The sequence below is a fragment of the Pseudomonas sp. TWR1-1-4 genome, from assembly GCF_049897165.1.
Taxonomy (GTDB): domain Bacteria; phylum Pseudomonadota; class Gammaproteobacteria; order Pseudomonadales; family Pseudomonadaceae; genus Aquipseudomonas; species Aquipseudomonas canadensis.
In genome coordinates, this window is record NZ_JAFCVS010000001.1 from 57,487 (window position 1) to 113,856 (window position 56,370).

At 60.0% G+C, this 56,370-nt stretch carries 55 protein-coding genes (2 of these 55 cut by a window edge); 18 read left to right on the top strand and 37 right to left on the bottom strand.

The features are described 5' to 3' along the window. Positions 1-1,689 carry the 5' portion of an EAL domain-containing protein gene (locus ACP7C6_RS00240; protein WP_028616498.1) on the bottom strand. The gene continues 387 nt to the left of window position 1, outside the view, so the window shows 1,689 of its 2,076 coding nt (coding positions 1-1,689); its start codon is at positions 1,687-1,689; the stop codon falls past the left edge of the window. 318 nt (positions 1,690-2,007) lie between these two features. Here ACP7C6_RS00240 and ACP7C6_RS00245 point away from each other — a divergent pair, with 318 nt between their 5' ends. Then, positions 2,008-2,337, top strand: coding sequence for a DUF6388 family protein (locus ACP7C6_RS00245; RefSeq protein ID WP_311892660.1), 330 nt, complete (start codon positions 2,008-2,010; stop codon positions 2,335-2,337). 4 nt (positions 2,338-2,341) lie between these two features. Here the strand turns inward: ACP7C6_RS00245 and ACP7C6_RS00250 are convergent, their stop codons facing one another. From ACP7C6_RS00250 to tssA, 16 genes are read right to left on the bottom strand one after another with little or no spacing between them, the layout of a single operon-like run. Then, positions 2,342-3,187, bottom strand: coding sequence for a serine/threonine-protein kinase (locus tag ACP7C6_RS00250; RefSeq protein WP_426108006.1), 846 nt, complete (start codon positions 3,185-3,187; stop codon positions 2,342-2,344). After that, positions 3,184-3,897 (bottom strand): PP2C family protein-serine/threonine phosphatase, encoded by a 714-nt coding sequence (locus tag ACP7C6_RS00255; protein WP_426108008.1) that lies wholly within the window; start codon positions 3,895-3,897, stop codon positions 3,184-3,186. Before ACP7C6_RS00255 ends, ACP7C6_RS00250 begins: the two co-directional genes overlap by 4 nt. After that, a complete protein-coding gene (gene tssM, locus ACP7C6_RS00260; RefSeq protein WP_426108010.1) occupies positions 3,894-7,229 on the bottom strand; it encodes a type VI secretion system membrane subunit TssM in 3,336 nt (1,111 codons plus the stop codon). The genes ACP7C6_RS00255 and tssM overlap by 4 nt, the downstream gene beginning before the upstream one ends. Positions 7,230-7,244: 15 nt before the next feature. Continuing rightward, entirely contained in the window at positions 7,245-8,105 is an 861-nt protein-coding gene (gene icmH, locus ACP7C6_RS00265; RefSeq protein ID WP_122684770.1) for a type IVB secretion system protein IcmH/DotU, read from the bottom strand. A gap of 5 nt (positions 8,106-8,110) precedes the next feature. Beyond that, positions 8,111-9,439: a type VI secretion system baseplate subunit TssK gene (gene tssK / locus ACP7C6_RS00270; protein WP_122684768.1), complete on the bottom strand. Its 1,329-nt coding sequence runs from the start codon at positions 9,437-9,439 to the stop codon at positions 8,111-8,113. Position 9,440: 1 nt separating this feature from the next. After that, entirely contained in the window at positions 9,441-9,932 is a 492-nt protein-coding gene (gene tssJ / locus ACP7C6_RS00275; protein ID WP_426108013.1) for a type VI secretion system lipoprotein TssJ, read from the bottom strand. Next, positions 9,932-11,104, bottom strand: a complete 1,173-nt coding sequence (tagH, locus tag ACP7C6_RS00280; RefSeq protein WP_426108015.1) for a type VI secretion system-associated FHA domain protein TagH — start codon at positions 11,102-11,104, stop codon at positions 9,932-9,934. The genes tssJ and tagH overlap by 1 nt, the downstream gene beginning before the upstream one ends. A gap of 16 nt (positions 11,105-11,120) precedes the next feature. Next, positions 11,121-11,252 carry a hypothetical protein gene (locus tag ACP7C6_RS00285; protein WP_028616507.1) on the bottom strand — a complete coding sequence of 44 codons (132 nt, stop codon included), beginning with the start codon at positions 11,250-11,252 and terminating at the stop codon, positions 11,121-11,123. 42 nt (positions 11,253-11,294) lie between these two features. After that, complete coding sequence (locus ACP7C6_RS00290; protein ID WP_028616508.1) at positions 11,295-12,827, bottom strand: sigma-54 interaction domain-containing protein; 1,533 nt, start codon at positions 12,825-12,827, stop codon at positions 11,295-11,297. After that, complete coding sequence (locus ACP7C6_RS00295; protein ID WP_426108017.1) at positions 12,824-15,256, bottom strand: AAA family ATPase; 2,433 nt, start codon at positions 15,254-15,256, stop codon at positions 12,824-12,826. The genes ACP7C6_RS00290 and ACP7C6_RS00295 overlap by 4 nt, the downstream gene beginning before the upstream one ends. Before the next feature lie 6 nt (positions 15,257-15,262). Beyond that, the gene (tssG, locus tag ACP7C6_RS00300; RefSeq protein WP_028616510.1) at positions 15,263-16,276 is read right to left on the bottom strand and encodes a type VI secretion system baseplate subunit TssG; all 1,014 of its coding nucleotides are present in this window, start codon (positions 16,274-16,276) and stop codon (positions 15,263-15,265) included. Beyond that, a complete protein-coding gene (gene tssF, locus ACP7C6_RS00305; protein WP_311892672.1) occupies positions 16,240-18,027 on the bottom strand; it encodes a type VI secretion system baseplate subunit TssF in 1,788 nt (595 codons plus the stop codon). The genes tssG and tssF overlap by 37 nt, the downstream gene beginning before the upstream one ends. Further along, positions 18,017-18,415 (bottom strand): type VI secretion system baseplate subunit TssE, encoded by a 399-nt coding sequence (tssE, locus tag ACP7C6_RS00310; RefSeq protein ID WP_426108020.1) that lies wholly within the window; start codon positions 18,413-18,415, stop codon positions 18,017-18,019. The genes tssF and tssE overlap by 11 nt, the downstream gene beginning before the upstream one ends. 14 nt (positions 18,416-18,429) lie before the next feature. After that, positions 18,430-19,905: a type VI secretion system contractile sheath large subunit gene (gene tssC / locus ACP7C6_RS00315; RefSeq protein WP_028616513.1), complete on the bottom strand. Its 1,476-nt coding sequence runs from the start codon at positions 19,903-19,905 to the stop codon at positions 18,430-18,432. Between the two features lie 28 nt (positions 19,906-19,933). After that, a complete protein-coding gene (gene tssB / locus ACP7C6_RS00320; protein WP_028616514.1) occupies positions 19,934-20,431 on the bottom strand; it encodes a type VI secretion system contractile sheath small subunit in 498 nt (165 codons plus the stop codon). A gap of 31 nt (positions 20,432-20,462) precedes the next feature. Next, positions 20,463-22,016, bottom strand: coding sequence for a type VI secretion system protein TssA (tssA, locus tag ACP7C6_RS00325; RefSeq protein ID WP_426108023.1), 1,554 nt, complete (start codon positions 22,014-22,016; stop codon positions 20,463-20,465). 477 nt (positions 22,017-22,493) lie between these two features. On the opposite strand from tssA, the gene ACP7C6_RS00330 reads away from it, so the two are divergent. Next, positions 22,494-23,009, top strand: a complete 516-nt coding sequence (locus tag ACP7C6_RS00330) for an Hcp family type VI secretion system effector (protein ID WP_426108025.1) — start codon at positions 22,494-22,496, stop codon at positions 23,007-23,009. A gap of 52 nt (positions 23,010-23,061) precedes the next feature. Here ACP7C6_RS00330 and ACP7C6_RS00335 read toward each other — a convergent pair whose 3' ends face one another. Next, positions 23,062-23,883, bottom strand: a complete 822-nt coding sequence (locus tag ACP7C6_RS00335) for an aldo/keto reductase (protein WP_122684752.1) — start codon at positions 23,881-23,883, stop codon at positions 23,062-23,064. A gap of 106 nt (positions 23,884-23,989) precedes the next feature. On the opposite strand from ACP7C6_RS00335, the gene ACP7C6_RS00340 reads away from it, so the two are divergent. From ACP7C6_RS00340 to ACP7C6_RS00355, 4 genes are all read left to right on the top strand, one after another. Then, complete coding sequence (locus ACP7C6_RS00340; protein ID WP_068935867.1) at positions 23,990-24,484, top strand: DUF1543 domain-containing protein; 495 nt, start codon at positions 23,990-23,992, stop codon at positions 24,482-24,484. A 96-nt stretch (positions 24,485-24,580) separates the two neighbouring features. Then, the gene (locus ACP7C6_RS00345; protein WP_028616518.1) at positions 24,581-25,681 is read left to right on the top strand and encodes a polyamine ABC transporter substrate-binding protein; all 1,101 of its coding nucleotides are present in this window, start codon (positions 24,581-24,583) and stop codon (positions 25,679-25,681) included. A gap of 25 nt (positions 25,682-25,706) precedes the next feature. Beyond that, entirely contained in the window at positions 25,707-27,125 is a 1,419-nt protein-coding gene (locus tag ACP7C6_RS00350; RefSeq protein ID WP_028616519.1) for an aminotransferase, read from the top strand. Positions 27,126-27,190: 65 nt separating this feature from the next. Next, entirely contained in the window at positions 27,191-28,033 is an 843-nt protein-coding gene (locus tag ACP7C6_RS00355; protein ID WP_122684750.1) for a helix-turn-helix domain-containing protein, read from the top strand. Between the two features lie 3 nt (positions 28,034-28,036). On the opposite strand, the gene ACP7C6_RS00360 is transcribed toward ACP7C6_RS00355, so the two are convergent. Continuing rightward, complete coding sequence (locus ACP7C6_RS00360; RefSeq protein ID WP_028616521.1) at positions 28,037-29,236, bottom strand: TPM domain-containing protein; 1,200 nt, start codon at positions 29,234-29,236, stop codon at positions 28,037-28,039. 128 nt (positions 29,237-29,364) lie between these two features. Between ACP7C6_RS00360 and ACP7C6_RS00365 the strand changes: the two genes are divergently transcribed. Next, complete coding sequence (locus tag ACP7C6_RS00365; RefSeq protein ID WP_426108030.1) at positions 29,365-30,180, top strand: alpha/beta fold hydrolase; 816 nt, start codon at positions 29,365-29,367, stop codon at positions 30,178-30,180. Then, positions 30,170-31,312, top strand: a complete 1,143-nt coding sequence (locus ACP7C6_RS00370) for a PAS domain-containing sensor histidine kinase (RefSeq protein WP_122814535.1) — start codon at positions 30,170-30,172, stop codon at positions 31,310-31,312. Before ACP7C6_RS00365 ends, ACP7C6_RS00370 begins: the two co-directional genes overlap by 11 nt. On the opposite strand, the gene dapF is transcribed toward ACP7C6_RS00370, so the two are convergent. Further along, positions 31,300-32,103, bottom strand: coding sequence for a diaminopimelate epimerase (gene dapF, locus ACP7C6_RS00375; protein ID WP_028616524.1), 804 nt, complete (start codon positions 32,101-32,103; stop codon positions 31,300-31,302). The two genes, ACP7C6_RS00370 and dapF, sit on opposite strands and share 13 nt — an antisense overlap. A gap of 74 nt (positions 32,104-32,177) precedes the next feature. Here dapF and ACP7C6_RS00380 point away from each other — a divergent pair, with 74 nt between their 5' ends. Further along, on the top strand, positions 32,178-32,687 hold the full coding sequence (locus ACP7C6_RS00380) for an AAA family ATPase (protein WP_426108033.1): 510 nt from the start codon (positions 32,178-32,180) through the stop codon (positions 32,685-32,687). A 169-nt stretch (positions 32,688-32,856) separates the two neighbouring features. Here the strand turns inward: ACP7C6_RS00380 and ACP7C6_RS00385 are convergent, their stop codons facing one another. Next, positions 32,857-34,452 carry a L,D-transpeptidase family protein gene (locus ACP7C6_RS00385; RefSeq protein WP_028616526.1) on the bottom strand — a complete coding sequence of 532 codons (1,596 nt, stop codon included), beginning with the start codon at positions 34,450-34,452 and terminating at the stop codon, positions 32,857-32,859. A 39-nt stretch (positions 34,453-34,491) separates the two neighbouring features. On the opposite strand from ACP7C6_RS00385, the gene ACP7C6_RS00390 reads away from it, so the two are divergent. Beyond that, positions 34,492-35,205, top strand: coding sequence for a murein L,D-transpeptidase catalytic domain family protein (locus ACP7C6_RS00390; RefSeq protein WP_028616527.1), 714 nt, complete (start codon positions 34,492-34,494; stop codon positions 35,203-35,205). Positions 35,206-35,237: 32 nt separating this feature from the next. Next, entirely contained in the window at positions 35,238-35,984 is a 747-nt protein-coding gene (locus tag ACP7C6_RS00395) for a creatininase family protein (protein ID WP_028616528.1), read from the top strand. Positions 35,985-35,997: 13 nt separating this feature from the next. Here ACP7C6_RS00395 and ACP7C6_RS00400 read toward each other — a convergent pair whose 3' ends face one another. Both ACP7C6_RS00400 and ACP7C6_RS00405 read right to left on the bottom strand, forming a co-directional pair. Continuing rightward, the gene (locus tag ACP7C6_RS00400; protein ID WP_016977143.1) at positions 35,998-36,339 is read right to left on the bottom strand and encodes a hypothetical protein; all 342 of its coding nucleotides are present in this window, start codon (positions 36,337-36,339) and stop codon (positions 35,998-36,000) included. A 35-nt stretch (positions 36,340-36,374) separates the two neighbouring features. Then, positions 36,375-37,019, bottom strand: coding sequence for a hypothetical protein (locus ACP7C6_RS00405; protein WP_028616529.1), 645 nt, complete (start codon positions 37,017-37,019; stop codon positions 36,375-36,377). A 131-nt stretch (positions 37,020-37,150) separates the two neighbouring features. Here ACP7C6_RS00405 and ACP7C6_RS00410 point away from each other — a divergent pair, with 131 nt between their 5' ends. Continuing rightward, entirely contained in the window at positions 37,151-37,414 is a 264-nt protein-coding gene (locus ACP7C6_RS00410; RefSeq protein ID WP_323986139.1) for a hypothetical protein, read from the top strand. Here the strand turns inward: ACP7C6_RS00410 and ACP7C6_RS00415 are convergent. The 5 genes from ACP7C6_RS00415 to ACP7C6_RS00435 all read right to left on the bottom strand — a co-directional run bounded on the left by ACP7C6_RS00415 (position 37,391) and on the right by ACP7C6_RS00435 (position 41,741). Next, positions 37,391-38,224 (bottom strand): amidohydrolase family protein, encoded by an 834-nt coding sequence (locus ACP7C6_RS00415; RefSeq protein WP_426108038.1) that lies wholly within the window; start codon positions 38,222-38,224, stop codon positions 37,391-37,393. The genes ACP7C6_RS00410 and ACP7C6_RS00415 overlap by 24 nt on opposite strands. Positions 38,225-38,253: 29 nt before the next feature. Beyond that, positions 38,254-39,534: an MFS transporter gene (locus ACP7C6_RS00420; protein WP_028616532.1), complete on the bottom strand. Its 1,281-nt coding sequence runs from the start codon at positions 39,532-39,534 to the stop codon at positions 38,254-38,256. A 98-nt stretch (positions 39,535-39,632) separates the two neighbouring features. Continuing rightward, complete coding sequence (locus ACP7C6_RS00425) at positions 39,633-40,364, bottom strand: GntR family transcriptional regulator (protein ID WP_028616533.1); 732 nt, start codon at positions 40,362-40,364, stop codon at positions 39,633-39,635. A gap of 111 nt (positions 40,365-40,475) precedes the next feature. Then, positions 40,476-41,108, bottom strand: a complete 633-nt coding sequence (gene yfcF, locus ACP7C6_RS00430) for a glutathione transferase (protein ID WP_311892690.1) — start codon at positions 41,106-41,108, stop codon at positions 40,476-40,478. A gap of 96 nt (positions 41,109-41,204) precedes the next feature. Next, positions 41,205-41,741 carry a DUF924 family protein gene (locus ACP7C6_RS00435; RefSeq protein WP_122684739.1) on the bottom strand — a complete coding sequence of 179 codons (537 nt, stop codon included), beginning with the start codon at positions 41,739-41,741 and terminating at the stop codon, positions 41,205-41,207. 125 nt (positions 41,742-41,866) lie between these two features. Between ACP7C6_RS00435 and ACP7C6_RS00440 the strand changes: the two genes are divergently transcribed. Continuing rightward, positions 41,867-43,021, top strand: a complete 1,155-nt coding sequence (locus tag ACP7C6_RS00440) for a DUF1624 domain-containing protein (protein WP_426108041.1) — start codon at positions 41,867-41,869, stop codon at positions 43,019-43,021. 39 nt (positions 43,022-43,060) lie between these two features. Here the strand turns inward: ACP7C6_RS00440 and ACP7C6_RS00445 are convergent, their stop codons facing one another. Next, entirely contained in the window at positions 43,061-43,669 is a 609-nt protein-coding gene (locus ACP7C6_RS00445; RefSeq protein WP_068935847.1) for a LysE family translocator, read from the bottom strand. Positions 43,670-43,833: 164 nt separating this feature from the next. Here ACP7C6_RS00445 and ACP7C6_RS00450 point away from each other — a divergent pair, with 164 nt between their 5' ends. Together ACP7C6_RS00450 and ACP7C6_RS00455 are read left to right on the top strand one after the other, a co-directional pair. Then, positions 43,834-44,220 carry a GFA family protein gene (locus ACP7C6_RS00450; RefSeq protein ID WP_083351464.1) on the top strand — a complete coding sequence of 129 codons (387 nt, stop codon included), beginning with the start codon at positions 43,834-43,836 and terminating at the stop codon, positions 44,218-44,220. After that, positions 44,217-44,675, top strand: a complete 459-nt coding sequence (locus ACP7C6_RS00455; protein WP_426108044.1) for a GNAT family N-acetyltransferase — start codon at positions 44,217-44,219, stop codon at positions 44,673-44,675. Before ACP7C6_RS00450 ends, ACP7C6_RS00455 begins: the two co-directional genes overlap by 4 nt. Before the next feature lie 169 nt (positions 44,676-44,844). Here the strand turns inward: ACP7C6_RS00455 and ACP7C6_RS00460 are convergent, their stop codons facing one another. From ACP7C6_RS00460 to ACP7C6_RS00490, 7 genes are read right to left on the bottom strand one after another with little or no spacing between them, the layout of a single operon-like run. Then, positions 44,845-46,164, bottom strand: coding sequence for an OprD family porin (locus tag ACP7C6_RS00460; protein ID WP_068935842.1), 1,320 nt, complete (start codon positions 46,162-46,164; stop codon positions 44,845-44,847). 7 nt (positions 46,165-46,171) lie between these two features. Then, positions 46,172-47,005, bottom strand: coding sequence for a phosphodiesterase (locus ACP7C6_RS00465; RefSeq protein WP_068935840.1), 834 nt, complete (start codon positions 47,003-47,005; stop codon positions 46,172-46,174). Positions 47,006-47,014: 9 nt separating this feature from the next. Next, entirely contained in the window at positions 47,015-48,046 is a 1,032-nt protein-coding gene (locus ACP7C6_RS00470; RefSeq protein ID WP_338567643.1) for an ABC transporter ATP-binding protein, read from the bottom strand. Beyond that, positions 48,043-48,837, bottom strand: coding sequence for an ABC transporter permease (locus tag ACP7C6_RS00475; protein ID WP_028616543.1), 795 nt, complete (start codon positions 48,835-48,837; stop codon positions 48,043-48,045). The genes ACP7C6_RS00470 and ACP7C6_RS00475 overlap by 4 nt, the downstream gene beginning before the upstream one ends. Further along, on the bottom strand, positions 48,834-49,652 hold the full coding sequence (locus tag ACP7C6_RS00480; RefSeq protein ID WP_426108048.1) for an ABC transporter permease: 819 nt from the start codon (positions 49,650-49,652) through the stop codon (positions 48,834-48,836). The genes ACP7C6_RS00475 and ACP7C6_RS00480 overlap by 4 nt, the downstream gene beginning before the upstream one ends. Further along, positions 49,653-50,657 carry an ABC transporter substrate-binding protein gene (locus ACP7C6_RS00485; protein ID WP_426108050.1) on the bottom strand — a complete coding sequence of 335 codons (1,005 nt, stop codon included), beginning with the start codon at positions 50,655-50,657 and terminating at the stop codon, positions 49,653-49,655. It lies immediately after the preceding gene. Further along, entirely contained in the window at positions 50,641-51,660 is a 1,020-nt protein-coding gene (locus ACP7C6_RS00490; RefSeq protein ID WP_426108052.1) for a LacI family DNA-binding transcriptional regulator, read from the bottom strand. The genes ACP7C6_RS00485 and ACP7C6_RS00490 overlap by 17 nt, the downstream gene beginning before the upstream one ends. Before the next feature lie 397 nt (positions 51,661-52,057). Here ACP7C6_RS00490 and ACP7C6_RS00495 point away from each other — a divergent pair, with 397 nt between their 5' ends. Beyond that, complete coding sequence (locus tag ACP7C6_RS00495; RefSeq protein WP_028616547.1) at positions 52,058-53,155, top strand: carboxynorspermidine decarboxylase; 1,098 nt, start codon at positions 52,058-52,060, stop codon at positions 53,153-53,155. Positions 53,156-53,183: 28 nt separating this feature from the next. Then, complete coding sequence (locus ACP7C6_RS00500; protein ID WP_028616548.1) at positions 53,184-54,428, top strand: saccharopine dehydrogenase family protein; 1,245 nt, start codon at positions 53,184-53,186, stop codon at positions 54,426-54,428. Positions 54,429-54,613: 185 nt separating this feature from the next. Here ACP7C6_RS00500 and ACP7C6_RS00505 read toward each other — a convergent pair whose 3' ends face one another. Beyond that, positions 54,614-55,393: an IclR family transcriptional regulator gene (locus ACP7C6_RS00505; RefSeq protein WP_426108055.1), complete on the bottom strand. Its 780-nt coding sequence runs from the start codon at positions 55,391-55,393 to the stop codon at positions 54,614-54,616. Between the two features lie 215 nt (positions 55,394-55,608). Here ACP7C6_RS00505 and ACP7C6_RS00510 point away from each other — a divergent pair, with 215 nt between their 5' ends. Next, positions 55,609-56,370, top strand: partial view of an ABC transporter substrate-binding protein gene (locus ACP7C6_RS00510; protein ID WP_305381294.1) — the 5' portion only. The gene runs 21 nt beyond the window's last position; 762 of the gene's 783 nt are visible here — the first part of the coding sequence; its start codon is at positions 55,609-55,611; its stop codon lies beyond the right edge, outside the window.

Sequence of the window (56,370 nt, forward strand, 5' to 3'; positions counted from 1 at the left end):
GTCTTCGGTGATTTCCACCGAGACTTGCCCGTGGGCCTGGGCCAGGATTTCTACGAGGCGCTCACCGTAGGCGGCGTCGGTCAAGGTCGCGCTGGAAATATTGATGGTCATCGGCAAGGCAAAGCCGAGCTTCTGCCACTTCTGGTATTGGCGCACCGCCTGGGACGCGACCCACACATCCACGTCCGGCATCAACCGCGCCTGGGCCAGCCACTGCAGGAACTCCCAGGGCGAATGCACCTTGCCTTGGGCATCGCGGGCACGCATCAGCGCCTCACAACCGGTGCACAGGCCGGTACGGGTCGAGACCTGTGGCTGGAATTCGAGGTAGAACTCGTAGTCGCTGATTTGCTGGATGCGGCTCAGTTCATTGGCCTGGCGCGCCAGGGCCTTGTGAGACGCAAGCACGGGGTCCAGCTCACGCAGCCGGCCCTTTTCTTCAAGACCTCGAAAGGTCATGTCCAGGGACTTGAGGTACACCGTGCCACCTTCAGTGGTCTGGCGATGGATCGCGTGCACATACGGCGCATACACCAACGTGCCGAGACCCAGCAGCGTCAGTTGCAACGCCACTGCCGCGAGGTCGCCGTGCGTGCTCAGGTAGGCATTGAGCAGCACAGGCGCCGTAAACGGAACGCTGACCACCGCCGGCGAGACCCAACCCATCTGCACCACCGTCAACGCCACCATGGCGTTCAACGCAGGCACAATCAGAAAGGGAATGAACAAGCGCGGATTGAGGATGATCGGCAAACCGAACAACAGCACCTCACTGACGTTGAACAGCGACAGCGGCAGACTTGCCACCGCCAACAAGCGCATGGACTGGCTCTTGGAGAACAGCAAGATCGCCAGCAACAGGCATAGCGCTCCGCCCGAACCGCCAATAAACGCAAAGCTGCCCAGCAGGCCGCTGTTCAACAGGTATTTGAGCGGCTCGCCCGCCGCCGCCGCGGCATTGTTCAGCACCACCGCCTGGTCCAGCACATCGAACAGCGGCTGCATGGCATAGACACCGTGGATGCCGAAGAACCACAGCAGCGAATTCATCAGGGTCACAAACAGGCCGCTACCGTAAGGCGATTGCAAGGCATCAAGTACTTGTGGTCCCTGCAACTGCGCCACATAAGGCACCTGCAACAACACGGACAGCACCATCACCAACGCCAGCGCGGTGATCGCGCCAGGCACCACCATATTGATCGTGCCCCGCAGGTTGTGCCCTACCAAGTCCTCATTGACCAACCGAGTCCAGCGATAACGGTGCAGCCAGGCAATTGCCGGCACATTCAACAGCGGCGAGGCAATCGCGATAAACAGGACGAAGGTGGCTGAAGCCCGGGGGTATTCACGCAGGATAAACGTCGCCACCACCACATGGGCCAGGCACAGGAACGCTACCGGCAGTTGTGGCAGACGATGCTGGATTGCCAGCATGTAACCGATGGACGCAGCGACCAGCAGCGGGATCACGGAGCTGATCTGGTTATGCAAGCCAGCGAGGAACGCCACCACTTGCGCATCGAAACCCAGCACCCGCGCGCATTCAGACAGGATCAGGAAGCTTGCCGACACCAACAGGCATGGCAGGATCCACAACAAACCTTCGCGAATCGCTCGAAGAGACTCAGTGCTGGCCAAGGCAGCCAGACGTTGGGTGAAGAAAAGCTTGAACAGCGTTTGCGCCATGACCCATCCCTCTGCCCATCGCCCTCTGTCCCTGGAAGGCAGGGCCGGAAATACGGGGTTAACGCTACACGTCCTGGCACGATGAGCGAAAGCCTTTTGCCATTCATCCAGGTGTTTTTTCCGTAATGGATGACAGACAATTCTTTAGATTCTCTAAATAATTGAATTTTCTTACGTGGACCACTGACCAAATCTGCTGCGGCGCGGATAGCCTACCTGTTATTGTTTTTACTCAACCTCATACTTGCAATGACCCACCGCCGGCTAGGCAAACGCGCCCGCCATATCCAAAGCCCGGCCATCGAATGGAGTAAGTCCTTGTCACCACCCGGCGATAACCACCAGTTGGCATTGAACAGGTTCGTCAACGAACACCCCGATGTCGCTGCAGAACTCGACACCCTGAACCCGCTCGCCGCACAAGCCAAGGGCGAAACCCTGGAGCAGTACCGCGCCGAACGGCTGCACGAGGCCTTCGAAGCAGAGGCCGAACGCCAGGGCCTGTTTGCCTGGGAGTTGACCCTGAAACTGACCGCCGAGTCGCCCGAAGCCTTTGAAACCCAACGCATTGAAGTACACAAGGAAGTGGCACAGATGGCGGGGTTGAGCTGGGACGAGTACTGTCGGATGCATGATTTGGTCGGTTGACGCACTAGCCCATGAACCATAGGCACCGACGGGCTGCCAACCCCTCGCACAGCTCGGCAACATTGACGGTTCGCTGCTCAGGGTCCATGGCCAGTGCTGAACATAACAAAGGCCAGTACTGCCTGGGCAGTTGCCTGGGCCGCGGCAATCGTTGATTACGTTGACGCTCTACGGGCCGCCGTCCCTCTGCCATTTCGTAGAGCACTCGGGCCGCCCCATACAAGTCGGCGCTCGCCGACGGCAACCCGCCTGCCATCAGCTCCGGCGCTGCATAGGCGGGAGTCCAGGCATTCAGCCGGTTGCGGCTCAAACCTGGTAATCCAGCCTCCGCCTGGGCTTGCGCGTGACCCAAGCCAAAATCGAACAGGCGTACCCCCTGCTCCCCGACCATGATATTCGCCGGTTTCACATCGCCATGCAGGACACCTTGCCGATGGGTGTAGGCCAGTGCATCCAGCAGTTGCAGGGCCATGGGCTGTAACTCCTGCCACGGCAATCCCTGAGGACATTCCGGAAGCACTCGGTCGAGCGTCAGGCCGGGCATCAGTTCCATGGTGAAGAACGCCACTTGGTGCGCCGTGTCTACCTCGAAAGAAAATGCACGTACCACATGGTCATGTCGCAGGCTTCGGGTCAGGGCGAATTCGCTGTAGAGCAGCACATGCGCGTCAGTGGACGCGGATAGGGTCTCGCTTAACAATTTCAGCGCCACGCGACAGTCTGGCTCGCCGAACGCTTCATGCAGCAAGTCCCGCGCGCGATAAACCACACCCATTCCCCCGGCACCGAGGATTCGCTCAAGCTGATAGCGCCCGGCCAGCACTTTCGGCGGGCCTGCCGCCGCGCTCATGGCCGGACCACCACGGCGGTCAGATCATCCCGTGCCGGCCCCAGCAGCACACTGCTGAACAACCGATCCACCGCCTGCCGTGGCGTGCTCGCGCTCATGGCACTCCCCAATTCCCGGTGACTGAGCCCCTGGTACAGACCGTCGCTGCACAACAAAAACACGTCACCGGGCTGGGAACGCAGTTCCAGTATCTCAAGGCTCAATGGCTGCCTGGCACCCACCGCGCGGGTCAAGGCTCTTGCGCCAGGATGAGCCTGGGCGAGTTCCGGGCTCAACTGTTGCGTGTCTATCAGTTGCTGCTGCAAGGAGTGGTCCCGCGACAGTTGATACAGCCGCTGCCCTCGCCACAGGTAGCATCGGCTATCCCCGGCCCAGATACAGGCGGCGCGATCATGTGCCAATAACAGCACCACCACGGTACTGCCCATGATGCCCGCCACGCCATCGGCGGGTTGTAACTGGCTGTCGAGACCCCGTAGGCACCGTCGAACGGCCTCGATCCGTTGGTCGAAATCGCCTTGGCCTGGCAGTGCAGCAAGGCTGCGAACCACCCGTTGGCTGGCTACATTTCCGGCATGATGCCCGCCCATACCATCCGCCACCGCCCAACAACCCCGTTGCGGGCAATCGAGGAAGGCATCCTCGTTGCGTGCACGGCTCTTGCCTTGCGCCGTGCGCCCGGCACTCTGCCATGACTGCGCACCGCTCACAATTGCTCCGGCAGGCGGAAGGTGCGCCACGTCGCCATATGGAATGGGCTTGGGTCGCGTTGACTGGTGAGCAGGTAATTGGCCCGCAGGCCAGCTAGGTCAGCCTTGAGAACCTGCGCATCCCTGCCGCTCGCGGGCTCGCTTTGCATCAGGTCGAAAAACCGGAACATCGACCAGGCGCCACGGTCTTTCTCAATGCCCAATGGCCGCTCGGCACCGCGCTCCAGCACCAGGCTGCTGCGACCATTCTCCGCTTCACTCGGCCAATGGAACGCCATCGACACGATCGGGCCGTGGCGGTATTCCAACTGCTGATCACCCACCCGCAGCGTCGCCCGGCTGACGGCCTGGTCCAGGCTGTAGGGCGCCAGCGTGAACCGTACGGCCCAATCTCCCTGATCCTCGGTAAAAAAACCTTGGCGAATGATCTGGGCCTTGGTCAGCTGTTCCAGTAACAAACGCGACATCGGCAGACTGCGCCCTTCTATCCCCCGCAGGCGATAGCGGTTGCCCTCGACGGTGACGAACGGCCGCAGGTAGCTCTCATAAAAGCGCGCCATAGCACCCCGAGGCTTGAAAAACGCCTGGAAGTCGCCTAGGGCAACGTCACTGCCCGCATGCGCATCGAATGGGTAACGACGCTGAATGGCTTTCGCATAGAAGCCATAGACTTCGTTTTGATAGTGCTGATTTACAAACCCGTAGGCGCCATCGAGCAGTTGGCGCCAGCTTTGGTCGGCAATGCCTTCGAACCACCCTTTGAGCGGCTGCGGAAAGCGAGCCGCCGTGTCACGCAAGTTGCCCAGCAGCGGCTGCTGTCCATCCATCCGTTGCCTGGCCATTTTGAACGCTGCCTGCTCCGGTGAGCTGTCCCGGCTCACTGTCGACAATTGCAATTGCAGCTCATCCAGCAAGCGCAATGCCTGCGTCAACTCGCCCCTTGGGTTCTGCTGTTCGTCGAGCAATTGATGCAAGGGCTCGAAACGGCGTTGCAAGGCACGCCGGGCATTATCAGGTAACACTGCTCGGGTCAGGTCCCTGGAAGTCACCGTGCCCAGCTCGCCGACTTGCTGGACTTCCGTTTCAAGTCGATCGGAAGCCGACACTAAGCGAGTGTTTTCGCGCACCTGCTGCAACAACTGCACCAAAGCCGATTGAGCCGATGTAAGGCTTGCAAGCTGTTCAGCGCCTTGTTGCAGGCTGCCACTTTCCCGCAGCTTGATCCGACCGAGAGCGTCGCTCCAGGCGTCGGCGTACTCACTGAAATAGCGCTGTTCCAGCGCCAGCATCAGCCTGCGTAGATCCATTACACTCAGGTCAGTACCCTCTCCAAGTACCCAATTGTCCTGAGCAATGGCATTGACCATCTGAGTACCCTGCTGTTCGAACAGCAGTAGGTATTTCTTGGTATAAAACCCCGGTATAGGCGGCTCGCCTCTGGTAAACGCCGGACCTTCGGCCAGGCGATAAGGCTCCAGGTTTCGCGCTTGCTCCCGCAGCGCCCTGTAGACCACCTCCATCAGTGACTCACCGCGTAATACCAAGCGAGCCTGGGCGACCAACTCTTCATTCAATGGCGCCTGAAACGGTTGTTCGAGGAGGCGTAAAAAGTGTTCATTCAAGCGCTTATTCGCCGAAGAGTCTCCCGACCACTGGCCAGACACATACTCTGCCAGCCAGCCCTTATCAAGCCGCCCACGCAGATTGAGCATCAGGTAGGCACGCAGGCTATCCAGCAAGTGTTCGCGGTCACCCAGGCTGCCTCGCACTCGCCTTTCGAGCAGGGTGGTCACGTACTGCAAAAACTGCTGCTGCAGGGCGTGTTCATAAGCTGCAGCCAGTGGCGGCCTACTCAGCGCCCCCTGATACAAGCCGGCCCGATCGATCCACCGTGCTTCGGCCTGCGGCGAAAACACTTGGGTTGCCGCCAGTCGACTGTCCAGCAGCGCCAGCAAAGCATGGCTCTCATCCGCCCCTCGCGGCAGGGCGGGCTGGGTGTTGATCAGTCCCCGTAATTGCACTAGGCGCTGATGGTTGAACGCGTAACTGTGCGCCCACACTCCCCCCACAGCCCCGATAACCACAGTCGCTGCCAGCGCCATCAATCCGTGGCGTCGGCGTATGCGCTGCCGTTCCGGATCAAGCAGCCCGGCCAGGTCGGCCTCGGCAAAAATCACGCGCTTAAACAGCCCCTGTACAAAATGGGGACGTACATCGACGGTCTTCGCACACGTCAGATAGAAACCTCGCAGGGCATTGATAGGCTGATAGCGATTGACAGAAAACGCCGCCTCGATAAACAGGCATAGACAGTCACCAATGCGTGCGACCTGCCGGGGAAAATCAAGCATGCGCCCTCGACGCTCGACATTTCGCTCGTGATGCAAGCGCGGAATCAACTCCCCACCCAGGCGTTGCAGCAAGCTCTCGAACACTGCTCTCACTTGGACGAGGTCGGTACCCAGATACCCTCCCAGGACCTGTTCTGCATCATCGCCCTGCTGAGCATCAAAAAACTCGGAAAACCCGGCCAACCGGTCAGACTGGGTCAACACCAAATACACTGGTACATCCACGTGCAGTGTTTGCTGGATATCCTGCAAGCGGGTACGCACATGGCGGGCATGACGTTCCAGGTCGTGCTCATTGCTGCTTGAAAGTGTGTCGACTGACAACGTGACGACTACGCCATTGAGTGGCCGCGACCTACGCCGCCGCTTGAGCATGTCGAGTAGGGTCGACCATCCCGCTTCATCCACTGAAGAGTCCGGCTGGCCCAGATAACGGCCCGCGGCCTCGACCAGTACGGCTTCTTCGGCAAAATACCACTCACACCAAGACGTGGCCCCCTGTGGCGCCGTTTCAGGGGAGTCCAGTGCAGACGGCAAGCCGCTGGCCGCCAGCAGGCTGGTCTTGCCGCTGCCTTGCTCGCCAATCAATAGATACCAGGGCAACTCCTCTCGCCAACGCTCGCTGCGCTCACCGTAGCGTCGTGAGGTTTTCAACGCCTGCAGCGCCTCCTTGAAGCGCTCCCGCACCTGTCGTATTTCATCGTTGATCAGTGCCTGCCGCTGATGACGCTCATGCTCTGCTGGCTGATTCAACCACACGGTACGACGCGCGCCCACCACGACCATCGCCAGCCCCCACAGCAATAGAAACCCGCTGATGGTCAGCAAACGGGACGTCGGACTTTGCCAGAAACGGTAGTCATCCACCGCCAGCAAGGGCCCGAAAAACCACACCAGCAGCGCACTGGACAGCACTAGGAGCAAGCTGTGTACCCAACTTTTGCGCAGCACCGTACCCACTCCTTTGAAGAATGCGTTCATCCATTGCTCCCAGCGTTACGAGGGTGTCCGAGACAAGCCTGACACCAGAGGTTGAAGAGGTTGCAGCGCCGCCTCGCGCTCCTGGTTCAGCACCCAGGCAAACCCCGAATACATCACCAGTAAACAAGCCAGCACACAAATAACGACCCACATGACGGAGACAATCCGTATTCGTACCCGAGGAACTTTCCCTCTCTCGGGAGTGATGGATAGCGGCACCCGGTCACCTCGCACATGCCTGACCTGGCGGTAAACAGCATCTTGGATCGTTTCCAGTTGCCCCCTTCCCCGCTCCATGACGCGGTATTTGCCTTCGAATCCCAACGACAGGCACAGGTACATAAGCTCCAGCATGGCAATATGCTTGACGGGATCGCGGGACAATCGCTCCAGCAACTGGAAAAACTTTTCACCACCGAAGGTTTCGTTGTGAAAGCGGCTCAACAGGCTCTTCTTCGACCAATCGCTGCAACTGCCCCAAGGCGTGGTGACTACCGCCTCGTCGATGACACTGCACAGCACATAACGCGCCGACATCACCTGGCTGCTCTCTGCCCCCAAGTGCAAGGCATGGGCCTCAAATGCGCTGATGGACGATGAGAGCTGGTCATTGAGCGCTTGCAAGCTTTCCCGAGCGGGGCTGGCCTTGAGCTGGGCAATCTGCGACAAGAGCTCCCAGCCCGCTGCCAACAGCATGTTGGTGCCCATTTTGAAACGCTGCCCCGGGAGGTTGGCGGCGTAGATCATCCGATCTTCCAACTGCGCGAAGCGTGGCGGCGATGGGAAGTCTGTAACGGGTCCCAGCGCCGGCCCGAGCCCATCACGGTCAAGTAGTACGGTTTTTTCATCCTGCGGGTATTCACTGCCCTTCGTCATGGTATTCAGTTCCTGATAGCCCAGAAGTTGAGTTCTAGCTCCGCGAATTCGCCGCTCGCGTGGAAGGCAAAACCACCCGACTGCTCCAACTGCGCGATGTCGCGAGGACTGAGTTCGAGCATGAAATAGGTCTTGGCGGCGTGATACGGAATCTGCCGCGGCGCGACCGGCAGCGGCTGGACCTTGATACCGGCCAGGTGCAGGTTCACCAGCTCGCGGATGCGTTCTACGGGGCCGATCTTGAGATGCGCCGGCAAACGATGGCGAAGCTCTTCCGAATCACATTGGGCGGTGGCGGCCAAAATGAAGGTGGCGGTGCCGAGCAACTTGAGATCACTGACCGGGCAAACCAGCACCCCGTATTGCCGCTTTTGCAACGCCAACTCGATGGCATGTTGTTCCAGCACCGACGACAATACAGCGCGAAGCCCCTCCATCAGCCCACGAAAGCTCGCCCCCTGATCGCCATGCCGGTAGTGCACGGCAAGTTGTGCGCGCTTGTTGTCGTTGGCGAACGTCGACAGTTCGCCGAGGATCGAGAGCAACTCCCGATACAGCAGCTCCGGACGCACTTGAGCCTGCACCAGGTAGTGACGCAGGACCAACTCGGCACGATTGATCAGTTGCAGCATCAGAAAGTCGCCGACCTGTGCTCCTGTCGAGGCACCACTCCCCTGGATTCGCGTTGCAATCGCATCGCCACGCGTCGCCAGCAGACTGATCACCTCCTTGATGCATGACGGCACATATCCGGCGCTCTGGAGATAGATGAACGTCGGCACAAAGTCCGCATCCAGGCTTACGCCATCCTCGCGAGTCGAATCTTGCACTTGGGCGACCTGGAGCTTCACGTAGAACGCATCACTGGGCCCATCGCCCAGCATCAGCCGAAAGTCCGGGTGTGCACAGTTGATCTGGCAACGAGAATCAACGCCGGCGTTGGAGTCGCCGATTTCCGATTCACAGGCGACGTAGCGTGCCAGCACATCGCTTTGCTCCTTCCTGCGCACCTCAACCTGATTCTCGGTCGCCAGCGGCAACGCCAGATAAACAGCTTGCCTGCCCGCATTGGCAGGCACCTGCAACACCAAAGGCTCCATCGCGCCGCTCAACTCAAACAAGCTGCCGTCCGGCAATACTCCGCTGGCCTGGTTGACAACGACCTTGCCCAGGTTGAGGTACTGCATATCGATGTCCAGGGTCAGGAACCCCCACGCATCACTGCTCAGCAACCGAGTTCGGTTGAGCTGTCGATGGTAGTAGCGGTCATTGTGTTGCAAGTGCTGGGGCCGCAACAGCATGCCCTCTTGCCAGATAACGTTATGGACCTGCATCTCAATTCTCCGTCCTGTCTGTCTGAGGGGTTGCCATCCGTAGCCCCGTCTGGTCCAACACAATGTCGGCACGCGTAAATTGCCCCGGGACTACCGGCAGCAGGAGCCGCCATTGCACATGAGGCAAGTCGCGATACGCCGCCAGTACGCCGACATAGCGGCTATGCGGCTGGACACTGAGCTTGAGTGCCTGCCGTTCACCAGGCCGCAATTCCAACTCCTCGCTGCTGACCCAATCCTTGGAGAGTGTCTGTTCGGCGCGGTCGTAGAGGCTGAAAAAATCGGCATTTTCAAAGGCCACGGGGTGCCGTAGTTCAATCAGTTGCACCACCACGGGAGAGGGGCGACCGTGCAGGTCGGGGTTGACTTCGTCACCTGCGATCAACGTCAAGTCCAGTTTGGTCAGGGTCGAAAAAGGTGAAAGGCTGCTACATCCGGCCAACAGGCACAGTGCTGACAGCAGTGATAGGGCCGCAACTCGGCACGCGAACATCATCCTGGGCACCCCACATTCAGGGCGCAAATCAGGCGTACCTGCTCCTCATAGGCACTGGAAAAATCATTACGCGACCACTGATGGCCCAAGGGATCTTCGTCAACCAATCGTCGATAGTGGCGTTGGTATGCCCGCCAATAAGCTGCCTCGGTGAAAAACCTGGGTGGCTTGCCCTCGCGCTCGAAGCACAGCAACAAATGCCCCGGCGCAAAGGCTGCCAATGCACCCCGCACCGCGGTCCGACAAGCCACGGTCATGGCCACTTGATGAACTTGCAGGTCTCGACAGGCCTGGGCGACGGCTTGCTCGGCAGCGAGCTCTCCCGGGGCACCAGCCCCCAGCAGTGACGCCATGGCAGCCTGGCTGTCGGCGCAAGCTTTCAGCGGGTTGAGGATGTTTGACACTGGGGGGGTCAATGCAATGTTGATCTCGCTGTTCAGCTCATCGCGGGTTCGTAGGTTTTGCTGCAGCCCTTCGATGACTTGTCTGAACAGCCCGGCCACCTTGATCGCGAGGGCTTCGCGGCCTGGCGTATCAAGCGTATCCACTTGCACACCCAATGCTTGCGCAAACTGCGGCCAGAACACTTGCGAGGCAGCAGGCAAGGCCATGGCGGGTTCGGGAGGTATCTCTTTCCTGTCGGGTTCAGCCCATGTCGGTACGATCAGATGATCGCGATCCACAGGCCCTTGAATGTGCGATTGGAAAGTCACCTGCGTTGACGTATCCAGGCCGTCCAATTCTGCCGATGAGCTGACACGCATTTGCTCGCGATCCAGCGCGTCAACAGGGTCAAGCCCGAGGAACGCGTCGTCTGGAATCACATCATCCCCAGCAAACGACCGCCGTTCATTTGCCACCAACCGGGCACGAATTTCCAACCGTCCCAGTTGGTACACTTCACCCTCAGTGATCAACCGCGCCTGCCCTTTGTCCAGGCGTTCCATGCTGCCTGAGACACTGATGCCGTTGCTGCTGATATCCGTCAGGTAGTAGTGGCCTTCTCGATAACTGACCAAGGCGTGATGACTGGAGATCAGGCGGTGGGTATCGGGGATGATCCAGTCACAACCCGTCCCACGGCCGATCACACCGCCAACACCATCAAACGCCTTGCGCGCCAGCGGTTCACTATTCACGCCACTGCAGACTTCAAACACTAATTGCATGGCAGAGCTCTCCTGCTCACTGCCCACGACGTGTCGCCTGGGGGTCACCCAACGGACGGTAGTCGGCATCATCAAAGACATAATTGGCGTTACAGCCGCTCAACAAACACAGCACAAGCACCAGGGCTTGCCACGGATGAAAAAACATCAGGTATCTCCCATGAAAATCAGGTGCCCACACTTCTTCCATTCAGCCTTCCTCACGGACATCGCCAACGGGAATCTTCAGGCGCGCCAGGCGATAGAGCAGAGTGCGGCGGGCGACACCCAGCTCACGCGCAGTTCGGGTGCGATTACCACGGTTCTTGTGCAGACAATCGATCAGGAACACCCGCTCTACCCGCTCCAGACGTTGGCGCAACGTCGCATCGACGGAGTCATTGGCTGGTGGCGCAGGCAAGGAAAGATGCACCGGCAGGATCACCCCGTCATCGCAGAGCAGTACCGCACGCTCCACCAGGCATTTGAGCTCACGAACATTGCCGGGGAAGGCGTAGCTCGACAGTTGGTCAAGGGCCGCGCTGGACCACGACACCGGCACACGTCCAAGTGCAATGGAAGCTTGTTGCGAAAAATCCCGCGCCAACAGCAACACATCGCCGTCACGCTCGCGCAAGGGCGGCAGTTCGATGGGGAATTGCGCCAGCCTGTAATAGAGGTCTTCGCGGAAACTGCCTTGGGCTACCATCGCGCAGAGGTCACGATGTGTCGCAGCAATGATGCGCACGTCAACCTTGTGTGCCGCAGTAGCGCCCAGCGGGCGAACTTCGCCTTCCTGCAGGACCCGCAGTAACTTGGCCTGCAGCGACAGCGGCATATCGCCGATTTCGTCCAAGAGCAGCGTGCCTCCATGCGCCGCGTCAAACAGCCCCACATGGTTGCGTTCAGCTCCCGTGAAAGCCCCTTTGCGATAGCCGAACAACTCGCTTTCCAGCAATCCTTCGGGAAACGCCGCACAGTTTTGCACCACGAACGCTTTGCTTTTGCGCGGACCTGCAGAATGGATAGCCCGTGCCACCACCTCTTTGCCTGTCCCCGTCTCGCCGCGCAGCAATACGGTGTAAGGCGTCTGCATGACCTTACCGATCAGGCGGTACGTCTGATCCATCGCCGTACTGCTGCCGATCAGCCCAAACTCCGCTCGAGGGGCCGGTTTACGGTCATTCAAAAGGGCGATACTTCCTGTGGAACACTGACTCTTCAGTAGAGTCCGCTGCATCAAGGCAAAACTTCCCAGCTGGCTCAAAGAGAGGGAGTAGTCGTGCAAATTTCTCCGGCATTGGCTGGCAAGCAGCAACACGCCGTTGATGGCCTTGTCGCGGTTGAACAGCGGCACACACGACAGCGCTTCCCAGGGAGTCTCCAGTGCTGGCAGAAACCCGCACTCGTACACGCTGCCGGCGAGGTCCTCCAGGCTAAGAGCCGTTTTATGGCTGAGTACATAGTGCAACACCTGCTCATGCTGAAAGTCCTTGGTTCCGACTGGATCGCCGGAACAAAACACTCCGAGCAAATGCTGGGCAATCAGTTCGAGTCGGCCAGTGGACTCATCGCGCCAGTACCACTGACTGAGTTCGCATTGGCTCAACTGCGCCACAGCCGCAACACAGAGCCCGGGCAAGGTGATTTCGTCGCCATCGGCACCCAAACGAACGAACCAGCCTAGCAACGCGTCGAGGTATGCCTGTGATTGGGGCTCCTGGGTGGGTCGGCTCTCCCTCATTGGCTGAACTCACAGAGGGGAGAACCATTCTCCGTCAGGTACGCATGCACATGCGCCAAGGGTTCGTCTTGAGCCATCGCCGCCAGCAAGCGATCCACCACCTGCGGCAACAAATGGAGTTCGATCCATTGGTCAAGGTAGCGAGCGCCGCTATCGCTATGGGCGCAACGCTTGGCCATGTGTGCAACCAGCTCGGGCGTATAGCTGAACGCCAGCTTGCGCAGATGCAACCGTTGACCCAAGCGTTCCAGCTTGAGTCTCGTCAAGTCATGCAGAGCCTCACCCGTCACCGGGTAATACGGCACGACGCGCATGCGAGCCAGCAATGCGGGTTTGAAGTGGTCGCGCAGCAACGGACGGATCGCCTCTTGCAGCACTGGCACTTCAGGTCGCGCGCCGTCTGCGCACAGTTCACCGATGCACTCGCTGCCCAAGTTGGACGTCATCAGGATCAGCGTGTTGCGAAAGTCAATTTCCCGGCCTTCCCCATCATTGGCCAGGCCTTTGTCGAAAATCTGATAGAACAGGTTCAAGACTTCCGGGTCGGCCTTCTCGACCTCGTCGAGCAACACCACAGAATACGGGCGTTGACGTACGGCTTCGGTCAGCACACCGCCCTCGCCGAAACCGACATAACCGGGCGGTGCGCCAATCAAGCGAGACAGTGAATGTTTTTCCTGGAACTCCGACATGTTGAGGGTGGTGACAAAACGCTCACCGCCATACAACAGATCGCCCAGGGCCAGCGCAGTCTCGGTCTTGCCCACGCCACTTGGGCCCACCAGCAGGAACACACCAACCGGGCCTTCGGCCTTGTTGAGCCCGGCTGCAACGGCGCGCAGGTTGCGGTCCAGAGCCTGCACCGCTTGTTCCTGGCCAAGAATGCGCGCGCGTAGGGCATCGGCAAAACCCAGCACCCGTGTACTGTGCTCACATGCCAACTGTTCAACCGGGATACCGGTCCAGCCACTGATGACCTCCGCCACCAGGTGCGGGCATACCTGCTGCGCCGATGTTTGTTGCTCCTGCCAGCACTGTTCCAGAAGCTGGCGCTCGCTTTCCATTTCCTCCATGCGTAGGTTCAACCCGTGGAGTATTTGCTCATCCACGGGAAACCCTGCATCCCTGTCACGACCTATTGCCTGATGCTGCCGCACGCCTTTCGCCTGTTCCGCATAGAGGCGTTGCAACTCTTCGGGCGCCGCCTCCCTACGGGTACGCAAACGAGCGCAAGCGGTGTCCAACACATCAACCGCCTTGTCGGGCAACTGGCGCCCGCTCAGATAACGGGCACTCATCTGCGCCGCCGCCACAACCGCATCGTCCCGCACGTAAACGCCATGGCTGCGTTCATATACCGAGACCAGTCCGCGCAGGATCGAAACCGCCTGCTCGACACTGGGCTCGCCAACCAGTACAGGCTGAAAGCGCCGTGCCAACGCCGGATCTCTCTCGAAGTACTTCTTGTATTCCGACCACGTGGTCGCAGCGATGGTGCGCAATTCACCACGGGCCAAGGCCGGTTTCAGCAGATTAGCCGCATCAGACCCACCCGCCGGAGCGCCCGCACCGACCAACGTATGCGCCTCATCGATAAACAGGATCACCGGTTTGGCCGAGGCATTGACCTCGTCGATCACGCCCTTGAGGCGCCGCTCAAATTCACCCTTGATGCTGGCTCCAGCCTGGAGCAGCCCCATATCCAGGGTCAGCACCCGCACATCCTTTAGAACGGCTGGCACCTGCTCGGTGGCAATGCGCAGCGCGAGGCCTTCGACAACGGCCGTCTTGCCTACACCGGCTTCGCCGACAAGTATTGGGTTGTTTTTGCGCCGGCGCATGAGAATGTCGATCAGTTGGCCGATCTCAGCTTCGCGGCACACCACCGGATCGATACGGCCTTCAAGCGCCTGGCGCGTCAGGTCGTGAGTGAAGTGCTCCAGCAATGATTCGCTCGTCGGCGAAGGATCCGCGCCAGGCGACTGACTCGACACAAAGCCCAGTAAACGCTGCGTATCCAAGCGGTTCAACAAAACCTGATAGGCACTCCCCGCATGGTGCAGCGGGTGACGCAGCAGTGCCAGCAACAGCGCGCCATGATCGACTTCAGTCTGGCGCAGTTCCAGATGGGCAACCATCAAGGCCTGCTGCAGCCATTGCACAAGCGATTGGGCAAACACCGGGTTGCGTGATGCGCTCGCCTCCCCCTTGGGCTGCAGTGCCGCTTGCAACTCACCCACCTCAATGCCTGCATCTGCCATAGCCCGTACGAGAAGGCCGTCTTGATGCTCCAGCAAGGCCAGCAACAAGTCTTCCACCAGTACTTCTCTGCCGCCGCGCGTTACGCAACGTTCAGCAGCGCGCACCAAATCCCGACGGGCCTGGGTGGTCAATGTCTGAATAAGTTGTTGCAGATCCACATTTATCATAATGATTCATCCCTCATGAGCGTTGCCCGGCACCATGACCACCCCGTCGGAGCAGTCATGCGCCAGCCACGTGGTCCAGCCGAGGCGACAGACGTTGTGTTCGCCAATGTGCAACGGTCGGATCTCTTCCTTGGCCAGCACCAGCCGCACGTCATAGTCCAATGGATCCCGAGATGTGAGGCGCACCAATGAACACAGCAGCGGGTAGTCGGGCCCAGTGGGCAGAAAGCCATGGAATTGCTGCCAACACAGGCCCTGCAGATGCACCCTGAACTTGCCACTACAGTCGGCAACCTGACTGCCCAATACCTGGTCACGGCCAAGTACGCTATTCGCGGTGCCGAGCCGATTTCGCTGTGCGTCAGCGATTGCAACCGTACGCAGTACCCACTGCTCAATGAACAAGCGGTGGTGTTTGAAGTAGTAACGCAACACCGTCTCGATCAAGGCTGCCGAATGCGCCCGCAGGCTAAGTAACCCCAAGTAAGGCAACAGCCGCTCGCAGTTCAATTGCGCGACACTGCGAATCTGCTGGCCGCTCAGGCCGATCAACGCGAACATCTGCTCGGATAACGTGTCACGCGCGCCTGCCTGGAACCGCGCCCGGTAACGGTACTTGCGCCAGATGGGTAGCATCAGTCGTTGCAAACGGTGATGAAACACGTCCAGAAATTCTCGCGTAGTACTGCCACCCACTCCGTCGGCACACGCTTGTTCGCCATAAAACGCCGGCAAGGGCGACCCCGCGCCACACAAGCCCAAAAGGTTGAGGCGAAGACGCGCGCGCAACTGCCCGTGCTCAATGAAAAACTCCACCCGGTCAATATCGTGACCGGGAAAGCCAAGACCTGGATTGGCTTGAAACTCCAACAAGTCATACAACGCGTCGTCATCCGACAGGGGATGGGCTTCACGCAAGCGGTTGATCACCTGCAAAACCGCCTGGAACAGCGAATACTCGCGGATGCCCCGGGACAGTCGCGTCAAAGCAGGGGCTGCTGCCCCATCCGTGGTGGCCATAGGTACACGTCTCCTTGTGTGCTGATGACTCTTAGTTCGTGGTAGGCGTTGAGACTGGCGTAAAGCGCGAAGAACTCGTTGAGTACCGACGCGAAGACGAATACTTCGCCATGCCCCAGAAAGCCTTGGGGGTCGATGCTCAGATCAATTCGTATCCCCCGAAACGGCAAGCCCCGTTGCAATCGGTCGACCGCCGTATGACTGACGGATCGCATTGCGCCCAGCTTCCTCTCACTGACCTTCTGCGCTTGCCGATCGTGGTAGCGCGGTAAGTCATAGGTTTGAAGGATTACCTTCAAGGCGTTGATGTCGCTCAACGACAGATAGTTGAGCGACAGGTTGCTGATCAATCGCCAGAGAAAATCCTGATCCAGGGGTGGCGAAAAACTGGCCGTCGGTGCGCAGATGTTCCGAAACGACAACCCCTCTGGCGTCTGTTCGCAGGGCAGGTTTATGTCCCCAAGCTGCAACAGCCGAGGTAGGTTGTGATTGGTACACGTCAACTCGATCGACAGTGTTTGCTGCTCTGACTCAGGACCGTTACCAAACGCAAGCCAGGTTTCAAGCCCTGCATGCTGTGCCGATGGCCGTTGACGAATGCTATAACTCACCGGGCTATCCGCCTGGTCGATGTCGCCACCATGTTCGAAGGATTCGAAGGGCACGTAAGCCTTGTATCCACGCCCACCCGGTTGCCACCCTGTGACACTGTCGACGGAAAATACACTCGCGTTTTCTCGTGAGTATTCGCCAGGGACGAGCAGATACTCATCCTGCTTGCCGTCCAGCCGGATGGGCACCGCATCATGCTTGAACAGGTTCACGATAGGGGTGCAGTACAGTTTGACGTTCTCCAGGGTGGGCTGCTGGGACTCACGCCATGGCGTGCGCAACTCGAAGCGCAACATCACCCCACGCACCTGCTTGAGCAATTCGCCAGGTAATTCCTGCAGCACGCCCAAGCCCCCGACATCGACAAACAGGTACTTGTCAGGAAAGGCAAAATACTCCTGCAGGTGGCGATACCCTGGAAAGGTATTTTGCGGATACGGGATCAACGCCTGTTCCTCGCTGAAACCCACCGGCTGGACCTGGTCGGCGCCCAGCCGCAGTGATAACGCCTGGCCATTAACCCCGTTGACCGGCAGGCCATCGTGGCCCAAAGGTAGCAACTCGATACCGTCAAGATGACGCAGCAGGCTCAGGTACAGCTCCTGGCTGATGTAGCGATCTCCGGCGAGATGCAGACGCAACTGAGTGAAGGTCCATTCACTGAAATTACCTTCGGCGCTCATGTCCAGACGCAGGCTCAACTTCCCCCGCCCTGCCTGGGTGCCGTACTCCAACGCGCTCAGTTGCAGCGGTAGAACCTGCGTGGCATAGCAGGTCCGAAAACGGCACCGCTCGCCATTGACTGCGGCGCTTTCGACCGGCGTGTCCCTCGCCACCCACACGTCAGGACCGGAGTGTTTCAACGGATCAAATTGCAGCATGCTGAACGCGGGCATCGGGCGCATGTAGTTGGGCCAGAGCAAATGCATCAGCGAATGTGTCAGTTCTGGAAGCTCGTCATCGAGCTTCTGGCGCAAGCGACCCGTGAGAAACGCAAAGCCTTCCAGCAGCCGCTCTACATCCGGATCTTGACCCGACTCTGCGAGAAAGGGAGCAAGCGCAGGATTGCGCTCGGAGAACTGACGACCGAGCTGGCGCAACGCACTGAGCTCGCTTTGGTAATAACGATTAAACGACATCCGGCAAGACTTCTACCCGACCGGAATCGCATAGCCGAGCGGTGAACACCACGGGGCGCTGCGTGCCCTTGATCATCAAAGTAGCTTCAATGGCGAAGGCCAGGGCCAGTGGGTCGTGGTCCCTCGGCAACGTCTTGACCCGCACATCCTTCAAGCGCGGCTCGTAGGCGCGAATGAATCGCTCGATCAACAAGCGTGACTGAGACAATGACTCATGTAGGCTCTGGTTCATGTCATTGAGGTCGGGCAAGCCGTAATCGGGCAGCGTCTGCACACTGCCCGCACGGATGCTGAGCATTTTTCCCAGGTGGCTCGCGACGGACGTCACGGCACTTGCGGGAGTAGCCGGGCGCTCAAGGCGCTGGAAAAGACTCTGGTGGTTGGGCATTACCTGGCCTCTGCTCATTCTTTGTCGAGCTTGCCGACCAGGGACAATGTGAAATCCGCCCCCATGTACTTGAAGTGCGGGCGCACACTCAGGTTGACTCGATACCAGCCGGGCTCGCCGTCGACATCACTGACAACGATGCGGGCCGCACGCAAGGGGCGCCGCCCACGCACTTCGGCGCTGGGGTTTTCCTGATCGGCGACGTACTGTCGAATCCACTTGTTGAGTTCCAGCTCCAGGTCGGTGCGCTCCTTCCACGACCCCAATTGCTCACGCTGCAGGACCTTGAGATAGTGGGCTAGGCGATTCACCACCATCATGTAGGGCAGTTGGGTGCCCAGACGGTAATTCAGCTCCGCCTGCTTGCCTTCCGGACTAAGACCAAAGTGTTTTGGCTTCTGGACCGAACTGGCGGAAAAAAACGCTGCGTTGTCGCTGCCCTTTCGCATCGTCAGGGCAATGAATCCCTCTTGCGCCAGTTCGTACTCCCGGCGATCGGAAACCAAGACTTCAGTCGGAATCTTGGTTTCGATTTCACCCATGCTATGGAAGTGATGCAACGGCAAGTCTTCCACCGCACCACCGCTTTGCGGGCCGATGATGTTCGGACACCAGCGAAACCGCGCGAAACTATCGGTCAGGCGTGTGGCAAAAGCGTAGGCCGTATTGCCCCACAGGTAGTGTTCATGGCTGTTGACCACGTTTTCCTGGTAGGCAAAGGTCTTGACCGGGCATTCAAGGGGATCGTATGGCGTACGAAGCAGGAAACGCGGCACGGTCAAGCCGATATAGCGTGAATCTTCGCTTTGGCGAAAACTTTGCCATTTGGCGAATTGAGGGCCTTCGAAATGGTCCTTCAGGTCTTTGAGATCCGGCAGACCGGTGAAACTTTCCAACCCGAAGAACGCAGGCCCTGCAGCGGCGATAAAAGGCGCATGGGCCATGCAGGCCACACTGGAAGCGTACTGCATCAACTTCACGTCGGGGGCGCTGGGAGACAGAAAGTAATTGGCGATAATTGCGCCCACCGGCTGACCACCAAACTGACCGTATTCCGCACTGTAGATATGTTTGTACAGACCGGACTGGATCACTTCAGGTGAGTCCTCGAAATCTTCCAGCAGATCTTGCCGAGAGACGTTCAGCAGTTCGATCTTGATGTTCTCGCGGAAGTTGGTGCGATCAACCAACAACTGCAGGCCTTTCCAGGAAGCTTCCAAGGCCTGGAAATCCGGGTGGTGCAGGATCTCATCCATCTGAAGACTAAGCTTCGTGTCGATCTCGGCAATCATCCGGTCGACCAGCCGTTTCTTGACGGGCTCGCCTCGGTTCTGCGGTTTGATCAGCTCTTCGATGAACGCCGAAACACCACGCTTGGCAATACCATAGGCCTCGTCGTCCGCACTCAGCAGAGTCTGGGCAACGATGTTATCGAGAATGCTGTATTGATGAGCGGTTTGTGCAGGCAGTGAGTGCTGTTGTGTCGTCATGAGCTCAGTGTCCTTTTACTGAAAAATGTCAGGCGTCAGGTGTATCCAGTCCCAGCTCAGCCAATACCCGAGCACGGGAATCGTCATCGGCGAGGGCCTGTTCGATAGCTTTGCGAAAGCTCGGCGTGTTGCCCAATGGTCCTTTGAGCGCCATGAGTGCCTCGCGCAACGCCATCAGCTTTTGCAGTTCGGGAACCTGCTCTACCAGGTTCGCCGGATTGAAATCCTTCATGGAATTAATGCGTACCTGAATGGCCAATTCCTCAACACCCGCATCCTCCTGCAGACGGTTAGGCACGTTCAGCGTCAGGCTCAATGCCTGTTTGGCCAACACGTCATCCAGGGTGTTCTTGTCGATCGCAATAGGCTTTCGATCTTCGAGCTTGCGCACATCTTCACGCTGGGTGAAATCGCCCAGCACCAACAGTTTCAACGGCAGTTCGACCTCTTCCTGCGCACCGCCCAAGGCGGGCTTGAAAGTGATGTTGATACGTTCCTTGGGGGCGACCGAACCTTCTTTGGCCATGGTGTTTCTCCTTACTCAGTGGCTCGAAAGCCTATTCAAGTACCGCTTCCAGATCGAAGAGGCACAGCCTGCGGTGGGTGTCTTCCTTGCGCTCTAGCACGGCGTGGTTTTGTGGCAACAGATCACAACAGCGATACAGAAGCTGGGTTACCTGAAGGGCCAGTTCCGGCTCCCAACGTTCAAGACCTGTGTGTTGCAGTTCGTGGTCCAGATGTTCGAGCTGGATCTTCGCCAGCTCGTGCTTGCCGGCTTGTACACACAGCCTCGCCTGGGCAAGCCGCCAATGAAATCGCGCGCGCTCGCTGCGAGCGGCATACATGCCTTTTTTGAGTTCATGGATTGCGGCTTTGAGCCCGTCCTTTCGCAACCGGGGTGCCACTGCCTGCAAGGCGATCTCCCAAGGCTCGGCTTCGGCATCAATCATCACTGCGGCTGGTTCGGGTATTTGCAGACGACGGCTGACCTGCTGCGTGATCCAGTCACGGCTGGCGGCATCGGCAAAAGGAATGCCGTCGTGAAAACAGAACGACGGCAGGTCCGGCAGACGTTGCAGCAGCAAGGCGAAGGTCACTTCCAACTCAGTCATGGCCTGTTCCGCCTGCAAGGCGTCCAGGCATTGCCAGAGCATATGCAGTCCGTCGAACCAGAACATCGCGCCGGCGAGACTGGTTTCGAGTTCCAGTATCAGGTCGGCGTAATGCCCCTGAGCAAAACGCTCCTGATAACGTTTGAGCTTGTCAGGCGCAGGCCCGCGCAAGGCGGTAATCCGCTCGCTGTCGGCATCCGGATACCCGCTCAGTACGAGCCAGTTCAACGTTCGGTTGAGGCGCAAGGCACGCAGATCGGTGGCGTTCTGACGCAACCACCAGGCACACAAGGAGCGGGCCTGCTCCTGCAGAGTGCGTAGCAATTTGTTGGCGTCTTTTTCGTTGTCCACGACCGCTTCAGGTTTGAGTAGTTGGCTGGTCGCGTGCCTGACCTGCGCTATGACACCGCTCATCCCTGCCGCCGGAGCATGGTCCTGAACAGCCAGCTCCAGCCGCTGAGCCAATTGCCTGCGGATCGGCAGCAGCAAAGGCGCCTCATCTCCCAAGTGCCTGGTCCATACCTCATCGAGGCAAACCAGTTGCTCAAGTACTGCACGAAACAAGGGCTGCTGGCTCTGCAGGGGCAGGCCTTGCGTAAACAGAGGTTCGAGACGCAGTACCAACCAAGCAAATGACGCACCGCGAGTACGCAGTTTTTCGGGGTAGACCACCGACCAATGGTGCTCGCAGAGATAACGCAGTAATCCGAGCCCGGCTAGCAGGCCTGTATAGGACTCGCACTGGTGCAACGCCCAGGTCAGCCAGACGGCCGAGCGCAGATCCTTGGACTGATGTCGCAACATTAGCTCGCTGGTTTCCAGGACCTTGCGCCAATCGGGCTGGCTGCCGCCATGAATCGATTGCGCCTTTGCCAACTCGGATTCCAGGCATTCATATTCACTCGAAAAGCGCATATCGCTGCCCGCAAAACTCGATTGCGCACAGGGCGACCTGGCAACTTCAAGATAATGATCACACAGCGTGTCCGAATAAGACATTTCACACCAGGCGCAACTAACCAAGACAGGACCAGCCAACTAACCACACGTAAAGTGCGCAGCAGAAAGCCATCTAAACCTTGCAGGAATCCCTGCAAAGCTCCAGAACCTTAGCTACGCCTAAAACATTCAGCAAGCGACGAAATAATAGTTAATCCTTTTCCTACAAACCCCTTAAATCAGCCACTGCGCAGCATTTTGCGCAGTCAATCATCCCCGCTCGTTCGGATTGACATTACAAGCCAGCCATTCAAATAAAGTCTCAACTGAGCAACTAAGTGCGCAGTAATGCGCAAGAAAAACCAATTTAAACCCACCAAACATACCCTGACTGCTCAACAACCCTAACTTATATACAGCCTAACCCTAACAATCATTACCCCACACACTTTCAGGCACGCTTCTTGTAATAGGCAAAGTCCCATCCGCTGCATTTATCGGTGGGACTACCCCTTCAATCAGACAAGGAAACCCGTCATGCCAACACCCGCGTATCTCTCCGTCACCGGCGTCAAACAAGGTTTGATCACGGCAGGCACGTTTACCCAGGACTCGGTAGGTAACATTTATCAGGAAGGCCATGAGGACCAGATCCTGGTCCAGGCGTTTTCTCATCAGGTGATCATTCCGCGCGACCCTCAATCCGGCCAACCAACGGGCCAGAGGGTGCATAAGCCCATGATGATCAGCAAAGTCTTCGATAAGTCCTCACCATTGCTGTTCAGTGCGTTGACCAGCGGCGAAGAGGTCAAGTGCCGGTTGGAGTGGCTGCGCACCTCGTCGGCCGGCACACAGGAGCACTACTTCACGATTGAACTGGAGGGCGCCACCATCGTGGACATCCAATCACGCATGCCCAACTGCCAGGACCCGGACAACGCCCACTTCACCCATCTGGAGGATGTGTACTTCACCTACCGCAAGATCGTGTGGACCCACGAAGTGTCTGGCACTTCCGGGTCCGATTACTGGCGCAGCCCGGTTGCCGGTTAACCCGGATTAGCCCGGGAACGGTGCCAAGGAAGGCGCCGCTCCTGACGGTTGGCTAAACCATCGCCAAAGGGTGCTTGCGCTTGGGTGCGCCAAACACGCGATCAATTGCGTCCAGGTCGTGTTCATCCAGCACCAATTTGGCGGCGGCTGCGTTGAGTCGCACATGCTCCGGCGTGACGGCTTTGGGAATTGCGATCACGCCGTCATGGCGCAACACCCAGGCCAGGGCGACCTGCGCAGGTGTGACCTCATGGCGACGGGCGATCTGCTTGAGGGTCGGGCTGGACAACAGCTCACCGCCCTGGGCGATCGGGCAGTACGCCATCAAGGGCAAGTGGTGCTGTTGCCACCAGGGCAGCAGGTCGAATTCGATGCCGCGCTCATCGATGTTGTAGAGCACCTGATTGGTAGCGCAGGCCGGGGATGCAAGTTCCTGCAGGTCGGCCACATCGAAATTGGAGACGCCCCAGCGGCCGATCTTTCCGGCTTCGCGCAGGCGTTCAAACGCTTCGACAGTTTCCTCAAGGGGGTGCTGGCCACGCCAGTGCAACAGATAGAGGTCTATATAGTCCGTGCCCAGGCGCTGGAGGCTGGCTTCACAGGCGCGGGGCACGCCCTTGTGGCTGGCATTGTGCGGGTAGACCTTGCTCACCAGAAACACCTGGTCGCGCCTGCCTCGAATCGCTTCTCCAACGACGCTTTCAGCGCCGCCCTCGCCATACATTTCGGCGGTGTCAATCAAGGTCATACCCTCGTCAATACCCAATTGCAGCGCGGCGACTTCGGCGCGGTGCTGGTCGGGGTTTTCGCCCATGCGCCAGGTTCCCTGGCCGATAACAGGGACGGGAACACCCGCCAGATCAATGGTACGCATGACAACCTCCTGATGAGTTCGCGGATTAACAGTCTGGCATTGACCGGACAAAAGGGTTCAATCGAAGTAAGGTTAGCCTCTGTCAAGTCGCCAGGAAGAATCTGCAATGCTGTTTGTCGTCATGCTCGGGGGCAAACACCCACGAGCAAAGATTGAAGTTCACGATGTGGTGTTCGCTGTGGCGGACACGCTGGAAGCGACCTACCCGCAACTACGCGCCGACTGGTTCGGCAGCCCCAAGGGCGTACATATCGATTCTTGGATGGCAGTAGAGGGCGTGGACGGTTGGAGAGTCGAACTCAGCCATCTGGCCCCGGCGGCTGGCGCGCCTCACCTCTACTTCATCAACCTTGGCGGTTACGAAGCCAACAGCTTTGGTGAAGCCCATCACTACCTGCTGGTGGTAGCCCGTAACAAACAGGAGGCCATGAGCAAAGGCAAACAACACACGCGGCGCCAATGGTCCCAAGCCCACACCGATGGAGTGCTGGACATCGACGACTGCCTGCCCATCGACCTGGTGGACGGTCGCTATATCCACTTGGTGCAGGGCACGCACCGGCCAATACTGCAGCAGAACGACTACATCGTCCTGAGCTGAACCCTACCCGAACGGGGTATGGCGCCCACCGGCTATCTGCCTGACAGTGCAATCAGTCCCTCAGACTGATAACAAGCACAACTCAAGGTGGGCCCCATGCGTAAAGCCTTTATCGCTCTGTCCAGCGCTCTACTGCTTGCCACCTCCACCTTGACTCAGGCCGCCGACGACCCAGGCAATACCTTGCGCATCTACAACTGGGCAGACTACATCGGTGATACCACCCTGGCCGATTTCGAGAAAGCCACGGGTATCAAGGTGATCTACGACACTTACGATTCCTACGAAACCGTGCAGGGCAAGCTGCTGTCCGGGCGTTCCGGATATGACCTGGCCCTCCTCAACGCCTCCCTGGTGCCGCTGCTGATCAAGGGCGGAGTCTTCCAGCCACTGGACAAGTCCCAGTTACCCGACTGGAAGAACCTTGACCCTTTGGTGCTGAAAAGCCTGCAAGCCCACGACCCTGGCGTCACCTATTCCGCGCCCTACACCTGGGGCAGCAATGGTGTGACCTACAACGTCGACATGATCAAGGCGCGTATGCCGAACGCCCCGCTCGGCTCCCTGGCGATGATCTTCGATCCCAAAATCGTGTCGAAATTTGCCGACTGCGGCATCACCTTCATGGACTCCCCCACCGACATGATTCCCCTGGCCCTGACCTACCTCGGTCTGGACCCCAACAGCGTCGCGCCAAAAGACTTGAAGGCTGCTCAGGACGTGCTGATGGCCGTACGGCCGTACATTCGCAAATTCGACTCCAGCGGTTTCATCAATGGCCTGGCCAATGGTGACCTGTGCCTGGCAACCACGTGGTCAGGCGACTACGCCACCTCCCAGGCACGGGCGACGGAAGCCGGCGCCACTATCAAGCTGGACTACTTCATTCCCAAAGAAGGCTCGTTGATCTGGTTCGACAACTTCTACATTCCCATCGACGCCCCCCATGTCGCCAATGCCCATAAGTTCATCGAATTTCTCCTGCAACCCGGCACCATCGCCGGCGTCAGCAACACCATCCACTACGCCAATAGCAACCTGGCGTCCAAGCCGCTGGTCAACGCCGATATCCGCGACAACCCGGCTATCTACCCGGACCCGGAGACGATGCAACGCCTGTTCACCCAGCAAAGCCAGCCGCCGGCTGCCGTGCGCCTGATCACCCGTACGTGGAACGCCGTCAAGACCGGCAAATGACTCCCAGCCTTTGAAGGTAAACGCCATGACTCTGCCCAATCCTGAATTCTTCGCCCAGTTCAACCACAACCAACTGGACGCTGCCGACAAAGCCCACTACATGCACGGTTTTCATATGTTCGACGAACACCGTGAACAGGGCTCATTGAATATCGCCGCAGGAGATGGCGCTTATATCTATGACACCCACGGCAATCGCTACTTGGACGCGGTGGGCGGCATGTGGTGTACGAATATTGGCCTCGGCCGCGAGGAAATGGCCGACGCCATCGCCAATCAGGTGCGCCAACTGGCCTACTCCAACCCGTTTTGCGACATGGCCAACGTGACAGCCATCGAACTGTGCGCCAAGTTGGCAAGCCTGGCCCCAGGCGATCTTAATCATGTGTTCCTGACGACTGGAGGGTCCACAGCGGTGGATACGGCGTATCGACTGGTGCAGTTCTACCAGAACAGCCGTGGCAAACCGGCCAAGAAACACATCATCTCGCGCTTCAGTGCCTATCACGGCTCGACATTCCTGACGATGTCCATCGGCAACAAGGCCGCGGACCGGGCGCCGGAATTCGATTTCATGAGCGACCTGTTTCACCACATCTCCTGCCCCAATTACTACCGGGCTCCGGAAGGGATGAGCGAAGCGGACTTTCTCGACTTCCTGGTGAATGAGTTCGAAGACAAGATCCTGACCCTCGGCCCGGACAACGTGGCCGCATTCTTTGCCGAACCCATCATGGGCTCCGGTGGCGTGATCATTCCACCCGAGGGCTACCACCAGCGGATGTGGCAAATCTGCCAACGCTACGACCTGCTGTATGTCGCCGATGAAGTGGTCACCTCATTCGGACGCCTGGGCGCATTTTTTGCTTCCAAGGACGTCTTTGGCATGCAGCCGGACATCATCACTACCGCGAAGGGCCTGACTTCCGGCTATCTGCCGTTGGGCGCGTGCATTTTTTCGGAGCAGATCTGGCAGGTGATCGGCGAGCCGGGCAAGGGCCGCTGCTTCACCCATGGGTTCACTTACAGTGGCCATCCTGTCAGTTGCGTGGCAGCGCTGAAGAACATCGAGATCATTGAGCGCGAGAACCTGCTGGCCCATGTCGAGGATGTGGGCACCTACCTGGAGCAGCGCCTGCAAACCCTGGCCGGACTGCCGCTGGTAGGCGATATTCGCAGTCAGCGCCTGATGGCCTGTATAGAGTTTGTCGCCGATAAACACACCAAGGCACTGTTGCCGGATGCGGTGAACATTGGCGAACGCATCCACCTACGGGCCCAGGCAAAAGGTTTGCTGGTACGCCCTATCGGGCATTTGAACGTGATGTCGCCGCCGCTGATCATCACCCACGCGCAAGTGGACGAGGTGGTCGAAACCCTGCGCCAGTGCATTCTCGACACTGCGACCGAACTTCGCCAGAGCGGCGACTACCAGGGACGATGAGCCGCAACGCCGAGCCTGTTTCGAGGTTTTTGCCGGGACGCTGGCCGGCGGGTAGACTGGCCCGCATGAACGCATCGATCGATCAGCCCACTGCCCTCGGCCCCCAGGCACTCGAAACCTGGCACGACGCCTTGGCCCAGGCGTTTATCCAGGTCGATGAAGCCCGATTCCTCGAGTACCTCGCCGCCGCGCTGTGTGCCCTGTGTCCCATCGAATCGATGATGATCAGCCTGGAGCGCCAGGGCCAGGCGCCACGCCTGCTCTATCAGCAAGGCATCCCACGGGAGCATCAGGACGAGATCATCCATCGCTACTTTTCCCGTGGCTACCAGTTGGACCCCTTCTGTCTGGCAGTCGATAAAGGCTTGGCGGAAGGCTTCTACTCGTTGGCGCAAATCGCGCCGGATGATTTTTTCAACAGTGAGTACTACAAGACCTATTACCTGCGCAGCGGCGGTGCCCTGGAGAGTTACCACATCGTTGACCTGTGCCCACGCAGCAAGATTTCCCTGTGCATGTTCCAGGGACTCAGCGCCGGCCAATTCAGCGATGCGCAACTGGCCGTGCAGCGCTCTGCCCACCCGGTGATCCGCGCGCTGTTGCACCGGTTTGGCACCACGGGTGGGTTGGACAAGGTGGTGGGCGACCCAGCCTTCAGTCAAACCCGCGCACATCAACAGATTGAAGCAGCCTTCATGGGGTTTGGCAGTGGGCTGCTGACAGTGCGTGAGCGCGAAATTGCGCACTTGATCCTGCGGGGGCACTCGGTGAAGTCGGCAGCGCAAGTGCTGGGGATTTCGCCGGAGACGGTGCGCATGCATCGCAAGCATGTGTACACCAAGTTGGTCATCAACTCCCAGGCGGAGCTGTTTGCATTATTTATTGATTGGATGACGCGGCAGCAGTAGGGTTTACCAACTGCCGGACGCCCCACCGCCGCCACTGGAGCCACCACCCCCTGAGGAACTGCTGCTGGAACTGGAGCTGCTGGAGCTCGAACTCGATCCACCGCCCGAAGACCCCGACCCGCCGCTGGTTTTGCCAAAGATGAACAGCGCGGCAAACGAGGCAATCGGGAATGCGTACAGCCAGCCATTACGGCCGAGCTCCATCAGCACGCCCGCTGCCACATACACCCCCACCGCTGCCAGCAGCCGCGCAACAAAACCCACCCGGCTCTGCTTCCAGGCGTCCTTCATGATCACCAACAGCACCAGGTACAACCCCAGAACTACCAGCGCACCCAATGGAAATACCAGCCAGTGGATAAAGTTGACGTCGGCATATCGCTGATCAACCACCAGCAAGCCCAGGATGTAGACCAGCAGCCCTATCACGCCGTAAAACACCGAGCGCGCCATCCACAATGCGCCGAAGGTCGCGCCGCCGATCAGCATGATCAGGGGCATCACCAGCAGAAACATCGCCCAGTCGCGGCCCTCACCCACTATCACTAGCAGCAACGTGGCAACCACCGCGGCAATCAACGCGCGGCGCCACCGCAGTTTGCCAGCACTCATCAGCACGCCGCCAATGGCTCCTAGCACAAACGCCAGCGCGATTGCGATGAACTGCGGATTGACCCTTGTCCCTGTGGCTTTAGGCAAATCACCGCCATCCACCAGTACCACCAGGTCGTTGACGCCCTGGGAAACACCGCCGACGAAATCCCCCTGGCGAAAGGCCGGGGTGATGTGTTCTTCGATGATGCGGTGTGCGAGCAAATCTGTGACCGTGCCTTCCAGGCCATAGCCCACCTCGATACGCACCTTGCGGTCTTCTTTGGCGACCACCAGCAGGATGCCGTCATTGACATCCTTGCGTCCCAGCTTCCAGGCGCGGAACAGTTGGTTGGCGTAGTCCTCGATGCTCGCGCCGCCGGTGGTGGGCACCAGCAACACGGCCACTTGCGAGCCCTTGCGTTGCTCAAGATCGGCGAGTTGGTTTTTCAGACGGGTGGTGGTGCTGGCATCCAGAGTGTTGGTGAGGTCGATCACCCGTTGGTCGAGGGCCACGCCAAGCGGCGAAGTGTCCGCCTGGGCGGTGCCCAGCAGGCCTAGAAACACCAGCGCCACCAGACTCAAGACGGACTGCCGCAGAATCGCCATCATGCTTTGTTACCTGAAGTTTCTTCCTGAAGGCGGCGACTTTACCTTATCTGCGCTATATCGCGTGACCCCGCACCGATGACTATCTAAACTCCCTCCATACATAGCAAAACGCCACAGTCAGGAAGCCCATGGATCTGCGCCACCGCAACAATATCAGAGTGAAAGGCAACGGCAGCTCGACCCTGGTGTTTTCACACGGCTTCGGCTGCAACCAGGCCATGTGGAACTACCTGGCACCGCAGTTTTTCGAGCGCTTCCGCGTAGTGATGTATGACTTGGTGGGCGCCGGCCTGTCAGACCTTAGTGCATTCGACAAGACCAAATACAGCACCTTGGACGGTTACGCGCGCGATTTGAACGAGATTATCGACGCGTATGCCGTGGGCCCGGTGATCCTCGTGAGCCATTCGGTGAGCGCGATGATCGGCACCCTCGCCGACCGCCACGCCCCCGGCCGGATCGCCGCCCACGTCATGATCGGCCCCTCGCCGCGCTATATCGACGCAGACGGTTATGTCGGCGGCTTCAAGTTGGCGGATATCCAGGACCTGCTCGATACCCTCGACAGCAACTACCTCGGTTGGTCCAGCGCCATGGCCCCGGTGATCATGGGCGCGCCCGACCAACCCGCGTTGGGTGAAGAACTGACCGAGAGTTTCTGCCGCACTGAGCCGGCCATCGCCAAACAATTTGCACGGGTGACGTTCATGTCGGACAACCGCCAGGACGTGATCGGCCTGGCCACTCCGGTACTGATCCTGCAATCGAGCGACGACCTGATCGCACCCGTGGCCGTGGGCGAATACCTGCACAGCGTGTTGCCCAACAGTACCTATCGCCTGGTGGATAACGTCGGTCATTGCCCCCACATGAGCGCGCCGCAGGCCTGCGCGGAGGCTATGAAACGCTTCCTGGCGCCGTGGGCGGTCTCCCATGTCGGCTGAGTTGTTCGACAGCGCCGCCTGCGCCCTCGCCGTCACGGCGGAGGACGGCACGATCCTGCAAGCCAATTCGCGCTTCAGCGAGTGGCTGGGGTTCAGTACGACGGAGCTGTGCGGCAAGCGTTTCCAGGACTTGCTGACCATGGGCGGACGGATCTTCCACCAGACCCACCTGGCGCCGATGCTGCGCATGCGTGGCAGCGTCACCGAAGTCAAACTCGACATGCTGCACCGCGAAGGCCACAAGCTGACCGTCCTGCTCAACGGCATCAAACGCGAGCAGGACGACGGAACGCTGTACGACCTGGCGCTGTTCGGCACCACCGACCGCGACAAGTACGAGCGCGAGTTGCTCAATGCACGCAACTTCGCCGAAGCGCTGTTGCAGGAAAAGACCGCCACCGAACTTGCGCTCAAACTGGCCCAGGCCGAATTGAGCGACGCCTATGCCATTTCCCAGCGCCGAGCGCTGTTTGCCGAGCAGATGGTGGCGATTGTCAGCCATGACTTGAAGAACCCGCTCACGGCAATCCGCATGGCCTCGGATTTTCTCAACCGAGGCGAACGCACCGCCAAGGAGCACCAACTGCTGGGGCACATTGGCCAGTCGTCCGAGCGTGCCCAGCGCATGATCGCCGACCTGCTGGACTTCACCCAGGCGCGCGTCGGCCAGGGCATCACCATCAAGGCTGCGCCGTTGGACCTGCATGAGGTGATTCATCGCGCCGTGGATGAACTGCGCGTGGCGTTTCCTGCGGCAAACTTGGTGCATCTCGCCGAGGGCAGTGGCGAAGCTTGCCTGGACGCCGACCGCGTGCAGCAGATCATTGGCAACCTGGTGGCGAACAGCGTGGCGTATGGCGATCTGCAACGGCCGATCACCGTCACGTCACGGTTGGGACAGGGTCGGTGCGAGGTTTCAGTACACAACCACGGCAAGGTCATCCCCGAAGCCTTGCTCACCGAGCTGTTCGAACCTATGACCCGTGGCACTGACCAAGGCAGTGACGTGCGCAGCGTAGGCCTCGGCCTGTATATCGTTCGCGAGTTGGCCAGAGTGCATGGCGGCGATGTGGCGGTGAGTTCCTGTGCCACGGGCGGCACCACGTTTACAGTCAACTTTCAGCCAACGTAGGCGCTGCCCTGTATCACCGGTTCGACGCTGCCCGTCAGCACTACGCCGCCCTCGCCTGCCCAATGCACAGTTACCGTGCCGCCGTCGCATTGCACTTCGACGGTATCGTCCAGCAGTCCACGACGAATCCCATTGACCACCGCGCCACAGCAGCACGAACCGGAGCCCAACGGCACGCCGCCGCCGCGCTCCCAGATGCGCAGGCGGATATGGCCACGGTCGAGCACCTGCACAAAATGCACATTGGTCTTGGCCGGGAACAACGGGTGGATTTCCAGCGCCGGGCCCACGGCTGCCATATCGACAGCCGCGATGTCTTCCACGAAAAACGTGCAATGCGGGTTGCCCATGCTGCACGCCGCCGGGTTGCCGTCGATGGGCAGCGTGCGGGTATCCATGGCCTCGGCCAGCGGCACGGCCGACCAGTCCAGCGACGGCTCACCCATGTTCACCGACACTTGCCGCCCCGCTGTCCGCGTACACATCAGCAAGCCACGGTCGGTACGCAGCACCACAGAGTCCGTGCCCGCCTCATGCATCAAGCGGTCCGCGACGCCACGGGTAGCACTGCCGCAAGTGGCCAGCGGCGTGCCGTTGGGGTTCCAGAACTTGATGCGTGCGGCGGCGTCGTCACAATCGAGTACCACGGCCAGTTGGTTGAAACCAATACCGGTGTGGCGGTTGCCGAGTTGGCGGGCGATTTTCGCGGTGATCGGATCGTCCAGGCCTCGGCGGTCGATGATGATGAAATCGTCGCCATGAGCGTGCATTTTTACAAACGGCAAGGGCATGGGCTGTCCTGTGGTCGACCTGCAGGGGAACTGAAGGATACCCTGAACCCACGCAACCTTATCGAGAGCATCGCATGTTAATTGTCTTCAACGGGCTGCCCGGTACCGGCAAAACCACCCTTGCCCAGGCACTGGCACGCCAGATCGGCGCGGTGTACCTGCGCATCGACGTGATTGAGCAGGCAATCCGTGATGCGGGTGTGTTGGCGGGCGACGTGGGCGCCAGCGGTTATGGGGTGGCGAATGCCTTGGCGCTGAGCAACCTGCGATTGGGGCAGACGGTGGTGGCTGACTGTGTGAACCCGGTCCAGGAAAGCCGGGAGGCGTGGAAGACCTCGGCGGCAATGGCGGGTGTGGCGCTATTGGATATTCGGGTGATTTGTTCTGACCAGCAGGAACATCGACGGCGAGTAGAAACCCGAACGGGGGATATTCCCGGCCTGGTTCCACCCACCTGGGAGTCAGTGTTGGCGCATGAGTACGAAGACTGGGATGAAGTACCGCTGACGGTCGACACGGCCTTCACGTCGCCAGATCAGGCAATGGCGGCGATTTTGACGGACCTCACCGCTATGGCGAACTAAGTCTCTCTGTGGTGAGCGGGCTTGCCCCGCGCTGGGTGGCGAAGCCGCCCCAATAAAAACGCCGCATTCTGTCAGGCAGAATGCGGCGTTTGGTTTTAGGGCGGCTTCGCCACCCAGCGCGGGGCAAGCCCGCTCACCACAACAAGCCCGCTCACTACAGAAGCACTCTTCAAAGCACAGTCCCCATCGCCTTCATCAACACCAGGTCCCGTCCATAGATATCTGGCGCATACACCAACCCCCCCTCGCGATTGACCTCCACCGTCCAATAACTCAACAGCACCGGCACCGGCGTGGCCAACCTGAATTCATGCGTCACGCCGGTGGCCAGCAATTCATCGGTGCGGGTGCGCTCGGCTGGGCTCACCAGCAAATCCCGCAGCAGTAATGGCTGCTCGACCCGCACACACCCCGAACTGAACGCCCGCGGCCCTTTGGTGAACAGCGGCTGGCTCGGCGTGTCATGCAGGTATACCGAATACGGGTTGGGAAAACGCATTACGATCTTGCCCAGTGGGTTGCGCGGGCCGGCTTCCTGGCGCAGCAGGATATTGCCGGGGCGAGCCCAGTCGATTTGCTCGGGCGCCAGCGGGTGGCCCTCGGCGTCAAGCACTTGCAGGTTTTGCTGGCGCAGGTATTCGGGGTTGAGGCGGATGGCCGGGAGTTTGTCCTCGCGCATGATGGTGGGCGGGATGGTCCAGGTGGGGTTGAGGGTCAAGCGGGTGATGCGCGACTTGAGCAACGGCGTCTGGCGTTCGGCACGGCCCACTTGCAAACGGGTTTGCCATACCGGAATCCCGCTCTGGTATACGCTCAGTTGCGCGGCGGCGACGTTGACCAGCACGCCTTCAGGCTCCAGGTCCTGGGCCAGCCAGCGGAAGCGTTCGAGGTTGATGCGCAGTTGTTCGCGCCGGACCAGCGGGCTGATGTTCAATTCGGCCACCGTGCCGGCGCCGATCACGCCGTCGGCCTGCAACGAGTGGCTGAGCTGGAAGGCCTTGACCGCCTTGACCAGTTCATCGCGGTACTGCTTGCCGCCAGGTGCCTGGGTCAGGTAGCCACCACTGACCAGGCGCCGCGCCAGCTCCGGCACGCGTGGGTCTTCCATGCCGGGGCGCAACAGCGGACCACCGGCAACCGGGTCCCAATGCGGCAACGGTTGCAGACGCACGGTGGAATAGGCGTTGCGCAAGCTGCGATACAAATCGGCACTGGGGCGCGCCTGGTCGAATGCCTGTGCCATGTCTTGCAGGCCTGTGGCGGCAAACGCCAGCACTTCAACGTTAGGGTCGCGGGTGGGTGGTTGGGAATGCCACAGGGGTTCGAAGCGCGATTGTTGCAGGCGGCCGTAATGCAGGTCTTGCAGGGCTTGCAGATAATGCTGGCTGCTGGCGATATCGCTGCACAGCACGTTTGCCGTGGCATCCGGCGCAGGCAAGCTATAGTGGGTGGGGTCCAGGCCGTCATCGGCGAGCATCAGCAACTGAGATTGCAGGGCTTGTCGACGTTCATCGGCGGACCACAGCGGCACATTGCCTTGCTGCTGATAGAAGGCTTGCAGGCGCAGTTGGGCAGCGGCGTCGACCTGCGGCGCCAGGCCGGGGCAGACACTCGGCAGTTGCGCCAACGCCTGTTGCACGGGGGCCAGGTCCACCGGCGCCGGGGTGGTTACCGGCAACGGCTCGACCGGCAGCGCGTCGGCTGTCGCGACCAATGGTGCAACGAGCAGGCAAATGCTCAAGTAACATGCGTGTTTTTTGAACAATTGACCAGGCTCCAATCCACACCGGGGGACACTTCGTAGATGCTGACTTTCATGCGCCGCCTCGGTTTGATGACCGTGGCGTTGGCTGCCTTGAGCAATTTTGCGCTCGCCGCCAACCAGACCTCTCCTAACTTGTATAGCAGCCTGGCGCGCTCGGCTCCAGAACTCAATCCCACCGTACTCAAAAGCGCCCTGAACGCGGTGCAGTGCGCGGTCAATAACGGCGAGGAACGTTCCGAGCGCCTAGCGGTTATTGACTACTCCCAGCCTTCTACCGCCCGTCGGCTGTGGATCTTCGATCTGCGCAAGAAAACCCTGGTGCTACGCGACTTGGTAGCCCATGGCGCCAAATCCGGGGAAAACTTCGCCACCCAATTCTCCAACCTCGAAGGCAGCCACCAGTCCAGCCTGGGACTGTTCCGCACCCAGGAGAGCTACCTGGGCACCCACGGCTATTCACTGCGCATGGACGGCCTGGAGCCGGGTTTCAATGACCAGGCCCGCGACCGCGCCATCGTGATTCACGCCGCCGACTACGTGAGCCCCTTGTGGAGCAAGCGCGAAGGCCGTATCGGCCGCAGCCAGGGTTGCCCGGCAGTGCGCCCGCAGGTGGCGCGCCAAGTGGTGGACAAGCTCAAGGATGGACAGTTCATGTTTTCGTGGTACCCCGACCAGCGCTGGTTGAAGTCTTCGACCTACCTCAATTGCAAACCCCAACAGGTGGCGAGTAGTCGTACAATCCGTGGCGGATAGCCTGTCCCCATAGATAAAGAAGAGAACCACGCATGCTTCTACACCACTCCACCTGGATCGAGATCGGGCAGTTTCTGGAACGCAGCCGCACGGTGGTGATTCCCATCGGTTCCAACGAACAGCACGGCCCTACCGGCCTGCTGGGCACCGACTGGATGTGCCCGGAAATCATCGCCCATGAAGCGCAGAAGAACGCCGATCTGCTGATCGGCCCCACCTTTAACATCGGCATGGCCCAGCATCACCTGGGTTTTCCCGGCACCATTTCCCTGCGCCCTTCCACCTTCATTGCCGCGATTGGCGACTGGGTGCGCTCGCTGGCCGGGCATGGTTTCGAGAAGATCCTGTTTCTGAACGGCCACGGCGGCAATATCGCCACGATTGAAGCGGCGTTTTCCGAGCTGTACGCCGAGGCCAGCTTCGCCCGTCGCCCGGCCGGGTTTGCGTTGAAGCTGGTGAACTGGTGGGACCTGGAAGGCGTGAATGACCTGGCGCAACGCCAATTCCCGGTGGGCCATGGCAGCCATGCCACGCCGTCGGAGATTGCGGTGACCCAATGGGCCTATCCGGACTCGATCAAGACGGCTGATTATTCACCGCAAATCGCCAATACCGGGCCGATCCGTGAAGCGCTGGACTTCCGCGCGCGCTTCCCTGATGGACGCATGGGCTCGGACCCGGCGCTGGCGACGGTAGAGAAAGGTGGGGAGCTGGTGGCGTTGGCGGCGCAGGGTTTAGTCAAGACGGTCAATGCCTTCAGCAACGAAGCCAAGCCCTAGGCCATACGCGAAATTATTGGCATTCCTTGGCAGCAAGCTCAAGCCGCGACGGCGTAATCGTCGACGCCAGTGGCTTGCGCTCATACAGGAACACCTTGCCGCCGTCCTGGGACTTGTAGGCCTCCAGCACATCATCGGCGGCAATCTTGCTGGTCAACACCACTTTGGCGTGGCGCGAGTTCTGCGTCACGGTGGAGGTGATCTTGTGCTTTTCCAGCTTGGGCAGCACGCACTGCACATAGGCTTCAGGCGTTTTGCTGGTCTGCAAGGTCAGGGTTGGAGCGTTGGGGGCGGAAACACAACCGGCCAACATCAGAGAAGCAAAGGCCAAGGCCGGGGCGAAAAAAGCGCGCATGAAAAATTCCTGATTATAAAAAATAAAGGTCCACATCAACCTGCACGAACCAACGCCTTGAGCGAGGCATCGAACTGCTTCAAGGCATCCAGTTGCACGTCCCGCTGCTGCTCGATCTGCGCAGCAATTTCCGGCGCCGCCTGGTCATGCACCCACACCGACGGCACCTGCTTGTGCACCGAGCCTTCGGCCTTGGCGATGTATTGCAGGTTCGCATCATAGAACCGCGCAATAAAACGCGCCTCGACCTGGTCGTTACGCTGGGTCAACAGTTGATTATGGGTATCGAGCATCACCACCACATCAGGGTGAGCCAGCACCAGGGCATCCAGGTTGTCGTAGACCGTCACCGACAAAAAGGTTCCCTGCAGCGAACTCATCAACCAATCGATGGCCAGTTCCGGGTCGGAGCTGTTGACGAACGCCTGGCGGATACGCCCGTCGAGGGCACCCTTGGCGCCATTCAAGGCCATGTCGTGGTAGCGTTCAAGGTAGCTGAGGTTGTCGCGGGTGCTGTCAGTCAGCAATACACCCACCGACTGCGCGTGCTGCAGGGAGTCTACGCTACCGTTGATAGGTAGCAAATGGCTCGTACGCAGATCATCGGCGATTGCCGCGTTGTTGATAGCAACCGTGCCAAGCATCAAAGCCATCAACGCCAGCTGAATAAACGTCCTCATCGCGCATTTCCTTGAACAGCGTCTCGATGGGGTGATTTTCCGCTTTTCCTGCAAAAACAGAACTTGCGATGCTTGATGGTGACTATTATCTGAACCGATAGTGCTGACATAAAACTTATAAGGACCACGCCATGAAGCCCCACCAGAAAACCTTCGACCGCATCCGCGAAGCCGTACTACCGGAGTTTCGCGAGCGGGTCGCCGATTACCTGGTCGACTATGAACACGTGCTGCAGGACGAGGCTGCCGACGCCGAACAAATCAGTGCCAGCGCCCAGCAACTGCGCGGCTACCTGCGAGGCTTGAACACCACGCGGGTATTGGGCATGGCGGACTGGGAGGAACTGGACCGCCGCGTGAAGGAGGACTGGCTACGCGTGGTGGAAGCCGAATAACTGGCGGGGCGTGTCGATCAGCAAGGCCTGCTCGGTCTGCGCGGACCAACCCAGGGCTTGGCGCTGCTCCATCACTGCGCCATAGCCGATGGACGCTTCATGCTGGGTGTGCGGCCAGTCACTGCCCCACACCAACCGATGCAGGCCAAAGCTCTGCTGCAGCAACGGAATGGCCTGGTGGGCAAATTCAAGGTTCTGTGCCGCGCTCACGCCGAGGCGATAGATTCCCGAGACTTTCAGCCACAGATGGCCACCGAGCGCCAGCTCCAGCAACTCGGTAAAGCCACGCTGCTCCACGCCCAGTCGCGCGTCGGGTCGCCCGAAATGATCGATCACCAGTTCCACCCCGAACGGCAGCAGTTGCCGCACCAGGTGCGGCAGGTCGTCCAGTTCGCGGTGCAATTCCACGTGCCAGCCCAGTTCGACGATATGCTCAAAGAACACTTTCCATCCCGGCTCATTGAAGTCCGGCAGTGCCCGGCCCACCAGGTTCAGCCGCACGCCCACGACACCTGAGCGCGCCATGGCGTGCAGAGTGTCGCGCGGAATATCGCGTTCAACCACCACCACACCGCGCAACCGGTCGGGTGCCTGCTGCAAGGCGGCCAGCAGGTAGCGGTTGTCGGTGCCCAGGAAGCTGGGCTGCACCAGCACGCCATGGCTCAAGCCGTTGGCGTGCAAGTGACCGAAGTAATCCGCCAACGTGGCGTCGTAGTCAGGGGTATAGCGACGTTCGCCGGCCAAAGTCAGCGTGCGGCTGAACACATGGGCGTGGGCGTCGATGCCGGTGATGGAGCAGTTATCGAGCATGAGGTTCGTCTTTCAAGAGTAAAAAAGGGTCAAGCCTGGGCGCGCTGGCCCGTCACCACATTGTCAATCGGCGCAGCTTCCAGCACGCGACCACGGGTTTCCGGCAGGCACAGCGCGGCGATCACCGCGACGCCGTAGGCAATCCCGGCATCGATGCCGATGGCCGAGCCGAGGGACATGGAGTCGCTCATATGCCCCACCAGGAACGGAAACACGGCCGACAGCACGCGCCCGAAGTTGTAGCAAAAGCCCACGCCGGCACCGCGCACATCCGCCGGGTACAGCTCGTTGAACAACGCCCCAAGGCTGGCCGGAATGCCGGCCGCGAAAAAGCCCAGCGGGAAGCCAAGGAACAGCATCTGCGTGTTGGTCAACGGCAGGAATACATAGGCCTGCACGGTGATCACACAGCACAGCGCGAACAGCACGATGTTCTTGCGCCGCCCGATGCGATCAATCAGCAAACCACTGGCGATGCAGCCGCACCAGAAGGCGAAGATGATCACCGCCAGGTAGCCGCCGGAGTTGAGTACCGACAGGTTGCGCTCAGTCTTGAGGAAGGTCGGCAGCCAAGTCATCACCGCGTGGTAACCGCCATGGGCGCCCAAGCCCAGCAGACCGCCGAACAACGTGACGCGAATCAGCTCAGGACGGAAGATGCCCGCCAGCGACTTGAAGAAACTCGGTGGAATCGCCTGTTCGTTTTGCAGGCGCTGGAAGCTGTCGGGCTCCTCGACATTGCGGCGCACCCAGATAATCAGGAACGACGGCAACAGGCCCACCACAAACATCACACGCCAGGCCATGTCCTGCGGCACAAACGAATAGATCAGCGCAAACACCCCGACCGCTACACCCCAACCCACAGCCCAGGCGCTCTGCACGGTACCCATCACCTTGCCGCGGTACTTGGGATTGATGGTCTCGGCCATCAACACCGCGCCCGCTGCCCATTCACCGCCGATTCCGAAGCCTTGCAGCGCCTTGACGATCAGCAACTGGTGGAAGCCCGTGACAAACGCCGACAAGAAAGTAAAAAACGAGAACCACAGGATCATCCACTGCAAGGTGCGCACCCGGCCGTAGCGGTCAGACAAGGTGCCGCCGACCCAACCGCCGATGGCCGAAGTCACCAGCGTGACGCCGCTGATCAACCCCGCATCGCCTTTGCTCAAGGCGAACGCAGCGATGAGTGCCGGGATCGCCAGACCGAACATCTGTACTTCCAATGCGTCGAGGGACCATCCGCCGAAGCAGGCCCAGAACGTTTTGCGCTCCCGGGGAGTGACTTGGCGATACCAACTGAACATGATTTTTATCCTTATAGGTCAAACGCGAGGCAGCCGAGCGCGAACCGTGCCGCAGCCGGGCCAGTGTTGGGCAAACAGTTAACGGTGCGGGTGTCGGGTCAGCGAATGTCCACGCGGTAGCGGAAGTGCTCGGCGTGCCCGCGAGAGCGTCGCCACTCGAGGGGCTGGCCGGCGTAATCGCGGGCCAGGCGCTCGATCACCACCACCGGGCTGTTGACCGGCACCTGCAGCAATCGCGCGTACACCTCGTTGACCGATTCGGCGGTCAGGGTTTCCTCGGCCGAGGCCACCACTTGCCCGCAGACGTCTTCATACACCGGATAAAGCAACGGGCCTTGCTGGGACAGGTCGATATCCAGCAACGCCTGGAAGCGCGTGCGCGGTAGCCAGATCTCTTCGGCCAGCAGCGGCTGCACGTCAAACAAACGGGTACGCAGGATGCGGATCACCTGGGACTCGGGCGCCAGGCCCAACGCCTCACTGACCGCCGACGGCGCGGCCAGGGATTCAACCGTGAGGATGCGGCTTTCCGGCACCTGACGCTCGCCCGCAGGGCCTTGAAAACGGAAAAATCGAAACAGGGAGGACTGGAATTGCGGGCGACGCACAAAGGTGCCCCGACCCTGCTGGCGCTCAAGAATGCCTTCGCTCACCAACGCATCGACGGCCTTGCGCACGGTGCCGGTGGACAGCTCGTACTCGGCGGACAGCACCGCTTCGGTGGGAATGGCTTCACCGGGGCGCCAGCGATTGTTGGCGATCTGCTCGACCAGGTGGTCGCGCAGGCGTTGGTATAGCGGCAGACGGGCATCACTGGACAAGGTATTCATGGGGCCACATTCACTTTGTTATTTAGTCATATATATGAATATGGCGAGAGTATTTGTCCGCCGGGTGACGCCTGTCAAGCGCGCCACCGCGGATAGAGGATGAATGGTCGGCTACAGCGCCGGGCGTTGCTGCCGCACCCACGCCTGCACGGAAGGCCGCTGCCACTGGCGCTGCGCATATTCCACCAACTCGGCGGGCACGCTGTCGCCGTTGAGAATCAGGCGATTGAGCATCACCGCCAGGTCCACATCCGCAATCGACCACGCGCCGAACAGATACGCCTGGTTACCCGCCAACAGTGCCTGGGCCGCGCTGATCAATTTGCGTGCCGCCGCTTCGGCCACGGGGGACAATGGCGGCATCTTCTGCCCGTAGAACACCACCATCGTCGAACGCTCCTGGCGGATCGGCAACAAGTCGCTGCGCAACCAGGCCTGCACCTGCCGCGCCCTCGCCCGCTGCTTGGGATCGGCCGGATAGACCGGTGTCTCGGGGTAAGTCTCTTCCAGGTACTCAGTAATTGCCGAAGACTCCGACAGCGCAAAGTCTCCTTCTACCAGCGTCGGCACGCGCTGGGTCAGGGACAGTTGGGCGAAGTCGGCGGTCTGGTTCTGCGCGGCGTCCAAGTCCAGGGTCAAGGTGTCGAACGCCAGGCCTTTTTCCCGCAGGGTGACGAACACCGACATCGCGTAGGGGCTGGTATACAAATGATCAACATACAGGCGCAACGGACGCTGGCTCATAACGATTCTCCGTGAGTGGAACACCACGCTACGAGATGTGCGGCGAGAAAGACAATGCGCTGTTTTTATGGGGCCATTCCTACTCGGAATACCGGGCTAACCGGCAAAGCCACCCTTGTCTAAAAAGGCGCGCTCCTCCTCCGTGGTCTCTCGCGCCAACACGCCATTACGATGGGGAAAGCGCCCGAACTGCTCAATAATGCGCGCGTGCTCCTTGGCCCAATGGTAAGTGTTGGCGTCCAGTTGCTGGTTCAGGACCAGTGAGCGCTGCTGATCCGTCGAGTCTTCAGAATGTTCGAACGGCAGGTAGCAGAATGCGCGCAATGCCGGCTCGACCTGCTGATCCAATCCGGCATCGACCATGCGCCTCGCATACAAGCGAGCCAGAGGGTCGGTGGCGAACATATGGGCAGTGCCGCGAAAGGCGTTGCGCGGGTATTGGTCAAGCAGAATCAGCAGCGCCAAGGCCCCTTGCGCCGAGTCCAGCCAGTGCTCCAGTTCGCGCCGGGCGGCTTGCAGGTGGGTGGTGTGGAAGGTGTCGCGGAAAGTTGCGTCGAAGACCTCGTCCTTGGCGAACCAGCGTTTGGGGCCAGCGTGTTTCCAGAAGTCGAGGACGGATTGTGGAGTAGTCATGATGAGGGGCCTGCACAAACGATTTCACTGACAGTATCAGAATCCTTAGTGACGAATCGCGGCAACGCGGTAATTAATGTTATAGGATAACACCCCATTTCCGCCCTGCCCTGTGACCCTCGCCCATGACCGATGCTGTTCCCCTGCGCCAACGCCTGCTGTCCATCGATGCCCTGCGCGGCCTGGTGATCCTGTTTATGCTGCTTGACCACGTGCGCGAAACCTTCCTGCTGCACCGTCAGGTCAGCGACCCGATGACCATCGACAGCACCGAGCCTGCGTTATTTGCCAGCCGCACCCTCGCCCATCTGTGCGCGCCAGTGTTTGTGTTGCTCACGGGCTTGTCGGCCTGGCTGTACGGCCAGAAATACCAGGGCCGGCGCGATGTGTCGGCGTTCCTGTTCAAGCGTGGGCTGTTCCTGGTGGTGCTGGAATTCACCCTGGTCAACTTCGCCTGGACCTTCCAACTGCCGCCCGGCGTGATCTATATGCAAGTCATCTGGGCGATTGGCGTGAGCATGATCGCCCTTGCGGCGCTGGTGTGGTTGCCGCGCCCGCTGCTGATCGTGTTGGCAGTGGTGATCATTGCCGGGCACAACCTGCTGGATGGGCTGCACTTCGAGGCCGGTTCGGCACTGCATATTCCGTGGACAATCCTGCATGAGCGCAGTTGGATCGAAGTGGGCGAGTCGCTGCGCCTGCGCGTCACTTATCCGGTGCTACCGTGGATCGGTGTGATCGCCCTGGGCTACAGCCTCGGCCCCTGGTTTGCCAAAGACATGCAGCCGGCGCAGCGCCAGCGTTATCTGTGGCTGGGCGGTGCAAGTGCATTGATAGGGTTCGTGGTAGTGCGAGCGGTCAATGGGTATGGCGAAAAACCATGGCAAGCCTATGACAACGGCGTGCAAACCGTGATGAGCTTTTTCAACATCACCAAGTACCCGCCTTCGTTGTTGTTTCTGGCACTGACGCTGGGGATTGGGCTACTGCTGTTGCTGGCGTTCGAGAAGGCGGGAAGCAAGCGCTGGATCAGCATGCTCGCCACCTTCGGTGCAGCACCGATGTTCTTCTATCTGCTGCACCTGTACGTGCTGAAAATCCTCTACGTCGCATGTGTGGCACTGTTTGGCCTGAATCACGGCAACTACTTCGGCTTCGACGGTATGGGCGCCATTTGGCTGGTGGCGTTGCTGCTGCCGCTGGCGCTGTACGCGCCGGTCCATTGGTTCGCCGGGCTCAAGGCCCGGCGCCGCGACCTGGCCTGGCTCAAGTACCTGTAGAGGCTCGATCTATGCGTGAGTGGAGGTGAAAAGGTCCACTCATGTTGCGACCAGATGCACATAGAACGCGTGAAACATGAAATACGCACACACCGCCAGCGCCAGGCCCATGCAGCGGTTGAATACGGTAAACGCCGACGCCCCGTTGATCCGCCGTCCCAGCATCGCGCCAAGCAACGCATAGAGCCACGGCGCGCCAAACGCGCCAAAAGCCAGCAACGCCGACACCAGCGCAATCGACACCCCGGTGATATGCGCCGCCGGCAGCATGACGCTGGTGATCGGCAACACCGCCATGATGCCCTTGGGGTTGAGCAACTGGATCACCAGACCGTTCCAGAACGTGAGGGTCTTGGCCGGTGCGGTAGAGACTTTTTCATCGACCACCGTGCGCGCGGTGAACACCTGATAAGCCAGGTACAAGGTGTACACACCGCCAATCAACGAAATATAGGGCAACGCTGCCTGGGAAATGATCGCCTCGCCGGTGTAACCGAACAGCACGAACAACACCAGCATCGCGCAGCCCACGCCGATGAAAAACCCGGTGGACCGCCGGAACTGGCCGGTGAGCCCCGCGTTGAGTCCCATGAAATTCACGGGGCCGGGGCTGTACATGACGCTGAAGGCGTAAAGGAAGATGTCCATGGAAGACCTGCAGTAGAAAGAGTGTGGCGAGTCTACTGAGGGGAGATGGGGGGATTCTTGTATGTTTGTGGTTGGGCTGGATGGGGAGGCTGCGCATCCGAGCGGGAGCAAGCTCCCTCGCCACAGGTATAGTGTTTGCTGGATCCTTCAGGACAAAACCGGACATGGATGTATTCACCCAAGGCAGTTGCCTCTGCGGCGCAATCACTTATCACGTTTCGACGCCGCTCAAGGCCGTCACCCACTGCCACTGCAAAAAATGCCAGAAAGGCCATGGCGCTGCGTTCGCGACGTATGCCAGCGCGCGCCGATCAGAAGTGACGATCCGGGCTGTGCGTGACACGCTGAAAAGCTATGAATCTTCGCCAGGTATCACCCGTCAATTCTGCTCGGAATGCGGTTCATCGCTGTTCTGGAGCGACGCTGAAGGAAAGTATCCAGAGTGGATTTCGATCGCGCTGGGCACGCTCGATACCCCGTTCAAGGTAAAGAACCAGGCGCACAGTTGCATTGAGTCCAAGGCACCCTGGCTTGGTGGACAGTTCCTTTGAGTCCGCTCAACGCAAACGTCTCGATATGCAAACTGGAGCAGCTCCCGGTGCAGATCCGAGCCCTCGAAGCTCAGGCAGTCGCCGAAGGCTTCCGGTTCCTGACACGATTGATCACGGAGTGGGAAGACGGCTCCAATCGATTTGATCGGCCGGGCGAATGCTTTCTGGGAATGTTTTGTGATGGGCAGTTGATCGCCGTCGGCGGTCTTTCTTGTGATCTCGTCGCGGGATCAGGAGTTGGACGGCTTCGCCGGGTATACGTAGAACGTACTTACCGTGGGCGACAGGCTGGTAGGGCCTTGGTGGTGCAGCTACTGGAAAATGCTGCCGTGCATTTTCACAAAGTACGTCTGTCCACCGACACATCTGAGGCCGCAGCTTTTTATCTTCGATGCGGTTTTGAGCAGGTGGCTGATGACACCGCCACCCACGTAAAAATCTTGAAAAACGGCTGAAACGGATGCTGCCGGCTCCGCAACACACAATAAAATGGGGATCGTCGAGCTTCAGCGAGGCTACGATGGTGGTGTGTCAGCGGCATCTCTATCGGCAGTGCCGCCGTCATCGCGGCCTCGCTGGGGCTCGACGGCTCCCACAGTGGGTTTTGCAGTGCTTGAAAGGTCGTTACATCAACGGAATCGAGTAATTCACAAACACCCGATTCTGATCCTGGTCCCGCGCCACGTCACTGCGCGACACACCGTTGCGCCAGCCGAAGCCGACGTTCTTGAAGGTGCCGCTCTGCACCACGTAATCCAGCGCGATATCCCGCTCCCACTCGCTCGCGTCGTTGCCACTGGCGGTAAGGATGTGGTCGCCCTTCAGGTACATCACCGACGCCTTCAACCCCGGCACGCCGAGTGACGCGAAGTCATAGGCGTATTGCGCAAAAGCGGTGCGCTCGCCGGCCTGGATGAAAGTCTGCACGGTACGGTCGGTGTAGAGATACAGGCTGGAACCGCCCTCCCCTTTGTTCACCAGGCCGCCCTGGTTGAGTTGGGCGAAGTTGCTGTCGTCCGAGACCTGCTGGTACCCGGCGGTGATCGCGTGCGGGCCCAGGGAGTAGATGAATGCCGCGCTCCAGGTGTTGTTGTCGATTTCACCGGTGCCGTTCTTCGTATAGCCGCCGAGTTTGTAACCTTCGGCACGGCCGGCGGCGCTGCTGTTCTTGCCGTCGGCGGTAGTCTTGAAGTAGCGCAGGTCGGTTTTCAACGAGCCGTAGTCGCCCAGGGGCAATACGTGGATCAGCCCGGCGAAATGCTGTTGGTAATAGTCTTCGAGGTTGGCGTAGTAGTACTGGACCATCAGGTCCTTGGTCACCTGGTAATCGGCACCGGCGTAATTGAATTTGTTGCTTTCCTGGGTGCCGCCCGCCGCTGCCAGACCACTGCGGTCGCTGGAGCCACGGCCGGTGGTGTGTTGCAGTTGGCCGCCGATCAGGGTCAGGTTGTCGATGTCCTTGCTGGTGATTTGCCCACCTTCGAACGATTGCGGCAACAGGCGGCCGTCGTTGCTCACCAGGATCGGCAGGTTCGGCCGCAGGTAGCCGTAGCGCAGTTCGCTCTTGGCAAAACGGGCCTTGGCCGTGGCGCCGCCACGGGCCCAGTTGTCGGTGGCCTTGCCGTCGTCGTTGGGGATCATCGAGCTGCCCACGTGGCGGCCGGCACCGCTGTCCAGGGTGATGCCGAGCATGCCGATCGCGTCGAGACCAAAACCCACGGTGCCGTCGGTGAAGCCCGATTGATAGTTGAGGATAAACGCCTGGCCCCACTCTTCGGTCTTCGACGGTGCGGCGGTGCCATCCCGGTTGTCGTTGTTGAAGTAGAAATTGCGCAGGCTCAAGTTGGCTTTGCTGTCGCTCAAGAAATCAGCCGACGCCAAAGGGCTCAGGGCAACGCCCAGGCTGCCGGTCAACACGCTTAACACATTCAAAGTGGCTTTCATCACAACCTCAGTCAATTAACCCATGAGCGTCATAAAACGGATACGGCCCCGGGTAGTCCCCGAATACGCCGTTGTGGCTGATCAAACCCTGTTGCGCCTCCCAGCGATGCAACAGATAGCCCGCCGGCTCCAGGTTGAAATGCGCGGGCGCCGCTTCTTGTAGGTCCAACACGATCTGGTGCGAGGTGCCGGGGCACACACAACTCAAGCTGCCGCCAAAACGGCGTTGCATCGGCCGGTGCAAGTGCCCGCACAGCAGGCGCTCGACTTGCGGATGGCGGGCGACGACCTGCTCCAGCGCCGCCGCATTGATGAAGGGTTCGCGGTCCATATGGCCAATGCCGCTGATAAACGGCGGGTGATGCAAAATCAGTAAGGTCGGCGCATCCGGACGCAGGGACAATTGCGCGTCGAGCCACTGCAATTGGCTGTCGAGTAACTGGCCGCCGTGGCCGCCGGGGATGGTGGAGTCGAGACCGATCAGGCGCAGCGGATGCTCGTCCACTACCCAGTCCAACGGGCCCTCTGCGGACACAGGCAAATAGGCGTGATCCCGGAACGCCTCCAGCAACGGTGCGCGTGTGTCGTGGTTACCCGGCACCAAGTAGCACGGCATGTGCAGGCGGGCGAGTTCGGGGTGCAGCACCGCGTATTCATCGGCGCGGCCGAAGTCCACCAGGTCACCGCTGATCACCACGATATCGGGCTGCGGATGGCTGGCGTTCAGATGATCGACGGCGCGGCGCAGCGCGCCTAATGTATCGACAACCCCATAAGTAAGGCGCTGGCCGGCTTTAAGGTGCAGGTCGCTGATCTGCGCGACAAGAAACGGACGATTCACAGTAGATTCTCAAGCATTCAGGGTGAACAACATGTGTGGCGCAATCGCCAGGGCAATCGGCGCTCCGACGGCGTACAGCTGGTTGTCGCTGCTGTCGACCAGCAGCGGTTGCGGGCCGCCCACATCCACCAGCAAACGGCTTTGTGCGCCCTGGAAAAACTGCGCCAGCAGATGGCCGTGCAGGTGCCCTTCTCCCTCCATCACCTTCAGGTGTTCGGGACGGCAATAGACCGTGCTGGGCAGTTCGGCGGCCTGCCACGGCAACTCGCCGCCGCAAACTTTCAAGCCATGGGCCGAAGGCTCGATCACGGTGAAGGCATTGAGGTTGCCGACGAAGCCCGCGACGAAGGCGTTGGCGGGTTTCTGGTAGATGTCACGCGGGCTGGCCAGTTGTGCGACACGGCCGTGCTCCATGACCAGGATGCGGTCGCCCAGGGCCATGGCTTCGCCCTGGTCGTGGGTGACGAACACCGAGGTGATGCCAAGGCCGCGCAGCAGTTCATTCAGTTCGCTGCGCAGGCGTTCGCGCAATTGCGCGTCGAGGGCCGCCAAAGGTTCATCCAGCAACAGCACTTTCGGACGCGGCGCCAAGGCACGGGCCAGGGCCACGCGCTGACGCTGACCACCGGAGAGTTCATGGATGCTGCGCTTGCCGTGATGCTGCAAGCCCACCAGCTCAAGCAACTCGTCGCAGCGCTTGTTGCGCTCAGTCACCGACATCCCGCGAATCTTCAAGCCGTAGACGATGTTCCCCGCCACATCCAGATTGGGAAACAACGCGTAGTTCTGGAACACCATGCCGACATCGCGGCGCTCGATGGGCAGGCGCGTCACGTCCTGATCGCCAAACAACACCTGGCCCAGATCCGGGCGCTCCAGGCCGGCAATCAGGCGCAAGGTGGTGGTTTTGCCACAGCCGGACGGGCCGAGGATCGCCAGGGTTTCGCCGCCTTCGACGGTCAGGTTCAAGTCATGCACGGCCACGGTGCCGTCGGCGAACGCCTTGCGACAGCCTTGCAGGCGGATAGTGATAGCGGTCATCGACGCTCTCCACGGGACAAACGGGCACTGATGGCCTGCAGCGCAATCAACAGCGGCACGATCATCAGCAAAAAGATAAGGGTGTAGGCGCTGGCAATTTCCAGGCGCGCCGAGGCATAGCTGTCGGCCAGGCCCACGGGCAGCGTCTTGGTCATGGGGGTGTGGAGCATCCAGGTCAGGTTGAATTCACCCAGGGACAAGGTCACTACCATCAGCACACCGGCCAGGATTCCTGCGCGGCAGTTGGGTACCACCACACTGAAAAAGCGCTTGATGGGACCCGCACCGAGACTGGCCGCCGCTTCTTCCAGCACTGGCAGTTGCTGGCGTTGCATCACCGCCATCACCGGGCGTACCAGGAATGGCAAGGTGAACAGCACATGCCCGACCAGGATGAACACCCAACTGCTGCGAAAGCTGCCGAACTGGCCGTAGGTGAGCAGCAACGCCAACGCACTGGCCAACCCCGGCATCGCCACCGGCAGCACCATCAATTCTTCGAAGGCGCGGCTGAAGCGGTTGTTCATCCGCACCAGGGCGTAGGCCGCCGGCACGCCGATCACGCAGACACACACCGCGCAGGCCAGCGCCAATTGCAGCGACAACCACACGGTGGGCGAATAGGCCTGCCACACCTGGATCAGCCAATCGAAGGTCAAGCCACTGGACAGACCGACGAAGAAGTTGCGGGTCAAACCCGCCAGCAACGACATCAGCACCGGCACCAACATGAAGGCGCACACCAGCAGGGTGAACAGCAGTTGCAGCACAAACAACGATGAGCGCTTCACAGCACAGTCCCCGCGTTTTTCACCAGGCGCCGCGTGAGCAGCAACACGGCCCAGGTCACCGCGCCGAGCACCACCGACAGCGCGGCAGCCACGGCAAAGTTGGCGTAGTTGGTGAATACGTTGTAGATCGCCACCGGGGTGACATTCAGTCGCGTGCCCAAGGTAAAGGCCGTGCCGAAGGCGCCCATGGACGTGGCAAAACAGATCGCCCCGCAGGACGCCAATGCGGGCGCCAGGCCCGGCACGATCACGTCGCACACCACGCGCCAATGCCCGGCGCCCAGGGAGTGCGCAGCTTCTTCCAGGCTACGATCAAGGCTCTCGCAAGCGGCCATCACCGTGAGGATCACCCGTGGAATCGAGAAGTACAGGTAGCCCACGAACAGCCCTGCCAACGAGTAGGCAAAGATCCATCGTTCACCGGCCAGTTGCAGGCCCAGTGAGGCCAGCAAACCTTGACGCCCTGCCAGCAGAATCACCAGGAAGCCCACCACCACACCGGGAAAGGCCAAAGGAAAAGTGAGCAACGCCACCAGTGCCGAGCGCCCGAAAAACTGGTGCCGGGCGAGGAACACGCCGCTGATGGCGCCGATCACCAGCGCCACCAGCGTCACCACCACGGCCAGGACCAGCGTTTGCCCAAGGCTGCCCAGGTACTGCGCGCTGCTGAGCACCTGCCAGTAACCGCTGCCGTTGCTGTCGCGGCTCTCGGCGCCGAGCACCATCAAGTGCGCCAGCGGCAGCAGCCAGAACGCGAGCAGCACCGCAAAGGCCGGGGCCAACGCCCAGGCGGCATGTTTTGCCGATGCTGCCACTTACTTGACCTCGTTCAGGTAACGGGCGGCGAAGGCTTCCTGCACTGCGGCCATTTTTTCGTAGTCCATCACCCCGGCGCGGGCATAGTCGCTGTCGGGCAGGAACTGTGCGGCCACGTCAGCCGGCATTTTCATCGGGCGCACTGGGCGCAGGTAGGCCTTGGCCCAGAGTGCCTGGCCTTCGTCCGACAGCACGAAGTCGAGGACCTTTTGCGCATTGGCGCGGTGTGGCGCGTTGGCGACCAGGCTCATCACGTAAGGCACGCTGATGCTGCCTTCCTTCGGGATCACAAAGTCGACGTTGGCTTTGTCTTTGTAGCGCGCGCGGTAGGCGTTGAAGTCGTAGTCCACCAGGATCGGCAACTCACCGGACAGCACCCGCGCATAGGCGGTTTGCTTGGGCACGATGGGCGCGTTCTTCGCCAACTTCTGGAAGTAGTCGATGGCGGGGGCGAAGTTGTCGAGGTCGCCGCCCAGTGCGCGGTTGATCGCCACGGCCGACACGTAGCCAACGAAGGCGCTGGAGGGATCGAGGTAACCGACCATGCCTTTGTACTCAGGCTTGAGCAGATCGGCCCAGCTTTGCGGCACCGGCAAACCACCGAGCGCGTCGACGTTGACCATGATGCCCAAGGTGCCGGAGTGGATCGCGAACCAATGGCCGGCCGGGTCCTTGAGGCCAGCGGGGATCTGGTCCCAGGCCTTGGGTTTGTAGGTGTCGACCACCTCGGCTTTTTGCGCCTGCAGGCCGAAGGTCACGCCGTAGTAAACGACGTCAGCGACCGGGGCGGCTTTTTCCGCCACCAATTGCGCCAGCGACTGGCCGGAGTTCTTGTTGTCCAGCGGCACCTGCACGCCTGTGCTGGCAGCGATGGCCTTGAGCTGGGTGCCCCAGTCGGCCCAGTCCGGCGGGCAGTTGTAGCAGATCGCGGTTTCGGCGGCCCGGGCCAGGCTGGCCGCACCGCACAGCAGCACGGCTGCCAGGGTTTTACTGAGTGCGCGCATCAAGGGTTTCCTCGTGGGGTTGAGTACTGTCGCCCGGCCGGATATGGCAAGGCAGGCAATGGGACGTCGGGGCGTTGCCGGCGATTTGCGCCAGCAGTTGGTCAATCACGGTGCTGGCCAGCAAGGCGATGGGTTGCACCACGCTGCACAGGGTTGGGTGCAGCTGGGTGCCGAGGCTGATGCCGTCGAAGCCCATCACCGACAGCTGTTCGGGCACGTTCCAGGCGTTGCGGCGCAGTTCGGCGATCAGGCTGATTGCCAGGAAATCGTTGGAGCACACCAGTGCGGTGGGTGCTTCGGCGCCCTGCAGAAAAGGTGCGATGGCGGTGAATTCGGCCTGGGTGTGAGCCGGCATTTCAATCACCGGGCGGGGGTCGAGAGCGTATTCGCGCATTGCATCGCAATAACCGGCGTAGCGCAGGCGGGCACGGTCGGATTGCAGCGCAGGGCCGGCGACCATGCTGATGCGTCGATGGCCGGCTTCCAGCAGATAACGCGTGGCCAGGGCCATGCCTGCGCGGTTGTCCACCGACACGGCGCTGTAGTTGGGGTTGCTCGGTTGGTGATAAGCCAGCACGAATGGGGTTTGTTCGGTGTTCAAGCTGCTGAGCACGCTGTTGCTCTCGGCATCAGTGACCGTCAGCACCAGGCCATCGACGCGCTGGCGCAACAATTCTTCCACCACAATGCATTCGCGTTCGCTGCTGTAGTCGGTAGTCGCCAGTAACAGGCTGTAGCCCCGCGCCCGGGCGGCGCGCTCCATGGCCTGGAATTGTTCAGCAAACACCGGATTGAGCAGATTGGGCACCACCACGCCAATCAACTGGGTGGTTTGCAGGCGCAGTTGGCGGCCCAGCAGATTGGGGCGAAAACCCAGCTCACGGGCGGCGGCGAACACCTGCTCCCGGGTAGTCGGGCGCACCTGGTCGGGAGAAGCAAAAGTGCGGGCGGCGGTGGCGCGGGATACGCCCGCCAGCCGGGCTACGTCTTTCAGGTCAGTCATTGTCACTCGCTTGAGATCGATCTCATTGGCGAGGACAGTAGCGGGGGAATGTGGCAGTTCAGTGCCGAGAACATGACGATTTGATGTCATCCAAGGACTGCTGCTATGCACCTGTGGTGAGCGGGCTTGCCCCGCGCTGGGTGGCGAAGCCACCCCAATAAGGACGTCGCGCAGCTCCAGAAAAATCGTGGTGCCTGGATTTAGGGCGGCTTCGCCCCCCAGCGCGGGGCAAGCCCGCTCACTACAAAAAAACGGTGTCAGCCCCTGAACAGTCACACTCCAGCGCTACGCTCGTAAACCAAGGGCAGCAAAATCCGCCCACTAACCTTTCGATTCGATCCAAGTGCGGGCACAATGCGTGTCCTTTTTTGGCAGGCACCGCCGCAGGCTCTCAAAAATGATCAAAACGCCGTACTACCTCATCGATAAACAGAAGCTTCTGGTCAACATGCAGAAGATTGCTTACGTGCGCGAACAGTCCGGCGCCAAGGCGTTGCTGGCGCTCAAGTGCTTTGCCACCTGGTCGGTGTTCGACCTGATGCAGCAATACATGGACGGCACCACCTCGTCGTCGCTGTATGAGCTCAAGCTCGGCCGCCAGAAGTTCGAAGGCGAGGCACACGCCTACAGCGTGGCCTGGGCCGACGATGAAATCGAAGAGATGCTGGATAACTGCGACAAGATCATCTTCAACTCGATCAGCCAGCTGCAGCGTTTTGCCGAACGTTCCGAGGGCAAGACCCGTGGCCTGCGCGTCAACCCACAGGTGAGCAGCTCCGACTACCTGCTGGCCGACCCGGCGCGTCCGTTCAGCCGTTTGGGCGAATGGGACCCCGTGAAGATCGAAGGCGTGATCGAACAGATCTCCGGCTTCATGTTCCACAACAACTGCGAGAACGGCGATTTCAGCCTGTTCGACAAAATGCTCGGCACCATCGAAGAACGCTTCGGCGCGCTGCTGCACAAGGTCGAGTGGGTCAGCCTCGGCGGCGGCATCCACTTCACCGGTGAAGACTATGCGGTGGACGCGTTCTGCGCGCGCCTGAAGGCGTTCTCCGAAAAGTACGGGGTGCAGGTGTACCTGGAACCCGGCGAAGCGGCGATCACCAACAGCGCCTCCCTGGAAGTCACCGTGCTCGACACCCTCTACAACGGCAAGCACCTCGCCGTCGTGGACAGCTCCATCGAAGCCCACCTGCTGGACCTGCTGATCTACCGCCTCAACGCCAAGCTGGCGCCAAGCGACGGTGAACACACCTTCATGGTGTGCGGCAAATCCTGCCTGGCCGGGGACATCTTCGGCGAGTATCAATTTGATCGTCCGCTGGCCATCGGCGATCGGCTGTCGTTCATCGACACCGCAGGCTACACCATGGTCAAGAAAAACTGGTTCAACGGCCTGAAAATGCCGTCCATCGTAGTGAAACAACTCGACGGTACAGTCGAGGTGGTTCGTGAATTTGGTTACGACGACTACCTGTCCAGCCTTTCGTAAGCTGGCGGATAAAGGAGAGATAAAGCAATTGAAAAAGAACGTTCTTATCATTGGTGCAGGAGGTGTCGCCAAGGTGGTGGCCCACAAGTGCGCGCAGCACAACGACGAACTCGGTCGTATTGCTATCGCGTCGCGCAACATCTCCAAATGCCAGGCCATCATCGACAGCGTCAAGGCCAAGGGTAGCCTCAAGATTCCCGCCGACATCCAAGCCTTCGCGCTGAACGCCCTGGACGTGGAAGCGACCAAGGCCCTGATCCGCGAGACCGAATCGCAGATCGTCATCAACGTGGGTTCCGCGTTCCTCAACATGTCGGTGCTGCGCGCCTGCATCGACACGGGCGTTGCCTACCTCGATACCGCCATCCACGAAGAGCCGGGCAAGGTCTGCGAGACCCCGCCGTGGTACGGCAACTACGAATGGAACCACCTGGAAGAGTGCAAACAGAAGAACATCACCGCCATCCTTGGCGTGGGCTTCGACCCAGGTGTCGTCAACGCGTATGCCGCGCTGGCGCAGCAACAGCATTTCGACCGCATTGATTCGATCGATATTCTCGACGTCAATGCCGGCTCCCATGGCAAATACTTCGCCACCAACTTCGACCCGGAAATCAACTTCCGCGAGTTCACCGGACAGGTATGGAGCTGGCAGAACAGCCAGTGGACCAGCAACACCATGTTCGAAGTCAAACGCACTGATGACCTGCCGGTCGTCGGTTCGCAGAACCTCTACCTCACCGGCCACGATGAAGTGCACTCACTGTCGAAAAACCTCGACGTGCCCAACGTGCGTTTCTGGATGAGCTTCGGCGAGCACTACATCAACGTGTTCACCGTGCTGAAAAACCTCGGCCTGCTCTCCGAAAAGCCGGTCACCACCGCCGAAGGCCTGGAAGTCGTGCCGTTGAAACTGGTCAAGGCCGTGCTGCCCGACCCGTCTTCGCTCGCCCCTGGCTACACCGGCAAGACCTGCATCGGTGACCTGGTCAAAGGCACCAAAAATGGCCAGCCCCACGAGATGTTCATCTACAACGTGGCCTGCCATGAAGAAGCCTTTGCCGAAACCGACAGCCAGGGCATCTCCTACACCGCAGGCGTGCCACCCGTGGCCGCTGCGCTGCTGGTTGCCCGTGGCGAGTGGGATGTGAAGCACATGGCCAACGTCGAGGAACTGCCGGCCGAGCCGTTCCTGAAAGCGCTGGATGTGATGGGGTTGCCGACTCGCATTAAAGACGAGAACGGTGATCGGGCTTGGGATGCGATTGCCTGATAAGCGCTCGCTGACCAAAAAAATGCGCTCCTAGGGGCGCATTTTTTGTTTTGGGCACACACGGCCACTGTAGGAGCCGGCTTGCCGGCGATTTCGTTGGGTCAGTAACAAATGCATCAGCTGACACACCGCTTTCGCCGGCAAGCCGGCTCCTACAGTGATTTGCGGCGGATGTGAGAGTGGAGTTATTCGAGGTTCCGTGCCGAATTGCTCAACGCCCGCGAACACTGCAACAACGCCGGCGCCAGCTGCCGCTCGGCATCCGCCCTGCCCCACCGACTGGTCGGCGCCACCACATGCACCGCCGCCACGGGTCGGCCATTGGCGCCCAGCACTGGCGCACCGATGGTCATATCGCCCAGGAACAGCTCCTGGCCATTCACCGCGTAGCCCTGCTCGCGCACCTGTTGCAACGATTCCAGAATCTGCCCGACGTCAGTCAACGTCTGGCTGGTGTGCGCAATGCGCTGGCTGTTTTCAATCAACACCAACGCCTCCTCCTGCGGCAACGCGCTCAAATACGCCCTTCCCGACGCCGTGCAATACATCGGCACCCGCGAACCAATCGGCATGTGCACCGGCACAAACCCTGAGCTGACGAAACGCGCGATATAGGTCATGTCGTAGCCCGCAGGCTCGGTGAGGCATGACGTCTCGCCGGTCAACCGCGTCAGCTCCGACAGAAACGGGTTGGCCACTTCGATCAACGAATGCGCATCCAGGTAACTGAAGCCCAACTCCAGCACCCGGGGTGTGAGTTGGTAATGCCGTGTGCGGGAGTGTTTCCGAAGGTAACCCAGGCTTTCCAGGGTAAACACCATGCGCTGGGCCGAGCTTTTGGTCATGCCGGCGGCTTCGGCCACCTCTGCAAGGCTCATGCTACGGCGCTGCGCGCTGAATGCCTTGAGTACCGACAGGCCTTTTTCCAGGGATTGGTTGTGCAGACTGTTGCGTTCTTCGGACATGGCGGACTCGCGGTCAGGTCGATCAGGCGTGGCGATATTTCTACCTTAAATGACAAAAATAGACCATTAAAAATCGCATATCGATACGACTGGTTCATTTTTTTTATTTTTGATAGCTAATATCGATTTTTATCAATCGAAATGGCACAGAGCTTGCGATTTCATCAATAACCGCTCGCGGTACTGACGATCCGTTTTCCTTCTGGAGTAACCCGATGAACAGTCTTTCGCCCTTGTTTCGCCGCCTTGCCTTCGGTTTGTGCGCCGCCTTTTGTGTCAGCGCCGCGCACGCAGACAGTGCGTCCTCGTACAAAGTCGGTGCAACGGCCAGTGGCTCGCCGTTTACCTTCCTCGACATCAAGAGCAACAGTATCCAGGGCGTGATGGTCGATGTGGCCCAGGCCCTGGGCAAGGCTGGCGGGTTCACCAGCCAGATCGAGCAGACCAACTTCGCCGCGCTGATCCCCTCCCTCACGTCCGGCAAGCTCGACTTCATTTCCGCCGGCATGCTCAAGACCGAAGAGCGCACCAAGGTGGTCGACTTCAGCGCCCCGGTGTATGCCTACGGTGAAGGCCTGATCATCAATGCCGACGACAACACGGCCTACCCCGACCTCACGCCCCTCAGGGACCAAGTGGTCGGCGTGCAGGCCGGAACCGTCTTCTACGACCAGTTGAACAAGCTCGGCATCTTCAAGGAAATCCGCACCTACGACTCCATCGGCGAGATGGTCCGCGACCTGTCCCTGGGCCGCATCAAGGCCGCCGTGGGAGACCAGCCCGTGGTTGCCTACCAGATCCGCCAGAAACTGTTCAAAGGCGTGAAACTGGCCCCCGACTACAAGCCTACCAACGTCGGCGAAGTGTGCCTGGTGGTGCGCAAGGGCGATGCGCAAACCCTCGAACGCTTGAATATAGCCATCGCCAGCATCAAGGCAGATGGCACCCTCGACAGCATCCTCAAGAAGTGGGGACTT

Bases quoted from the DNA above. Each gene is read 5' to 3' on its own strand.
- ACP7C6_RS00250 (WP_426108006.1), bottom strand. From the start codon at position 3,187: ATGAGCGCGGCGGCAGGCCCGCCGAAAGTGCTGGCCGGGCGCTATCAG.
- tssM (WP_426108010.1), bottom strand. From the start codon at position 7,229: ATGAACGCATTCTTCAAAGGAGTGGGTACGGTGCTGCGCAAAAGTTGG.
- icmH (WP_122684770.1), bottom strand. From the start codon at position 8,105: ATGACGAAGGGCAGTGAATACCCGCAGGATGAAAAAACCGTACTACTT.
- tssK (WP_122684768.1), bottom strand. From the start codon at position 9,439: ATGCAGGTCCATAACGTTATCTGGCAAGAGGGCATGCTGTTGCGGCCC.
- tssJ (WP_426108013.1), bottom strand. From the start codon at position 9,932: ATGTTCGCGTGCCGAGTTGCGGCCCTATCACTGCTGTCAGCACTGTGC.
- tagH (WP_426108015.1), bottom strand. From the start codon at position 11,104: ATGCAATTAGTGTTTGAAGTCTGCAGTGGCGTGAATAGTGAACCGCTG.
- ACP7C6_RS00285 (WP_028616507.1), bottom strand. From the start codon at position 11,252: ATGTTTTTTCATCCGTGGCAAGCCCTGGTGCTTGTGCTGTGTTTGTTG.
- ACP7C6_RS00290 (WP_028616508.1), bottom strand. From the start codon at position 12,827: ATGAGGGAGAGCCGACCCACCCAGGAGCCCCAATCACAGGCATACCTC.
- ACP7C6_RS00295 (WP_426108017.1), bottom strand. From the start codon at position 15,256: ATGATAAATGTGGATCTGCAACAACTTATTCAGACATTGACCACCCAG.
- tssG (WP_028616510.1), bottom strand. From the start codon at position 16,276: ATGGCCACCACGGATGGGGCAGCAGCCCCTGCTTTGACGCGACTGTCC.
- tssF (WP_311892672.1), bottom strand. From the start codon at position 18,027: ATGTCGTTTAATCGTTATTACCAAAGCGAGCTCAGTGCGTTGCGCCAG.
- tssE (WP_426108020.1), bottom strand. From the start codon at position 18,415: ATGCCCAACCACCAGAGTCTTTTCCAGCGCCTTGAGCGCCCGGCTACT.
- tssC (WP_028616513.1), bottom strand. From the start codon at position 19,905: ATGACGACACAACAGCACTCACTGCCTGCACAAACCGCTCATCAATAC.
- tssB (WP_028616514.1), bottom strand. From the start codon at position 20,431: ATGGCCAAAGAAGGTTCGGTCGCCCCCAAGGAACGTATCAACATCACT.
- tssA (WP_426108023.1), bottom strand. From the start codon at position 22,016: ATGTCTTATTCGGACACGCTGTGTGATCATTATCTTGAAGTTGCCAGG.
- ACP7C6_RS00330 (WP_426108025.1), top strand. From the start codon at position 22,494: ATGCCAACACCCGCGTATCTCTCCGTCACCGGCGTCAAACAAGGTTTG.
- ACP7C6_RS00335 (WP_122684752.1), bottom strand. From the start codon at position 23,883: ATGCGTACCATTGATCTGGCGGGTGTTCCCGTCCCTGTTATCGGCCAG.
- ACP7C6_RS00340 (WP_068935867.1), top strand. From the start codon at position 23,990: ATGCTGTTTGTCGTCATGCTCGGGGGCAAACACCCACGAGCAAAGATT.
- ACP7C6_RS00345 (WP_028616518.1), top strand. From the start codon at position 24,581: ATGCGTAAAGCCTTTATCGCTCTGTCCAGCGCTCTACTGCTTGCCACC.
- ACP7C6_RS00350 (WP_028616519.1), top strand. From the start codon at position 25,707: ATGACTCTGCCCAATCCTGAATTCTTCGCCCAGTTCAACCACAACCAA.
- ACP7C6_RS00355 (WP_122684750.1), top strand. From the start codon at position 27,191: ATGAACGCATCGATCGATCAGCCCACTGCCCTCGGCCCCCAGGCACTC.
- ACP7C6_RS00360 (WP_028616521.1), bottom strand. From the start codon at position 29,236: ATGATGGCGATTCTGCGGCAGTCCGTCTTGAGTCTGGTGGCGCTGGTG.
- ACP7C6_RS00365 (WP_426108030.1), top strand. From the start codon at position 29,365: ATGGATCTGCGCCACCGCAACAATATCAGAGTGAAAGGCAACGGCAGC.
- ACP7C6_RS00370 (WP_122814535.1), top strand. From the start codon at position 30,170: ATGTCGGCTGAGTTGTTCGACAGCGCCGCCTGCGCCCTCGCCGTCACG.
- dapF (WP_028616524.1), bottom strand. From the start codon at position 32,103: ATGCCCTTGCCGTTTGTAAAAATGCACGCTCATGGCGACGATTTCATC.
- ACP7C6_RS00380 (WP_426108033.1), top strand. From the start codon at position 32,178: ATGTTAATTGTCTTCAACGGGCTGCCCGGTACCGGCAAAACCACCCTT.
- ACP7C6_RS00390 (WP_028616527.1), top strand. From the start codon at position 34,492: ATGCTGACTTTCATGCGCCGCCTCGGTTTGATGACCGTGGCGTTGGCT.
- ACP7C6_RS00395 (WP_028616528.1), top strand. From the start codon at position 35,238: ATGCTTCTACACCACTCCACCTGGATCGAGATCGGGCAGTTTCTGGAA.
- ACP7C6_RS00400 (WP_016977143.1), bottom strand. From the start codon at position 36,339: ATGCGCGCTTTTTTCGCCCCGGCCTTGGCCTTTGCTTCTCTGATGTTG.
- ACP7C6_RS00405 (WP_028616529.1), bottom strand. From the start codon at position 37,019: ATGAGGACGTTTATTCAGCTGGCGTTGATGGCTTTGATGCTTGGCACG.
- ACP7C6_RS00410 (WP_323986139.1), top strand. From the start codon at position 37,151: ATGAAGCCCCACCAGAAAACCTTCGACCGCATCCGCGAAGCCGTACTA.
- ACP7C6_RS00415 (WP_426108038.1), bottom strand. From the start codon at position 38,224: ATGCTCGATAACTGCTCCATCACCGGCATCGACGCCCACGCCCATGTG.
- ACP7C6_RS00420 (WP_028616532.1), bottom strand. From the start codon at position 39,534: ATGTTCAGTTGGTATCGCCAAGTCACTCCCCGGGAGCGCAAAACGTTC.
- ACP7C6_RS00425 (WP_028616533.1), bottom strand. From the start codon at position 40,364: ATGAATACCTTGTCCAGTGATGCCCGTCTGCCGCTATACCAACGCCTG.
- yfcF (WP_311892690.1), bottom strand. From the start codon at position 41,108: ATGAGCCAGCGTCCGTTGCGCCTGTATGTTGATCATTTGTATACCAGC.
- ACP7C6_RS00435 (WP_122684739.1), bottom strand. From the start codon at position 41,741: ATGACTACTCCACAATCCGTCCTCGACTTCTGGAAACACGCTGGCCCC.
- ACP7C6_RS00440 (WP_426108041.1), top strand. From the start codon at position 41,867: ATGACCGATGCTGTTCCCCTGCGCCAACGCCTGCTGTCCATCGATGCC.
- ACP7C6_RS00445 (WP_068935847.1), bottom strand. From the start codon at position 43,669: ATGGACATCTTCCTTTACGCCTTCAGCGTCATGTACAGCCCCGGCCCC.
- ACP7C6_RS00450 (WP_083351464.1), top strand. From the start codon at position 43,834: ATGGATGTATTCACCCAAGGCAGTTGCCTCTGCGGCGCAATCACTTAT.
- ACP7C6_RS00460 (WP_068935842.1), bottom strand. From the start codon at position 46,164: ATGAAAGCCACTTTGAATGTGTTAAGCGTGTTGACCGGCAGCCTGGGC.
- ACP7C6_RS00470 (WP_338567643.1), bottom strand. From the start codon at position 48,046: ATGACCGCTATCACTATCCGCCTGCAAGGCTGTCGCAAGGCGTTCGCC.
- ACP7C6_RS00485 (WP_426108050.1), bottom strand. From the start codon at position 50,657: ATGCGCGCACTCAGTAAAACCCTGGCAGCCGTGCTGCTGTGCGGTGCG.
- ACP7C6_RS00490 (WP_426108052.1), bottom strand. From the start codon at position 51,660: ATGACTGACCTGAAAGACGTAGCCCGGCTGGCGGGCGTATCCCGCGCC.
- ACP7C6_RS00495 (WP_028616547.1), top strand. From the start codon at position 52,058: ATGATCAAAACGCCGTACTACCTCATCGATAAACAGAAGCTTCTGGTC.
- ACP7C6_RS00505 (WP_426108055.1), bottom strand. From the start codon at position 55,393: ATGTCCGAAGAACGCAACAGTCTGCACAACCAATCCCTGGAAAAAGGC.